General features: G+C 73.9%; 53 protein-coding genes (2 of these 53 running past the window's edge). 34 read left to right on the top strand and 19 right to left on the bottom strand.

The features are described from left to right. The 3 genes from ACIA8Q_RS19460 to ACIA8Q_RS19470 all read left to right on the top strand — a co-directional run. Nucleotides 1-602 carry the 3' portion of an ornithine cyclodeaminase family protein gene (locus tag ACIA8Q_RS19460; RefSeq protein WP_396317487.1) on the top strand. 352 nt of this gene lie to the left of the window's left edge, so the window shows 602 of its 954 coding nt (coding positions 353-954); its start codon lies beyond the left edge, outside the window; its stop codon occupies nt 600-602. A gap of 359 nt (nt 603-961) precedes the next feature. Next, complete coding sequence (locus ACIA8Q_RS19465) at nt 962-1672, top strand: GntR family transcriptional regulator (RefSeq protein ID WP_360208648.1); 711 nt, start codon at nt 962-964, stop codon at nt 1670-1672. Nucleotides 1673-1774: 102 nt separating this feature from the next. Further along, a complete protein-coding gene (locus tag ACIA8Q_RS19470; RefSeq protein ID WP_396317488.1) occupies nt 1775-2371 on the top strand; it encodes a Uma2 family endonuclease in 597 nt (198 codons plus the stop codon). Nucleotide 2372: 1 nt separating this feature from the next. Here ACIA8Q_RS19470 and ACIA8Q_RS19475 read toward each other — a convergent pair whose 3' ends face one another. Continuing rightward, complete coding sequence (locus ACIA8Q_RS19475) at nt 2373-3053, bottom strand: ABC transporter ATP-binding protein (RefSeq protein WP_360208653.1); 681 nt, start codon at nt 3051-3053, stop codon at nt 2373-2375. Beyond that, entirely contained in the window at nt 3050-4126 is a 1077-nt protein-coding gene (locus tag ACIA8Q_RS19480) for an ABC transporter permease (protein WP_360208656.1), read from the bottom strand. Before ACIA8Q_RS19480 ends, ACIA8Q_RS19475 begins: the two co-directional genes overlap by 4 nt. Before the next feature lie 165 nt (nt 4127-4291). Between ACIA8Q_RS19480 and ACIA8Q_RS19485 the strand changes: the two genes are divergently transcribed. The 5 genes from ACIA8Q_RS19485 (at nt 4292) to ACIA8Q_RS19505 (ending at nt 8067) form a co-directional block, all read left to right on the top strand. Next, nucleotides 4292-5491 (top strand): sensor histidine kinase, encoded by a 1200-nt coding sequence (locus ACIA8Q_RS19485; RefSeq protein WP_396317489.1) that lies wholly within the window; start codon nt 4292-4294, stop codon nt 5489-5491. Next, on the top strand, nt 5488-6126 hold the full coding sequence (locus ACIA8Q_RS19490) for a response regulator transcription factor (RefSeq protein ID WP_360208662.1): 639 nt from the start codon (nt 5488-5490) through the stop codon (nt 6124-6126). Before ACIA8Q_RS19485 ends, ACIA8Q_RS19490 begins: the two co-directional genes overlap by 4 nt. Nucleotides 6127-6229: 103 nt before the next feature. Further along, the gene (locus ACIA8Q_RS19495) at nt 6230-7267 is read left to right on the top strand and encodes a nitronate monooxygenase (RefSeq protein ID WP_396317490.1); all 1038 of its coding nucleotides are present in this window, start codon (nt 6230-6232) and stop codon (nt 7265-7267) included. A gap of 102 nt (nt 7268-7369) precedes the next feature. Further along, nucleotides 7370-7741 (top strand): type II toxin-antitoxin system RelE/ParE family toxin, encoded by a 372-nt coding sequence (locus tag ACIA8Q_RS19500; RefSeq protein WP_360208668.1) that lies wholly within the window; start codon nt 7370-7372, stop codon nt 7739-7741. Then, complete coding sequence (locus ACIA8Q_RS19505) at nt 7738-8067, top strand: XRE family transcriptional regulator (RefSeq protein WP_360208670.1); 330 nt, start codon at nt 7738-7740, stop codon at nt 8065-8067. The genes ACIA8Q_RS19500 and ACIA8Q_RS19505 overlap by 4 nt, the downstream gene beginning before the upstream one ends. 23 nt (nt 8068-8090) lie before the next feature. On the opposite strand, the gene ACIA8Q_RS19510 is transcribed toward ACIA8Q_RS19505, so the two are convergent. Then, nucleotides 8091-9560, bottom strand: coding sequence for an aminopeptidase P family protein (locus ACIA8Q_RS19510; protein WP_396317491.1), 1470 nt, complete (start codon nt 9558-9560; stop codon nt 8091-8093). Nucleotides 9561-9774: 214 nt separating this feature from the next. Between ACIA8Q_RS19510 and ACIA8Q_RS19515 the strand changes: the two genes are divergently transcribed. From ACIA8Q_RS19515 to ACIA8Q_RS19535, 5 genes are read left to right on the top strand one after another with little or no spacing between them, the layout of a single operon-like run. Then, entirely contained in the window at nt 9775-11526 is a 1752-nt protein-coding gene (locus ACIA8Q_RS19515) for an ABC transporter substrate-binding protein (protein ID WP_360208676.1), read from the top strand. Between the two features lie 12 nt (nt 11527-11538). Next, nucleotides 11539-12498 (top strand): ABC transporter permease, encoded by a 960-nt coding sequence (locus tag ACIA8Q_RS19520; protein WP_360208679.1) that lies wholly within the window; start codon nt 11539-11541, stop codon nt 12496-12498. Then, a complete protein-coding gene (locus ACIA8Q_RS19525) occupies nt 12495-13481 on the top strand; it encodes an ABC transporter permease (RefSeq protein ID WP_360208681.1) in 987 nt (328 codons plus the stop codon). The genes ACIA8Q_RS19520 and ACIA8Q_RS19525 overlap by 4 nt, the downstream gene beginning before the upstream one ends. Continuing rightward, nucleotides 13481-14482, top strand: a complete 1002-nt coding sequence (locus ACIA8Q_RS19530; RefSeq protein ID WP_360208684.1) for an ABC transporter ATP-binding protein — start codon at nt 13481-13483, stop codon at nt 14480-14482. Before ACIA8Q_RS19525 ends, ACIA8Q_RS19530 begins: the two co-directional genes overlap by 1 nt. Next, on the top strand, nt 14479-15456 hold the full coding sequence (locus ACIA8Q_RS19535) for an oligopeptide/dipeptide ABC transporter ATP-binding protein (protein ID WP_360208687.1): 978 nt from the start codon (nt 14479-14481) through the stop codon (nt 15454-15456). The genes ACIA8Q_RS19530 and ACIA8Q_RS19535 overlap by 4 nt, the downstream gene beginning before the upstream one ends. A 551-nt stretch (nt 15457-16007) precedes the next feature. On the opposite strand, the gene ACIA8Q_RS19540 is transcribed toward ACIA8Q_RS19535, so the two are convergent. The 3 genes from ACIA8Q_RS19540 to ACIA8Q_RS19550 form a co-directional block, all read right to left on the bottom strand. Continuing rightward, complete coding sequence (locus ACIA8Q_RS19540) at nt 16008-18377, bottom strand: immune inhibitor A domain-containing protein (protein ID WP_360208689.1); 2370 nt, start codon at nt 18375-18377, stop codon at nt 16008-16010. A 142-nt stretch (nt 18378-18519) separates the two neighbouring features. Beyond that, nucleotides 18520-18897 carry a YrdB family protein gene (locus ACIA8Q_RS19545; RefSeq protein WP_360208692.1) on the bottom strand — a complete coding sequence of 126 codons (378 nt, stop codon included), beginning with the start codon at nt 18895-18897 and terminating at the stop codon, nt 18520-18522. A 163-nt stretch (nt 18898-19060) separates the two neighbouring features. Beyond that, nucleotides 19061-21145 carry a prolyl oligopeptidase family serine peptidase gene (locus ACIA8Q_RS19550; protein ID WP_396317492.1) on the bottom strand — a complete coding sequence of 695 codons (2085 nt, stop codon included), beginning with the start codon at nt 21143-21145 and terminating at the stop codon, nt 19061-19063. A gap of 53 nt (nt 21146-21198) precedes the next feature. Here ACIA8Q_RS19550 and ACIA8Q_RS19555 point away from each other — a divergent pair, with 53 nt between their 5' ends. After that, nucleotides 21199-22401 (top strand): aminotransferase class V-fold PLP-dependent enzyme, encoded by a 1203-nt coding sequence (locus ACIA8Q_RS19555; RefSeq protein WP_360208698.1) that lies wholly within the window; start codon nt 21199-21201, stop codon nt 22399-22401. A gap of 59 nt (nt 22402-22460) precedes the next feature. Here the strand turns inward: ACIA8Q_RS19555 and ACIA8Q_RS19560 are convergent, their stop codons facing one another. Together ACIA8Q_RS19560 and ACIA8Q_RS19565 are read right to left on the bottom strand one after the other, a co-directional pair. Continuing rightward, nucleotides 22461-22865: a metalloregulator ArsR/SmtB family transcription factor gene (locus ACIA8Q_RS19560; protein ID WP_360208701.1), complete on the bottom strand. Its 405-nt coding sequence runs from the start codon at nt 22863-22865 to the stop codon at nt 22461-22463. A 29-nt stretch (nt 22866-22894) separates the two neighbouring features. Further along, nucleotides 22895-23269 carry a hypothetical protein gene (locus tag ACIA8Q_RS19565; RefSeq protein WP_360208703.1) on the bottom strand — a complete coding sequence of 125 codons (375 nt, stop codon included), beginning with the start codon at nt 23267-23269 and terminating at the stop codon, nt 22895-22897. Between the two features lie 254 nt (nt 23270-23523). On the opposite strand from ACIA8Q_RS19565, the gene ACIA8Q_RS19570 reads away from it, so the two are divergent. Next, entirely contained in the window at nt 23524-26379 is a 2856-nt protein-coding gene (locus ACIA8Q_RS19570; protein WP_396317502.1) for a DEAD/DEAH box helicase, read from the top strand. A gap of 70 nt (nt 26380-26449) precedes the next feature. Here the strand turns inward: ACIA8Q_RS19570 and ACIA8Q_RS19575 are convergent, their stop codons facing one another. The 3 genes from ACIA8Q_RS19575 to ACIA8Q_RS19585 form a co-directional block, all read right to left on the bottom strand. After that, nucleotides 26450-27352 carry a 5'-3' exonuclease gene (locus ACIA8Q_RS19575; RefSeq protein WP_360208936.1) on the bottom strand — a complete coding sequence of 301 codons (903 nt, stop codon included), beginning with the start codon at nt 27350-27352 and terminating at the stop codon, nt 26450-26452. A 58-nt stretch (nt 27353-27410) separates the two neighbouring features. After that, on the bottom strand, nt 27411-28472 hold the full coding sequence (locus ACIA8Q_RS19580) for a cation diffusion facilitator family transporter (RefSeq protein WP_360208705.1): 1062 nt from the start codon (nt 28470-28472) through the stop codon (nt 27411-27413). Between the two features lie 152 nt (nt 28473-28624). Beyond that, nucleotides 28625-29353 (bottom strand): gamma-glutamyl-gamma-aminobutyrate hydrolase family protein, encoded by a 729-nt coding sequence (locus ACIA8Q_RS19585; RefSeq protein ID WP_360208707.1) that lies wholly within the window; start codon nt 29351-29353, stop codon nt 28625-28627. 155 nt (nt 29354-29508) lie between these two features. On the opposite strand from ACIA8Q_RS19585, the gene ACIA8Q_RS19590 reads away from it, so the two are divergent. The 3 genes from ACIA8Q_RS19590 to ACIA8Q_RS19600 all read left to right on the top strand — a co-directional run bounded on the left by ACIA8Q_RS19590 (nt 29509) and on the right by ACIA8Q_RS19600 (nt 33037). Further along, nucleotides 29509-30894 carry a glutamine synthetase family protein gene (locus ACIA8Q_RS19590; RefSeq protein ID WP_360208709.1) on the top strand — a complete coding sequence of 462 codons (1386 nt, stop codon included), beginning with the start codon at nt 29509-29511 and terminating at the stop codon, nt 30892-30894. Between the two features lie 61 nt (nt 30895-30955). Then, complete coding sequence (locus ACIA8Q_RS19595) at nt 30956-31744, top strand: 3-oxoacyl-ACP reductase (RefSeq protein WP_360208712.1); 789 nt, start codon at nt 30956-30958, stop codon at nt 31742-31744. A gap of 108 nt (nt 31745-31852) precedes the next feature. Next, the gene (locus ACIA8Q_RS19600) at nt 31853-33037 is read left to right on the top strand and encodes a DUF2510 domain-containing protein (RefSeq protein WP_396317493.1); all 1185 of its coding nucleotides are present in this window, start codon (nt 31853-31855) and stop codon (nt 33035-33037) included. A gap of 159 nt (nt 33038-33196) precedes the next feature. On the opposite strand, the gene ACIA8Q_RS19605 is transcribed toward ACIA8Q_RS19600, so the two are convergent. The 3 genes from ACIA8Q_RS19605 to ACIA8Q_RS19615 form a co-directional block, all read right to left on the bottom strand. Next, nucleotides 33197-34120: a lytic polysaccharide monooxygenase gene (locus ACIA8Q_RS19605; protein ID WP_387905841.1), complete on the bottom strand. Its 924-nt coding sequence runs from the start codon at nt 34118-34120 to the stop codon at nt 33197-33199. Between the two features lie 240 nt (nt 34121-34360). Continuing rightward, nucleotides 34361-34819, bottom strand: coding sequence for a hypothetical protein (locus tag ACIA8Q_RS19610; protein WP_396317494.1), 459 nt, complete (start codon nt 34817-34819; stop codon nt 34361-34363). Between the two features lie 15 nt (nt 34820-34834). Next, a complete protein-coding gene (locus ACIA8Q_RS19615) occupies nt 34835-36046 on the bottom strand; it encodes an alanine racemase (RefSeq protein WP_360208721.1) in 1212 nt (403 codons plus the stop codon). Between the two features lie 91 nt (nt 36047-36137). On the opposite strand from ACIA8Q_RS19615, the gene ACIA8Q_RS19620 reads away from it, so the two are divergent. Then, complete coding sequence (locus ACIA8Q_RS19620) at nt 36138-36911, top strand: SseB family protein (RefSeq protein WP_360208724.1); 774 nt, start codon at nt 36138-36140, stop codon at nt 36909-36911. Between the two features lie 77 nt (nt 36912-36988). Here ACIA8Q_RS19620 and ACIA8Q_RS19625 read toward each other — a convergent pair whose 3' ends face one another. Continuing rightward, nucleotides 36989-37366, bottom strand: a complete 378-nt coding sequence (locus tag ACIA8Q_RS19625; RefSeq protein ID WP_360208727.1) for a DUF1844 domain-containing protein — start codon at nt 37364-37366, stop codon at nt 36989-36991. Nucleotides 37367-37857: 491 nt separating this feature from the next. Between ACIA8Q_RS19625 and infC the strand changes: the two genes are divergently transcribed. From infC to ACIA8Q_RS19680, 11 genes are all read left to right on the top strand, one after another. Then, complete coding sequence (gene infC, locus ACIA8Q_RS19630) at nt 37858-38583, top strand: translation initiation factor IF-3 (RefSeq protein WP_360208938.1); 726 nt, start codon at nt 37858-37860, stop codon at nt 38581-38583. A gap of 139 nt (nt 38584-38722) precedes the next feature. Beyond that, nucleotides 38723-38917, top strand: a complete 195-nt coding sequence (rpmI, locus tag ACIA8Q_RS19635; RefSeq protein WP_360208729.1) for a 50S ribosomal protein L35 — start codon at nt 38723-38725, stop codon at nt 38915-38917. Between the two features lie 109 nt (nt 38918-39026). Continuing rightward, nucleotides 39027-39422 carry a 50S ribosomal protein L20 gene (gene rplT / locus ACIA8Q_RS19640; protein ID WP_030055649.1) on the top strand — a complete coding sequence of 132 codons (396 nt, stop codon included), beginning with the start codon at nt 39027-39029 and terminating at the stop codon, nt 39420-39422. A gap of 122 nt (nt 39423-39544) precedes the next feature. Then, entirely contained in the window at nt 39545-40411 is an 867-nt protein-coding gene (locus ACIA8Q_RS19645; protein ID WP_360208732.1) for an RNA methyltransferase, read from the top strand. 145 nt (nt 40412-40556) lie between these two features. Beyond that, a complete protein-coding gene (locus tag ACIA8Q_RS19650; RefSeq protein WP_360208735.1) occupies nt 40557-41660 on the top strand; it encodes an ATP-binding protein in 1104 nt (367 codons plus the stop codon). Between the two features lie 222 nt (nt 41661-41882). After that, nucleotides 41883-43004, top strand: coding sequence for a phenylalanine--tRNA ligase subunit alpha (pheS, locus tag ACIA8Q_RS19655; RefSeq protein WP_360208737.1), 1122 nt, complete (start codon nt 41883-41885; stop codon nt 43002-43004). Further along, nucleotides 43004-45505: a phenylalanine--tRNA ligase subunit beta gene (gene pheT / locus ACIA8Q_RS19660; protein ID WP_396317495.1), complete on the top strand. Its 2502-nt coding sequence runs from the start codon at nt 43004-43006 to the stop codon at nt 45503-45505. The genes pheS and pheT overlap by 1 nt, the downstream gene beginning before the upstream one ends. 173 nt (nt 45506-45678) lie before the next feature. Next, entirely contained in the window at nt 45679-46116 is a 438-nt protein-coding gene (locus ACIA8Q_RS19665) for a GntR family transcriptional regulator (RefSeq protein WP_396317496.1), read from the top strand. Further along, nucleotides 46116-47042: an ATP-binding cassette domain-containing protein gene (locus ACIA8Q_RS19670; protein WP_360208745.1), complete on the top strand. Its 927-nt coding sequence runs from the start codon at nt 46116-46118 to the stop codon at nt 47040-47042. Before ACIA8Q_RS19665 ends, ACIA8Q_RS19670 begins: the two co-directional genes overlap by 1 nt. Then, the gene (locus tag ACIA8Q_RS19675) at nt 47039-48004 is read left to right on the top strand and encodes an ABC transporter permease subunit (RefSeq protein WP_360208748.1); all 966 of its coding nucleotides are present in this window, start codon (nt 47039-47041) and stop codon (nt 48002-48004) included. Before ACIA8Q_RS19670 ends, ACIA8Q_RS19675 begins: the two co-directional genes overlap by 4 nt. A 108-nt stretch (nt 48005-48112) precedes the next feature. Then, a complete protein-coding gene (locus ACIA8Q_RS19680; protein ID WP_360208751.1) occupies nt 48113-48952 on the top strand; it encodes a chitosanase in 840 nt (279 codons plus the stop codon). Between the two features lie 69 nt (nt 48953-49021). On the opposite strand, the gene ACIA8Q_RS19685 is transcribed toward ACIA8Q_RS19680, so the two are convergent. After that, a complete protein-coding gene (locus ACIA8Q_RS19685; RefSeq protein ID WP_360208754.1) occupies nt 49022-49891 on the bottom strand; it encodes a 3-hydroxybutyryl-CoA dehydrogenase in 870 nt (289 codons plus the stop codon). 316 nt (nt 49892-50207) lie between these two features. On the opposite strand from ACIA8Q_RS19685, the gene ACIA8Q_RS19690 reads away from it, so the two are divergent. After that, nucleotides 50208-51026 (top strand): SDR family oxidoreductase, encoded by an 819-nt coding sequence (locus ACIA8Q_RS19690; RefSeq protein ID WP_360208757.1) that lies wholly within the window; start codon nt 50208-50210, stop codon nt 51024-51026. A gap of 27 nt (nt 51027-51053) precedes the next feature. Here the strand turns inward: ACIA8Q_RS19690 and ACIA8Q_RS19695 are convergent, their stop codons facing one another. After that, entirely contained in the window at nt 51054-51950 is an 897-nt protein-coding gene (locus ACIA8Q_RS19695) for a polysaccharide deacetylase family protein (RefSeq protein WP_360208759.1), read from the bottom strand. Between the two features lie 290 nt (nt 51951-52240). Between ACIA8Q_RS19695 and ACIA8Q_RS19700 the strand changes: the two genes are divergently transcribed. After that, entirely contained in the window at nt 52241-53125 is an 885-nt protein-coding gene (locus tag ACIA8Q_RS19700; RefSeq protein WP_360208762.1) for an SAM-dependent methyltransferase, read from the top strand. A 157-nt stretch (nt 53126-53282) separates the two neighbouring features. After that, on the top strand, nt 53283-53789 hold the full coding sequence (locus tag ACIA8Q_RS19705) for an FBP domain-containing protein (RefSeq protein ID WP_360208765.1): 507 nt from the start codon (nt 53283-53285) through the stop codon (nt 53787-53789). 7 nt (nt 53790-53796) lie between these two features. Here ACIA8Q_RS19705 and ACIA8Q_RS19710 read toward each other — a convergent pair whose 3' ends face one another. Next, on the bottom strand, nt 53797-54180 hold the full coding sequence (locus ACIA8Q_RS19710) for a S4 domain-containing protein (RefSeq protein ID WP_360208768.1): 384 nt from the start codon (nt 54178-54180) through the stop codon (nt 53797-53799). Next, nucleotides 54173-54598, bottom strand: coding sequence for a VOC family protein (locus ACIA8Q_RS19715; protein WP_360208771.1), 426 nt, complete (start codon nt 54596-54598; stop codon nt 54173-54175). The genes ACIA8Q_RS19710 and ACIA8Q_RS19715 overlap by 8 nt, the downstream gene beginning before the upstream one ends. An 84-nt stretch (nt 54599-54682) precedes the next feature. On the opposite strand from ACIA8Q_RS19715, the gene ACIA8Q_RS19720 reads away from it, so the two are divergent. Then, nucleotides 54683-55829, top strand: partial view of a methyltransferase gene (locus tag ACIA8Q_RS19720; RefSeq protein ID WP_360208774.1) — the 5' portion only. Its footprint extends 104 nt past the window's final position; the window shows 1147 of its 1251 coding nt (coding positions 1-1147); the start codon lies at nt 54683-54685; the stop codon falls past the right edge of the window.

The raw sequence follows: 55829 nt of genomic DNA on the forward strand, positions 1-55829 counted from the left end.
TGCGCACCCCCGCCGTCACCGCCGTCGCCCTGCGCCGGCTGGCCGCACCGGACGCCTCCCACCTGGTGCTCTTCGGCTCCGGGCCGCAGGCGTACGGGCACCTGGACGCGCTGCTCGCCGTCCGTCCGCTGACCCGGCTCACCGTCGTGGCGCGCAACGCCGAACGGGCGGCCGCGCTGGCCGCGTACGGGCGGGACCTCGGGCTGTCGGCCGCGGTCGGTGGCCCGGAGGCCGTCGCCGGGGCGGACCTGGTGGTCTGCTGCACCACCGCGCGCACCCCGCTGTTCGACGGCGCCCTGGTGCCCGCGCACGCCGCCGTCGCGGCCGTCGGCTCGCACGAGCCGCAGGCGCGGGAGGTGGACGAGGTGCTGGTCCGGCGGGCCGGACTGTACGTGGAGGCGCGGGCGGTGGCGGCCCGGGAGGCCGGCGACCTGCTGCTGGCCGGCGTCGCGTTCGACGGGGTGCGGAACCTGGCCGAACTGGTGCGCGGTGAGGTGCCGCCGCCGGCCGACCGGCCGCGCTTCTTCAAGAGCGTCGGGATGGCCTGGGAGGACCTGGCCGTCGCGGCGGAGGTGTACCGCTGTGGTGGCGGTCACCGGTAGCCGCCGGTGCGGTGGCGGCTCCCCGGCCTGCCGTGTCGGGCGGCGGCCGGGGCATGGAGCCGGGGGCCGGTGCGGTGGGAAGGGATCCCCTGCCGGGCCGGCCCCCGGCGCCCGTGGGCGGTGCGCCGTGGGTGGTGCGCCGTGGGTGGTGTGGCGCAGATCGCGGGTCGCCGGCCGTTGTCAGGGCCGGCGGCCGCTGCCACGATGGGCTTCGGTCCGCGGCCGCTGCCGCGCGGGGCTCCGGCCGGTGTTCGCGCAGGTTGACAGCCGCTGACAGATCGTCCGAATCACGGACTGTTGCACACTCAACGTAACGTGACATTGTACGCTGGTGTTCTGCACCCACCCGGAGGAACACCATGGCCGACCTCAAATCCCGCACTCTGATCTCCGTGCAGGAGCGGCTCCGCGACCAGGTCGCCCACGCGCTCCGGGCGGCCCTGATCTCCGGCGAACTGCGCCCCGGCGTCGTCTACTCCGCGCCCGCCCTCGCCGCCGACTTCGGCGTCTCCGCCACCCCCGTCCGCGAGGCCATGCTGGACCTCGCCCGCGAGGGCCTGGTCGAGGCCGTCCGCAACAAGGGCTTCCGGGTCACCGAGCTCACGGAGCGCGACCTCGACGACTACACCGAGATCCGCGCCCTGATCGAGGTCCCGACCGTCGGCCGGGTCACCCGCACGGCCACCAGGGAACAGCTGGAGCGGCTGCGCCCGCAGGCCGAGGCGATCGTCGCGGCGGCGCGCAAGCACGACCTGATCGGCTACCTGGAGGCCGACCGCCAGTTCCACCTGGACCTGCTCGGGCTGGCCGGCAACGCCCGCCTCGTCGACGTGGTCGGCGACCTGCGCAAGCGCTCCCGGCTCTACGGGCTCAACCGGCTCGACGAGCGCGGCGAGCTGACCTCCTCGGCCGAGGAGCACCTGGAGCTGCTGGACCTGATGATCGCCGGCGACGCCGAGGCCGCCGAGGCCTGCATGACGCGCCACCTCAGCCACGTCCGCTCCCTCTGGGCCGGGCAGGGCGAGCCGGCCGAGGAGGAGCGCCCGGCCCTGCGCCTGCGGGCCCGCTAGGGCGGAGACCCACCCGTTCGGGTGAAGGCGTCGGCTCGGCCGGCGATCGGCGCTCCGGCTCTACGACGATGTTTCCCGACATCGGCAGTCAGGAGGAAATCCATGTCCGCCGCAGCAGTGGAAGAACCCGTCGAGCGGCCGACGCTGCTCGAGGTCGCGGATCTGATCTCGGACCAGTTCGTCGGCTACCGGGTCGAGATCATCGGGAGCGAGATCACCGTGACGCCGCCGCCGAACGCCGCACACGGAAAGTCGCTGAGCCGGCTCATGCGGACGCTGTTCGGGGCCGGTCTCGACGGTGTGGAGGTCGACGTCCTGCAGAACGTCGGCATCCGGCTGCCGGAGGGGCCGTCGGACTACGCCGTGCCCGATCTGTCGGTCGTCGACGCCGACATCGACGACCACCTGATCGAGTACGACTGCTACGACCCGGCGGTCTTCCGTCTCGTCCTCGAAGTCGCTTCCTCGAACTTCGGCGACGACCTCACGAAGAAGCCCTTCGCCTACGCCACCGCGGGAGTGCCCGTCTACGTCATCGTGGACCGGACGAACCGGCGCGTCACGGTGCTCACCGACCCGCAGGACGGTGAGTACCGGCTGCACGCCGTCCACCACCCGGGGCAGTCGTTCACCCTGCCGGAGTCGATCGGGGCGTCGGTGACGCTGGTGGTGGACGAGGTGCTGGCGGCGAAGGCGTAGCTCAGGCCGGGGCCGGGACGGTGAGACGGCCGTCGTGGACCTCGGCGACCTGGTCGACGGCCGTCAGGTGGGTGCGGTCGTGGGTGACCAGCACGGTGGCCGTCGCGCGGCGGTGGGTCAGGTCGGTGATCAGGTCCAGGACGGCGGCGCCGCGTTCGTGGTCGAGCGCGCTCGTCGGCTCGTCCACCAGGAGCACCGTGGGGTCGTTCATCAGCGCCCGGGCGATGTTGACGCGCTGGCGCTGGCCGCCGGACAACTGGTGCGGGCGGCGGGCGGCCTGGTCGCGCAGGCCGACGGCGGCCAGCAGCTCCAGCGCCCGCGGCAGCGCGGCGCGCGGGGAGCCGCCGTCCAGGTGGGCCATCACCTGGAGCTGCTCGACGGCGGTGAGCGAGGGCAGCAGATTGGCCTGCTGGAACACGATGCCGATCCGGGTGCGCCGCAGGGCCGTCAGTTCGGCCCGGCCGAGCCCGGCGGTGTCGGTGCCGTCCACCACCACCCGGCCGGAGTCCGGGGCGATCAGGGTGGCGGCGACCGCCAGCAGGCTGGACTTGCCGGAGCCGGACGGTCCGACCACCGCCGTGATCGACCCCTTCGGGACGGTCAGCGAGACGTCGTCCAGCGCGGTGAGCCGGCCGTCGCCGTCCGGGTAGGTCAGGGTGACGTGGTCGAGCAGGAGACTCATCGGGCGCTCCCCAGAGCGGTCAGCGGGTCGACGGAGGTGATCCGGCGGATGGACAGGGCCGCGCCGACCGCGCCGAGCGCGATCATGACCACGGCCGGGACGAGGACGGTCGGGGCGTCCAGGACGAAGGGCACCGCGGAGCCGACCGCCGCGCCCAGGCCCGCCGCGAGGGCGGTGCCGACCGCGGTGCCGAGCACCAGCAGCAGGACGGCCTGGCCGAGCGCGTCCCGCAGCAGGTAGCGGGTCGAGGCGCCGAGCGCCTTCAGCACCGCGACGTCGCCGCTGCGCTGGATCGTCCACACGGTGAAGAACGCGCCGATCACCAGCGCCGAGATGGCGAACAGGAAGCCGCGCATCAGCTGCAGCGAGCCGTTCTCGGAGGTGTAGGAGCCGATCGCGGCCAGGGCGTCGTCCCGGCTGCGGGTCTCGGTGCCGAGGCGGGCGTCGGCGCCGCCGAGGTCGGCCCCCTTCGCCGTGCCGAGCGCGACGACCGTGGCGTGGCCGGCACCGCCGGGGGCGAACTGCTGCCAGTCCGAGAGGCTGGTCCAGATCACCGGGGTGTGGCTGAACGCGGCGTCGCCGTCCACGGCCGCCACCCGCAGGTGGTGGCCGGCCACGGTGAGGTCGGCGCCCGGGGCGAGGCCGCCCAGGCCCTCGGCGGCCTCGCGGGAGAGCACCGCCCGGCCGGGGGCCACCGCGGCGCCCTGCGGGGCCAGTCCGGAGCCGTCCGGGACGCCGAAGGCGGACAGCGCGGCGGTGCGGGTGCCCGCGGCCGCCTTGGTCGTGGTGATGCCCAGCGGCTGGGCGGAGGTGACCCCGGGCTCACGTGCCCAGGCCTGCCACTGCTCGGGTGTCACCTGGGAGTCCGTGAAGGACAGCTGCTGCCCGTCGGCGGGCCTGGAGAAGACCAGGTGGTCCGCGGGCAGGCCGGTGATCGCGGAGATGTTCTGCCGGCCCAGCCCGGCCGTCAGCCCGGACAGCAGGCCGACCAGCACGGTGATCAGTACGATGACGGTCCCCATCAGGGCGAACCGCCCTTTGGCGAACCCCAGATCCCTCCAGGCGACGAACACGGCGGTCCTTCCTGTCCACGGCTGCTTCTGTGACGTTCCCACCGTCCCGGAGGACGGCGGCCGCCGGCATCGCACCCCGGATTGCATCCTCCGCATCGAAGGGCAGAAGCGGAGTTCAACCTTTTGATTGATGCCGGGCCCGGCCGCGGAACCTAGGCTGGACTGATGGCGACCGAACGTTCCCGCACCACCCCCGTCGCCCGCGTCCTCCAGGTCTGCCTGCACCTGCTCGTGGCGGGCCTGCTCGCCCTCGCCGTCGCCCGCGCCCTGACCGGCCGGGACGGCGACCCGGCGGCGGTCGCCGCCTCCGCCGCCGCGATGGGCGCCGTCTACGCCGTCGGCCCCAGGACCGCGGCCGTGCACCGCTCCCGACGGGCCGCCGCGCTCTGGCTCGCCCTGCTCGGCGTCACCTGGGCGGGCGTGCTCCTCGCCACCCAGGACGGGGTCTGGCTGGCCTTCCCGCTGTACTTCCTCGAACTGCACCTGCTCGGGCGCCGCGCCGGGCTCGCCGCCGTCGGTCTGACCGCCGCCACCGCCATCGCCGCGTGGTCCTGGCACCAGCACGCCTTCAACGTGGCCGCCGCCATCGGACCCGCGCTCGGTGCGGCCGTCGCCACCGCCACCGTGCTCGGCTACCAGGCGCTGTACCGGGAGAGCGAGGAACGCCGCCGGCTCATCGACGAACTCACCGCCGCCCGGGCCGACCTCGCCGCCGCCCACCACACCGCCGGCGTGCTCGCCGAACGCGAGCGCCTCGCCCGGGAGATCCACGACACCCTCGCCCAGAGCCTCAGCTCGATCCAGCTGCTGCTGCGGGCCGCCCAGCGCGCCCTGCCCGACCGCACCGACGCGGCCGCCGGGTACGTCGAACAGGCCCGGCAGGCCGCCCAGGACAACCTCGACGAGGCCCGGCGCTTCGTCCGCGCGCTCACCCCGCCCGCCCTCGACGGCGACCCGCTGCCGGTCGCCCTGGAACGGCTCTGCGCCACCACGTCGGCGCACAGCGGCCTCCCGGTGAAACTGCACGTGTCCGGCGACCCGGTCCGGCTGCCGGTGCCGCAGGAGGTCGCCCTGCTGCGGATCGCGCAGTCCGCACTCGGCAACACCGTCCGGCACGCCGGGGCCTCGCACGCCGAGGTGACGCTCAGCTACATGGAGGACGAGGTGGCGCTCGACGTGTTCGACGACGGGGCCGGGTTCGACCCGGCGGCGGTCGCCGGCCGCACCGACGGCGACGGCGGGTTCGGCCTGCCGTCGATGCGGGCGAGGGCCAGGGCCCTCGGCGGCACCTTCACGGTGGAGTCGGCACCCGGCGAGGGCACCGCCCTGGCCGTCCAGCTGCCGGTGACGGAGGGCGGGGCATGAGCGGGGCCGCGATCAGACTGCTGCTGGCGGACGACCACCCGGTGGTGCGGGCCGGACTGCGGGCCGTGCTGGAGGGCGAACCGGACTTCGAGATCGTCGCCGAGGCCGCGACCGCCGAACGGGCCGTCGAACTGGCGGCGCAGGGCACGGTCGACGTGGTGCTGATGGACCTCCAGTTCGGGCCGGGCTCCGCCATGAACGGCGCCCAGGCCACCGCCGCGATCACCGCCCGGGCGGGTGCGCCCCGCGTCCTCGTCGTCACCACCTACGACAGCGACGCCGACACCCTGCCCGCGCTGGAGGCCGGCGCCACCGGCTACCTGCTCAAGGACGCGCCGCCGGAGGAGCTCGCCCAGGCCGTCCGGGCGGCCGCCGCCGGCCGTTCGGCGCTGGCGCCCAGCGTCGCCGACCGGCTGCTCGAACGGATGCGGACGCCGGCGGCGGCGCTCAGCGCGCGGGAGACCGAGGTGCTGGGGCTGGTCGCGGACGGGCTGACCAACCAGCAGGTCAGCCAGCGGCTGCACCTGAGCCAGGCCACCGTGAAGTCCCATCTGGTGCACATCTACACCAAGTTGGGGGTGGACTCGCGGACGGCGGCGGTGCGGGAGGCGCGCGGTCGCGGGCTGATCCGCTAGATCGGGTCCGTCGGGTCCGTGCGGTCCGTCGGGTCCGTCGGGTCCGGGGGAGCGGCATAGGCTGGGGCCGGTCCGTACCCGCAGGAGTGTGGAGGAGCCCCGGATGGCCGTGCCCCCGACGACCGTGCGTCTCGACGAACTCGCCGTGCCGGTGATCGGCGCGCCGATGGCGGGCGGGGCGTCCACGCCGCAGCTGGTGGCCGCGGTGAACCGGGCCGGCGGTCTCGGCTTCCTCGCCGCCGGGTACCGCGACGCCGCCGGGATGGCCGAACAGATCGCGCAGGTGAGGGCGTTGAGCGGGCGGCCGTTCGGGATGAACCTGTTCGTCCCGGCCGCCCCCGGGGACCGGGACGCCGTCGCCGCCTACCGGGAGCGGCTGCGGCCCGAGGCCCGGCGCCGGGGCGTGACGCTCCCCGAGGAGATCGGGCCCGACCGGGACGACTGGGACGCCAAACTGTCCGTGCTGCTGGCCGATCCGGTGCCGGTCGTCTCGTACACGTTCGGGCTGCCGACGGCGGCCGAGGCGGCGGCGGTCCGCGCGGCCGGGTCGCTCCAGGTCGGCACCGTCACCACGCCCGCGGAGGCGCGGGCGGCCGAGGCGGTCGGGATGGACGCGCTGTGCGTGCAGGGCCCGGAGGCCGGCGGGCACCGCGGCACCCACCGGGTGGCGGACGAACCGGACGGGGCGCCGCTGCTCGACCTGCTGCCCGCGGTGCGGGCGGTGACGGCGCTGCCGCTGATCGCGGCCGGCGGGCTCGGCGACGGCCCGGCGGTGGCGGCGGCGCTGCGGGCCGGCGCGGTCGCGGTGCAGCTGGGGACGGCCCTGCTCCGCGCCGACGAGTCCGGTGCCCCGGCCGCGCACCGGTCGGCGCTCACCGCGATGCCGGAGACGGTCGTCACCCGCGCCTTCACCGGCCGGCCGGCCCGTGGCCTGCGCAACGACTTCATCGACCGCTACGGCCGGTACGCCCCGCCCGCCTACCCCGAGGTGCACCACCTCACCCGCCCGCTGCGCGCGGCCGCCACCAGCGACGCCGACACCACCGCCATGCACCTCTGGGCCGGCACCGCCCACCGCCTCACCCGCCCGGGCCCGGCGGCGGACATCGTCGCCCGCCTCTGGCACTCCGCGCGGGGGTAGTGCGCCCGGCGCGTGCGAGGCCCGGGCGTGTCGTCCCCCGCGGGGGTGGATCGGGCGGGAAAGCGCGCTGTAGCGTATAAGAGACCACTTAAGTTGGTGGCCATGTGGGAGATCACACTTCTGGCGCCGGTTGAGGAGTGGTACTTGCAGATCTGCGAGGACGATCCGAAGACCGCGGGCAACATCCTTGAGGCGTTGGACCTGCTGGCTGACGAGGGCCCGACCTTGGGCCGGCCCGCGGTGGACCGGATCCACCGCAGCCGGCTGCACAACCTGAAAGAGCTACGGCCCGGGTCCTCGGGCGGGAGCGAGGTGCGCATGCTCTTCGTGTTCGACCAGGAGCGGGAGGCCATCATCCTGGTGGCGGGCGACAAGTCGGGTCGTTGGTCGGAGTGGTACGACGAGTCGATTCCTCTGGCGGAGAAGCGGTACGCGGACTACGTCGAGGAGCAACGGAAGGGAGTGCGTGCATGAAGGGGCGCAGTTGGACCGAGGTACGGGCCGAGGTTCTGGAACGGTTCCCCGAACTGGCGACGCCGGAGGCGGAGGCGGATCGGGCGCGGGTCCGACAGGAGACGCTGGCCCAGATCCGTGGGTACGAGCTGGCTGAGCTGCGGCGGGGTAACGGCCTGACGCAGAAGGAGGTGGCCGGGCTGATGGGCGTGAGCCAGGCGCGCGTCTCGCAGATCGAGCACGGGCAGGTGGACAGCCTGGACAACCTGCGGGCCTACGCCGCCGCGATCGGCGGCGAGGTGGAGGTCACCGTCCGGCAGGGGGAGCGGACGGTCAAGGTGGCCTGAGCGTCGCTCCCCCGCCGGGGTGGTCAGCGCAGGAGGTCGGACATCCAGGACTCGATGGCCGGGGCGGTCCTGGGGAGGGCGTGGGACATCAGGCGGGCGCCGTCCGGGGTGATGACGAGGTCGTCCTCGATGCGGATGCCGAGGCCGCGGAGCTCGACGGGGAGGGTCTCGTCGTCGGGCTGGAGGTAGAGGCCGGGTTCGACGGTGAGGACCATGCCGGGTTCGAGGACGCCGTCGAGGTAGCGGTCGGCGCGGGCCCTGGCGCAGTCGTGGTAGTCGAGGCCGAGCATGTGGCCGCTGCCGCAGAGGGTGTAGCGGCGGTGGAGGCCGTTGTCGTCCTCGAGGGCCTGTTCGGCGGGGATGCGCAGGACGCCCCAGTCGGCGAGGCCTTCGGCGATGACGCGCATGGCGGCGCGGTGGAAGTCGCGGAAGCGGGCGCCGGGGCGCAGTGCGGCGATGCCGGCGCTCTGGGCGGCGAGGACGAGGTCGTAGGCCTGGCGCTGGACGGGGTTGAAGGTGCCGCTGAGCGGGAGGGTGCGGGTGATGTCGGCGGCGTAGAGGGTGTCGGTCTCGACGCCGGCGTCGAGCAGGAGCAGGGAGTCCGGGTCGAGGGCGCCGTCGTTGCGGATCCAGTGCAGGACGCAGGCGTGGGCGCCGGAGGCGGCGATGGTGGTGTAGCTGGTGCCGTTGCCCTCGGCGCGGGCGCGCAGGTCGAAGACGCCTTCGATCCAGCGTTCGCCGCGGGGGTGGTGCAGGGCGGTGGGCAGGGCGCGGACGACGTCCTGGAAACCGGTGACGGTGTGGTCGACGGCGAGTTGCAGCTGGTCGACCTCCCAGGTGTCCTTGACCAGGCGCAGTTCGGAGAGGACGGCGGCGAGTTCGCCGTCGGCGCGGGCGTGCGGGCCGGGCCGTCCGGTGGCCTCGTCGACGAGCGGGTCGGTGCCGGCCAGGACGCGGGTGGGCGGCTGGGGGCCGGTGAGGAGTTTGCCGAGGTCGTCGAGGTGTTCGGTGCGCAGCCCGGTGAGGGCGGCGGCCTCGGCGAGGTCGGGGCGGCGGCCGACCCAGAACTCGCCGTAGCGGCGGTCGCGGTAGAACTCGGAGCCGGCGGCGTGGCCGCCGCTGCGGGGGGAGCGGGGGCGCAGGTAGAGGACGGGTTCGTGGCCCGCGGGGCCGGCCGGTTCGAGGACGAGCACGTGGTCGGCCTGGTCCTCGCCGGTGAGGCAGGTGAGCCAGGCGTAGGCGCTGTGCGGCCGGAAGCGGTGGTCGAGGTCGTTGCAGCGGACCTTGAGGCGGCCGGCGGGGACGACCAGGCGTTCGCCGGGGAAGGCGGCGGAGAGCCGGGCGTGACGGCCCGGCAGGCGGTTGTGGCCGGGGGCGCGCCGGTCGGCGGGGAGGGGGGTGGGGGCCCACCGGGTGGCCATGAAGGCGTCGAGGGCGGGGGAGACGGGGAGGTCGTGGCTTCCGGTGTGGAGGCCGGTCTGGGGCGTGGTCACCGGTGAACTCCTATGCGGGGCTGGGGAGGTGCGGCACGGACACAGCTCGGTAACGAGCGGCGTCACCTCTTGTGCAGTGCAATTTCACATTACTATGTTACGGGTCACACCGCGGAGCGGCCAGGCCTTGACGGCCGCCCTCCCGGTCGGGCCCCGGACCACTGCCGGGGTGGACCACGGGCTTCACGGCAGGCCCCCCACAGCGGAGTTGCACATGACCAGGCGCACCCACGCCGCCCTCGCGGCGGCACTCGCGGCCACCCTCACCCTCGGCCTCGGGGCCTGCAAGAACGACAAGAGCGACACCGGCGGCGACGCCGCGCCCTCCAGCAGCAAGGGCCCGGGCGCGGAGTCCGGCTCGGTCATCGGCGGCACGCCGGTCAAGGGCGGCACCCTCACCGTCCTCACCAACCAGGACTTCGCCCACCTCGACCCGGCCCGCAACTGGGTGGTGCCGCACATGGACTTCGGCACCCGGCTGCTCTACCGCACGCTGACCACCTTCAAGTCCGAGCCGGGCGCGGCCGGCAGCGAGATCGTCCCGGACCTCGCCACCGACCTGGGCAAGTCCTCCGAGGGCGGCAAGGTGTGGACGTTCACCCTGAAGGACGGCCTCAAGTACGAGGACGGCAGCCCGATCAAGTCCGCCGACATCAAGTACAACGTCGAGCGGTCCTTCTCCCCGGACCTCACCGGCGGCCCCGACTACGCGGCCCAGTACCTGGCCGGCGGCGAGAACTACAAGGGCCCGCTGAGCGGCGAGCACCTGGCGAGCATCGAGACGCCGGACGACCGGACCATCGTCTTCCACCTCAAGCGCCCGGTCGCCGAGTTCTCGGACACCGTCACCCTGCCGACCTTCTCCCCGGTGCCGCAGTCCCAGGAGAAGGGCACCCAGTACGACTCGCACGTGTTCTCCTCCGGGCCGTACAAGATCGAGACCTACGACCGCGGCAAGCAGCTGGTGCTGGTCCGCAACACCAACTGGGACCAGTCCACCGACACCGTCCGCAAGGCGTACCCGGACCGGATCGTGGTCACCCAGGGCATCAAGGGCGGCCAGGCGGACGACCGGATCATCGCCAGCGACGGCGCCGACGCCAACGCCATCAACATGCCCTGGATGCAGCACGAGTCGGTCGCCAAGGTGCTGCCCAAGGCGGACGTCAAGTCCCGCATGGCGGCGGAGCAGACCGGCTGCACCGACATGCTCTACATGAACACCGCCAAGGCGCCCTTCGACGACCCCAAGGTGCGCGAGGCGATGATGTGGGCGGTCGACCGCGAGGCCCAGGTGACGGCCTTCGGCGGCCCGGCGGTGACCGACGTGGCGACCTCTTTCCTGCCGCCCTCGCTGACCGGCGGGGTCAAGGCCGACCCGCTGAAGATCCCGGCGGCCGGTGACCCGCAGAAGGCCAAGGACCTGCTGAAGGCGGCGGGCAAGACCGACCTCAAGGTCGGGCTCACCGTCTCGCTCGGCGACAAGACCCGCGCCGAGGCGATCCAGCAGTCGCTGGCCAAGGTCGGCGTCCAGGTCACCGTCAACACCGTGGACCCGTCCGCCTTCGCCGACACCATCGGCGACATCAAGAACGCCCCCGAGCTGACCATCAACGGCTGGTGCCCCGACTACCCGTCCGGTGCGACCTTCCTGCCGTTCCTCTTCGACGGCCGCACCATCAAGGAGAAGGGCAACCAGGGCAACTACAGCCAGTTCAAGGACCAGGCCACGATGGACCGGATGGACCAGATCGCGGCCATGACGGACGTCAACGAGGCCAACAAGGCCTGGCAGCAGCTGGACGAGGACCTGATGAAGAAGGCCCCGGCCGTCCCGCTGATGTGGCAGCGCCGCCCGCTGCTGGTCGGCACCAACGTGGCCGGCGCGTTCGGCAACTCCGGCTACGCCGGCATGATCGACCTCGCCGTGGTCGGCCTCAAGGACCCCGCCAAGGGCAAGGGCTGAGGGGCCGCACCGATGAGTACCACCACTGAGCCCGCCGCCGTGGACAGCACGGCGGCGGGCCCCGCGAAGGCCGCCGGACGCGGCCCGTGGCGGCTGGTCTGGGACCAGCTGTGGGCGAAGGGGTCGGCCCGCTTCGGCCTGATCACGGTCGGCGTGCTGCTGCTCGCCGCCGCCCTGGCCGGACCGCTGAGCTCGCTCGGCGGCTGGTCCCCCGAGGAGTTCGACAAGCGCGCCGTCGACCCGTACCTGGGCGGCATGCCCCGGGGCGACTTCGGCGGCATCGGGGCCCGGCACTGGCTGGGCGTCGAGCCGATCACCGGGCGCGACCTGTTCGCCCGGGTGCTGCACGGCGGCCAGGTCTCGCTGCTGATCGCCTTCACGGCCACCGCCGTGGTCGTGGCCACCGGCACGCTGGCCGGCATCGCCGCCGGCTACTTCGGCGGTCGGACCGACACCCTGTTGTCCCGGCTGATGGACCTCACGATGTCCTTCCCCTCGCTGATCTTCATGATCGCGATGATGTCGGTGGCCAGGGACGTCAACCGGATCCTGCTGATCACCCTGGTCATCGGCCTGTTCACCTGGCCCGGCATCGCCCGCGTGGTGCGCGGACAGACCCTGTCGCTCAAGCACCGGGAGTACGTCGAGGCCGCCAAGGTCGGCGGGGCCCGCTCCTGGCGGATCCTCACCCGGGAGATCCTGCCGAACGTCTCCGGTCCGATCATCGCCTACACCACGCTGCTCATCCCCGGCATGATCGCCACCGAGGCCGCGCTCAGCTACCTCGGCGTGGGCGTCCGCCCGCCGACGCCCTCCTGGGGCCAGATGATCGCCGAGAGCATCGTCCACTACGAGACCGACCCGACGTACTTCCTGATCCCGACGGTCTTCCTGTTCCTCGCCGTGCTCGCCTTCACCCTGCTCGGGGACGCGCTGCGCGACATCCTCGACCCCCGGGGAGGCCGGTCGTGATCCTCTACCTCGGGCGCCGCCTGCTCGGCGTGGCGGGCATCCTGCTCGCCATCTGCGCCATCACCTTCACCATCTTCTACCTGCTGCCGAACGATCCGGCCGCGGCGGCCTGCGGGAAGACCTGCAGCCCCGAGCGGCTCGCCGACGTCAAGGCCGCGATGGGCCTGGACAAGCCGGTCTGGGAGCAGTTCCTCGCCTACCTGGGCGGCATCTTCGCCGGCCGCGACTACGGCAGCGGCCCCAGCGCCGTGCACTGCGGCTTCCCGTGCCTCGGCTACTCCTACGAGTACGGGCTGCCGGTCTGGGACCTGCTCACCGACCGCCTGCCGGTCTCGATCTCGCTGGCCCTCGGCGCGGCCGTGCTCTGGCTGCTCCTCGGACTGGGCGCCGGCGTCACCTCGGCGCTGCGCAAGGGCGGGGTCACCGACCGGACCCTGATGGTGCTCTCCGTCGGCACCGCCTCGCTGCCGGTCTACTTCACCTCGATCATGCTGATCTGGGGCGTCGTGCGCACGGCCGGGCTGCTGCCCTACCCGGCGTACCACGCGTTCGGCGAGAACCCCTTCGCGTGGGCCTCCAACCTGCTGCTGCCGTGGATCGCGCTGGCCCTGCTGTACGCGGCCATGTACGCCCGGCAGAGCCGCAACTCGATGATCGAGACGATGGCCGAACCGTACATCCGCACCGCCCGGGCCAAGGGCCTGCCGGCGCGGACCGTCACCGTCAAGCACGGACTGCGCGCCGGGATGACGCCGATCCTCACCATCTTCGGCATGGACCTCGGCGGGCTGCTGGCCGGTGCCGTCATCACCGAGTCCATCTTCGGCCTGCCGGGCGTCGGCCGGCTGTTCTACGACGGCCTGGGCCGCTCCGACCAGCCCGTCATCCTCGGCGTCACCCTGCTCGCGGCCTTCTTCATCGTCGCGGCGAACCTGCTGGTCGACCTGCTCTACGCGTTCGTCGACCCGAGAGTGAGGTACTGATGACCGCACTGTTGGAGGTCGAGGACCTCGGGGTCTCCTTCGACACGCCCCGCGGCGTCGTCCGGGCGGTGGACGGCATCTCCTTCACCGTCGGGGCCGGGCGCACGCTCGGCCTGGTCGGCGAGTCCGGCAGCGGCAAGTCGGTCACCTCGCTGGCCGTCATGGGACTGCACCGCGGCGCCGCCGTCACCGGCTCGATCCGGCTGAACGGGCAGGAGCTGAACGGGCTGGGCGAGCGCGAACTCGGCGCCGTCCGGGGCCGCCGGATCGCGATGATCTTCCAGGACCCGCTGTCCAGCCTGCACCCCTTCTACACCGTCGGGGAGCAGATCGCCGAGCACTACCGGGTGCACTTCAGGGCCTCCCGCAAGGCCGGCCGCGAACGCGCGGTCGAGATGCTGGCGGAGGTCGGCATCCCGGAGCCGGCCCGCCGGGTCGACGAGTACCCGCACCAGTTCTCCGGTGGCATGCGCCAGCGCGTCATGATCGCCATGGCGCTCGCCTGCGAGCCCGAGCTGCTGATCGCCGACGAGCCCACCACGGCCCTCGACGTCACCGTGCAGGCGCAGATCCTCGACCTGATCGCCCGCATCCAGCAGGAGCGCGGCCTCGGCGTCGTCATGATCACCCACGACCTCGGCGTGGTCGCCCGGGTCGCCCACGAGGTGCTGGTGATGTACGGCGGCCGGGCCGCCGAACAAGCGCCGGTGGACCGGCTGTTCGCCACCCCCGCGCACCCCTACACCCGAGGCCTGCTGGACTCGCTGCCCCGGCTGGACGACACCGACGACGCCCCGCTGCGGGCCATCCCCGGCAGTCCGCCGTCACTGATCGCCCCCGCCCCCGGCTGCTCCTTCGCCCCGCGCTGCGCCCGCACCACCGCCGCGTCCGCCGAGGAACACGCCCGCTGCCGGGCCGAGCGCCCGCTGCTCGGCCCGCTCGCCCCCGGCCACCAGGCCGCCTGCCACCTGCCCCTGGTGCCGGAAGGAGCACGGCCATGACCGACACCCTGCTGTCCGTACGGGACCTGGTGAAGACCTTCCCCGGTCGGCGCGGGCGCACCGGCCGGCCCGGCCCCCCGGTCCGGGCCGTGGACGGCGTCAGCTTCGACGTCGGACGCGGCGAGACACTCGGCCTGGTCGGCGAGTCCGGCTGCGGCAAGTCGACCACCGGGCGGATGATCGTCCGGCTGCTCGACCCGACCTCGGGCACCGTCACCTTCGACGGCACCGAGATCGGCGGGCTCCCGCAGGCCCGGCTGAGGCCGTACCGCAGGCACCTGCAGATGGTCTTCCAGGACCCGTACTCCTCGCTCAACCCCCGGCAGACGGTGGCCCGGATCATCTCCGAGCCGATGCTGATCCAGGGTTCGAGCGCGGCGGACGCGCGCCGGCGGGCCGGCGAGCTGATGGACCTGGTCGGGCTGATCCCCGAGCACATCGACCGCTACCCGCACGAGTTCTCCGGCGGCCAGGCGCAGCGCATCGGCATCGCCCGCTCGCTCGCCACCTCACCCAGGCTGGTCATCGCCGACGAGCCGGTCTCCGCGCTCGACGTGTCCATCCAGGCCCAGGTGGTCAACCTGATGGAACGGCTCCAGCGGGAGCTCGGCCTGGCGTACGTGTTCATCGCGCACGACCTCTCGGTGGTCAAGCGGGTCTGCGACCGGGTGGCGGTGATGTACCTCGGGCGGATCGTCGAGATCGGCGACAAGGCCGAGGTCTACGGCAACCCCGCGCACCCGTACACCAGGGCGCTGCTGTCCGCGGTGCCGCTGCCGGACCCTGCGGCGGAGCGGGCCCGGGAACGGATCGTGCTGCTCGGCGACCCGCCGAGCCCGGCCAACCCGCCGTCCGGGTGCACCTTCCACCCGCGCTGCCCGAAGGCGCAGGAGGTCTGCCGGACGGAGCGTCCGCTGCTGCAGATCGCCGGTGCGGGCGGCCGGCAGGCGGCCTGCCACTTCCCGGAGGCCTGACTCCGGGTACGGGCCGGCCGCGGGGGCGCACCCCGCGGCCGGCCGGCACAGACCGCCGTACCGTCCCGCTGTTCCCACGCGGGGCGGTGCGGCATCCAACGGGCGAGGGGCACCCCCTCGCCGTCACGCGCCCGGTCGGACGCGGCGGGGAACCTCACGAGGGCCGCGTCCGACCGGGTTCTCGCGCTGCCCGGCGGGGCCCCGGCGGGGCCCCGGCGGGGCGCCCCGCCGGGCTTCGGTCTGCGGCCGGGTCGCGTCGGCCGAACGGCCCTTGCCCAGGTCGCCGGTGGCCGAACGGCCCTCTCCCCGGTCGCCGACGGCCGAACTCGGCCCTCGCCCGGGTCGCCGTCGGCCGAACGGCCCTCGCCCGGGCGGGACGTGCGCCCGCCCGGTGCGGTGGGCGGGGCACGGAACGGCCCCGGTCCCCTTCGTCGGAAGGGAACCGGGGCCTTCGCCGTCCGGGTGCGATCCGGCGGGCCGCACCCGGACGGTCGTGGATCAGTTGTGCTCGGCGGTGTCCGACCGTGGTCCGGTCGTGGTCCGGTCGTGCCTCAGGAGGCCGGCCCCACCCGCACGGTGGTGATCCGCCCGCCCTGGGACTCCCGGACGACCTCGATCCGGGTGTTGGTGTCCGGCACCTTCACCGAGAGCTGCGGGGTGGCCGGGTCGGCGTACACGCCGGTGTGGTCGTTGAACACCGGGACGGCCGGCTCGGACGGGATCCGCACCGCGACGCCGCCCTTGTGCAGGGTGAACGGCGTGGTCGGCTTGAGCGAGAACGTCGCGTCGTAGGTCTGCGCCCGCCCGTTGACCAGGGTGCCGTCGGCGAAGCGGATCGGCGCCGGGTGGGCGTCGATCGGCAGGATCAGCCCGCCGCCGGGGTGGTCCTTGGTGTTGTTGTCGCCGTAGGAGGTGTCCCACAGCCAGAGCAGGACGCCCTCCTGGTACGGGTAGGTGTCGACGACGTTGGCCTTGCCGGTGACGCCGGTGTACCCGAAGTTGTACGGGCCGGTCTTCAGGAACGCGCCGTATCCGGTGTAGCGGCGGTTCTCGGCGATGTACGCGCGCGGGTGCTGCTTGACGGCGGTGCGGCCGGTGATGACGGTGAAGCCGGTGGCGGTCCAGCCGCCGGTGCCGTTCTCGGCGCCGTCGGCGAACAGCACGGTGCCGCCGGCGGTCAGCTGCACGGCGTCGACCAGCACGCCGCGGCCGTGGGTGTTGCCGTCCGAGGTGGCGTGGACGCGCAGCCGGACCTGCTGGCCGAGGTAGCCGTCCAGCGGGATGTGCAGCTTCCGGTAGCCGCCCGAACTGCCGCTGAGGCCGGGGGTGTTGGCGGTGGTGTTGCCGATCGGCGAGCCGTCCACGGTGCCGCCCAGTGCCGTCCAGTGCTTGCCCTGGTCGGTGGTGGCCTCGACGGTGAGGAAGTCGTAGTCCTGTTCGGTGTCGTACCAGACCGCCGCGTCCAGGGCGGCCGGTCCGGCGGCGGTGCGCAGGTCGACGTCCCGGGTGAGGGAGTTGTCGAGGTTGTCGCCGGTGTCGCTCCACCACTGCTTGCCGCCCTCGTACGGGTCGGCGAGATCGGTGCTGGTGGTGCCGTCCGGCAGGTGGACCAGGACGGCCTGGGCCTGGTCGGTGTTGTAGCTGCTCACCCCGAGGGCGTGGCTGGACCGGGTGGCGGCCTGCGCCTCGTCGTAGTTGAGCCAGCCGAACTGGAGCTTGCTCCAGGCGTCGAGGTCGCCCGGGTAGCCGCCGGTGGTGTTCGGCCCCTTGCCGAGGTACGAGCCGGAGGACATCAGCGACCAGAAGTTGACGCTGTTGTCGCCGCCGGTGGTGCTGTACAGGTCCGGCAGGCCGAGGTTGTGGCCGTACTCGTGGGCGAACAGGCCGACACCGCTGTTCTCGCCGGCCTGGACGTAGTCGTAGACGTAGAGACCGGTGTCGCCGACCGGCGCGCCGCCGATCTTGTCGCCCTCCGGCCCGGTCTGGCCGGTGGCGTCCGGGAACGCCCAGCTGCGGTGCGCCCACAGGGCGTCGGCGCCCTGGGCGCCGCCGCCCCAGGTCTCGTCGACGCCCGCGTGCACCACGATGACGTTGTCGAGGTAGCCGTCGGGGCGGTCGAAGTCGCCGTCCTTGTCGTGGTCGTAGCGGTCGTGCACGTCGTACTGGGCGAGCTGGGCCCTGATGTCGGCCGCGCTGCGGCCCTTGGCGATCTCACCGTCGTACCAGGCCTTGACGGCGTCCCGGACGAACTCCTGGGCCTGGGTCCAGGCGCCGGAGCCCTGCGGGCCCTTGTTGCTGCCGTAGCGGGCCTCGTTGTACGGCACGGTGACCCAGTCGCTGACGGTGCCCTGGACGTCGTACCGGCCGGAGGACTGGGTGCGGTAGTAGTTGCGCATCGACACGGCGCCCGGCGTGTCGTCGAAGAACATCTTCTGGTAATGGTCCCGGTCGAAGTCGGCGGACCACAGGGTGTGGTTGTCGTCCCGGCCCGGCTCGGGGATCTGGTTGTGCCGCGGGCCCGGGGTGCCGCCGTAGCGGGGCTGGCCGTTGTACTCGGTGGTGTTGTCGACCTGGTCGCCGAACTGGGCGAGGATCACGAAGACCTTGTCGGTGCGCTGGTGGGCGAGCTCGACGTAGTCGTTGCCGACCTTCACCTTGGCGGGGGCCCGCTTGTCGGCGGTCTTGGCGACGGTGCCCTTGTTGAGCTGCTCCAGGGCCTTGCTGCGGAGGGCCTGGCGTTCGCGCTCCTGGGGGACGAGCGGTGCGGGCGGGGCTTCGGCGCCGCCGGCCCCGGCGCCCTGCTCGGCGGCGGCGATGGTGGCGGGTGCGGGGGGTGCGGCCTGGGCGGGGGTGCCCAAGAGGGTGGCCGCTATCGCGCTCGTGGTGAGCGCGGCCGCGAGTGCCGCGGACAGTCTGCGCAACTGACCGGTCCTTTCCGGGGGATGGGGGATCGTGCTTCGGCGAAGCGCAGGTAATATTTCACATGTCACGGGTCACGTGGAAGAGGGTCGGCGCAAGCGGAGGGGCGCCGCACCGCGGTGCGACGCCCCTCCTGTCGGCGCGTCAGCGGGTGGTGTACTCCACCGTCACGCTCACCACCACGAGCACCCCGTACACCACCGCGAGGGTGTTGCGCCCGGCGCCGTGGAGCGCCAGCGCGGCCGAGCCGAGCACGGCCAGCTTGAGCACGATCTCCACGGCGAGCGGCTGCGGGAACCGCGGGCCGCCCGCGGCCAGGAACAGGCCCCACAGCCCGGCCGCGAGGGCGGGCGCGCCGATGCCCAGCAGCAGCCGGACGGCGAGCGTGGAGCCGGTCCTGAACCCCCAGTAGCAGAGCGCCGCCAGCATCGCGAGCTCCAGTCCGAACGCGAGCCCGCCGTTGACCACGGTCAGCGGCGTCCACTGCCGTCGGCCGATCGGTCCGGGTCTTTCGATCCTCATCCGTCCGCTCTCCCCGTCGTCGTCGCGCCGCCCGGGCCGGGCGGCGACCACGCGGAGTGTCGCAGCCCGGCCCGGCGAACTCAACGGTTCGGCCCGGGGAGCTCAACGGTTCGGCCCGGGGAGCTCAACGGTTCGGCCCGGGGGGCGGCGCGGGAGGGCGGATTCAGCCCAGGGAGGAGCGCAGGAAGGCCAGTTCGGCCAGCGCGACCTGTTCGTTCACCCCGCCCGGAGTCATGTGGGTGACGCCCGGCAGCGGCAGCACGGCGTGCGGGCGGCCCGCCCTGGTGAGGGCCTCCGACAGCAGCAGGGTGTGCGAGGGGTGGACGTTGTCGTCCGCCAGCCCGTGGATCAGCAGCAGCGGCCGGGTCAGCCCCGGGGCGTCGGTGACCAGGCAGTCGTCCGCGTAGCCCTCCGGGTTGTCCCGGGGCAGCGCCAGGTAGCGCTCGGTGTAGGCGGTGTCGTAGTGCCGGAAGTCGGTGGGCGGGGCGCCCGCGCAGGCCGCGTGGAACACGTCCGGGCGGCGCAGCACGGCGAGCGCCGCGAAGTAGCCGCCGTAGGACCAGCCGCGGACGCCGACCCGGTCGAGGTCCAGGTCGGGATGCCGCTCGGCGAGCGCGTGCAGGGCGTTCACCTGGTCGTCCAGGGCCACCCGGGAGAAGCGGCGGAAGATCGCGCGGGTGAACTCCGGCGAGACGAACGGGGTGCCGCGGTTGTCGGTGGTGACCACGGCGAAGCCCTGGTCGGCCCACCACTGGCGGAGCTGCCAGCGGCGCGGCTCGTTGGCCACGGCCTGGAAGCCGGGGCCGCCGTACACGTCCAGCAGGACCGGCAGCCGGCGGCCGGGGACGTGCCCGCGCGGGTACACCACGGCGGTGGGCAGGGCGAGTTCGGTGACCCGTGCGAGGCTCGGCCGGACCCGGAACGGCAGTGCGGCGGCGAGGTCGGTGAGCGGCAGCTCGGCGCCGTCCCCCTCCGTGCCGAAGCCCCGCAGCAGCCGGCGGCGGACGCCGTCCGCGTCGGCCGACGTGAGCAGCAGGGTGTCGGCCGCGGCCAGCGCCGAGTGCACGCCGCCGCCGGTGCTGACGGCCTCGGGCGCGCCGCCGTCCGGGTCGACCAGGTGGACATGCTGGTCGGCCGGATCGCCGTGGCCGGTCTCGCAGAGCAGCCGGCCGCGCAGCCGGCCGACCACCCGGCGGACCTGCAGGCCGGTGGTGTCCAGCGGCTTGCCGTCCACGGCGAGTCCGCGGGCCTGCGGGGTGTCGTGGACGGTGAGCAGCCGGCCGTCGGCCAGCCGGGCGGGCGTGCCGGGCAGGTCGTCGACCCAGAACGCGTCGGCGGTGCGGGAGAGTTCGCGGACCGCGCCGGTGGTCGGGTCGGCGGTCAGCAGCAGGACGTTCTGCTGCAGCCGGTCGGCGACGGTGAGCAGGACCTCGTCGTCCGAGGCCCACTCGGCGGCGCAGAGGTACGGGTACGCCGCGGCGTCCCACTGCAGCCGGACCTTGCCGCGGTCGAGGCCGAGGACCCAGAGCTGGACGTCGGCGTTGGGGCCGCCGGCCAGCGGGTAGGCGAAGTCCTCGGCGGGCTCGCCGGGCCGGGACGGATCGGCGAAGTACCGCCGGGGGAGGGCGGATTCGTCGACCCGGGCGGCCAGCAGGGCGCCGCCGTCCGGGCGCCACCAGTGGCCGCGGGAGCGGCCGAGCTCCTCGGCGGCGGCGAACTCCGCGACGCCCCAGCGGGCACCGTCGGAGGGGGAGAGCGGCACGGGGTCCGGGGTGACGTACAGGGCGTCCTCGGCGACGTAGGCGACGCGCTCGCCGGTGGCGTCCGGCCGGGGGTCGAACGCGGGCCCGGCGACGGGGAGTTCGGTGCTGGTGCCGGTGGCGGTGTCGGTGCGGAACAGCCGGCCGTCGAGGACGAACACGGCGGTCGCGAGGTCGGCGGTGGCCGCGTACCCGCCGATGCCGGCGGCGACCAGCCGGGTGCGCTCGCGCAGCCTGCGTTCGACGGCGGGCAGGTCGTCGCGGTGGCCGGTGCGCCCGGGGGCGAGCGCGGCGGGGTCGGCGACCAGCCGTTCCGTGCCGGTGGCGGTGTCGAGCAGGTGGAGGCGGTCGACCGGGTCCTCGGGGCCGGTGGAGCGGAGCAGCAGCAGCCGGGTGCCGTCCTCGGCGAGGGTGAACGCGCGCGGGGCGCCGAAGGTGAACCGGCCGGTTCGGGCGCTGCGGGACAGGAAAGGATCGGTGATGGTCACGGCCCGATGGTGGTCGCGGTGCCCGGGGCCGGACCAGTACTCTGTCATGTGAAATGTCACACATCACGACCTGGGAGGATGCCGTGATCGAGGACCTGTGGGCCGCCGAACCCCCGGCCCCGCTGCCCGCGGCCGACGGGCTGTTCAGCGTCTCGGCGGGCGCGGCGCACCTGAACCACGGCTCGTTCGGTGCGGTGCCCGTCCCGGTGCAGCGGGTGCAGGAGGAGCTGCGCACTGAGCACGAGCTCGACCCGGACGGCTTCTTCGCCGACCTGCCGGCCCGGATCGCGGCGGCCCGGATCCGGATCGCCGCCGACCTGGCGGCCGACCCGGACCGGCTCGCCCTGGTCTCCAACGTCACCGAGGCGGTCGCGATCGCCCTGGACACCGTCGCGCTCCGGCCCGGCGACCGGATCCTGGTCACCGACCACGGCTACGGCGCGGTGACCGGGGCGGCGGCCCGCCGGGCCGCCGAGACCGGCGCCGAACTGGTCGTGGCCGAGGTGCCGCTGGACGCCCCGGACGAGCGGGCCGTGCGGGAGGCCGTGCTCGCCGCCGTCGACGAGCGGGTCACCGTCGCCGTGCTCGACCAGCTCACCTCGCCGACCGCCCGGCTGGTGGCCGGTCCGGCCCTGCTCGCCGAGCTGCGCGCGCGCGGTGTCACCACCGTCGTGGACGGCGCCCACGCGCCCGGCATGCTGCCCGCCCCGGCCGACCCGCACGCCGACTTCTGGTTCGGCAACCTGCACAAGTGGGCCTTCGCCCCGCGCGCCACCGGGGTGCTCGCCGTGGCGCCGGACTGGACGGAGCGGGTGCGCCCGCTCGCCCTGTCCTGGGAGCACGACAAGGGCTTCCCCGGCAACGTCGAATGGCGCGGCACCTGCGACTACACACCGTGGCTGGCCGCCCCGGCCGGCTTCGACCTGCTGCGCTCGCTCGACGCCGCCGCGGTGGCCGCGCACAACACCGCGCTCGCCGCGTACGGCCAGCGGGTGCTCGCCGAGCGGGCCGGCCTGCCGCCGCTGCCCGGCACGCCCGGGGTGTGGATGCGGGCCGTCCGGCTGCCGGCCGGCCGCTGCGAGACGGAGCAGGAGGCGAAGGCGCTGATGGCCGAGGTGTGGCGGCGGCTGGCCACCCGGATCGCGGTGCGCCCGTGGGCCGGCGGCGGGGTGCTGCGGGTCAGTGCACAGCTGTACAACCGGCCGGGGGAGTACGAGCGGCTGGCCGAGGGGCTGGCCGGGCTGCTGAAGGGCTGAGCGGGCGGGGCGGGCCGGGCGGGCCGGGCCCCGTCGGGCCCGCGCCGCCGTCCGGCCTCCTACCCGGCGGCCTGCCCGGCACCCAACTGGGCTTCCCGGTCGGCACCCTGCTCGGTGCCCGGCCCGTCGGCCCGGTCGGCGCCGGCCCGCAGTTCGGCGAGCAGCAGGTTCTGGTCCGCGAGCAGCCCGGTGAGGATCCGCCGGGCCGCTCGCAGCAGGTCGGCCACGTCGCCGCCGGCCAGTGCGTACACCACGGTGCTGCCCTCCCGGGTGGCGGTGACGATGCCGGACCGGCGCAGCACCGCGAGCTGCTGGGAGAGGCTGGACGGTTCGACCGCCAGCTCGGCCAGCAGGTCGCGCACCGGTGTCGGGCCGGCCTGGAGCAGTTCCAGCACCCGGATCCGGACGGGATGGCCGAGCATCCGGAAGAACTCGGCCTTGGCCTGGTAAAGCGCTACCGCCACGAGGCCCCCCTTCCCTGGTGTCGGCCCGCTCAGATCTCCAGCGCGACTTCGATCCGCTTGAGCTGGTGGCGGGCCATCGCCAGGTTGGAGCGGGTGCGGTTGAGGGCGAGGAACAGGAAGAGGCCGCGGCCGCTGGGCGTGGTGATCGGCCGGACCATGTGGTACTGGTTCGTGAGGCTGATCAGGATGTCCTCGATGTCGTTGTCGTGCAGGTTGAGCATCTCCATGGCCCGCATCTTGGCCCGGACCACGTCGGTGTTCCCGGCGGCGGCGACGTTGAGGTCGAGCTCCCCGCCGTCGCCGAGGCTGCCGAGCGCCATGCCGCTGCCGTAGTCGACCAGCGCGACGCCGATCGCGCCGTCGATCGCCATGGCCTCCTTGAGGGACGTCTCCAGGTTCGCCATCGTCGGTGTCCTCCCGTGAGTAGGTGGCGGTGAGCCCGCTGTGAGACCGAAGGTAAGCAGGACCGCTCGGGTTCCACCGCGAATGATCGGAGACGTTCGAAGCTGGTCGGACTCTGATCACTTGAAGACATTTGCAACTATGGATCTGAGAGAGATCTGATCTCGCAGCTCGGAAAAACGGTGCTATCGATGTCAGTGCCGCCGGGTAACCTCTCGCTGAGATGCGAGATCACACCAACCACACCCGGACGGCGATGAACACCCCTGAGCCCGAGCCCCACGACGACCGGGAGCTCAGCCCCGCCGAGGCGTACGCGGCCAGCCGCCGCCGGGCCAAGGAGCAGGCCTCCGCCCTCCACGGCTTCCGGCAGCTGTACGACTTCCCGCTGGACGACTTCCAGGTGGAGGCCTGCGAGGCGCTGGAGGCCGGCTCCGGCGTGCTGGTCGCCGCCCCCACCGGCTCGGGGAAGACCATCGTCGGCGAGTTCGCCGTCCACCTGGCCCTCCAGGCCGGCCGCAAGTGCTTCTACACCACGCCGATCAAGGCGCTGTCGAACCAGAAGTACGGTGACCTCGTCAAGCGCTACGGCGCCGCCAAGGTCGGCCTGCTCACCGGCGACAACACCGTCAACGGCGACGCCCCCGTGGTGGTCATGACCACCGAGGTGCTCCGCAACATGCTCTACGCGGGCTCCAGCACCCTCGACGGCCTCGGCTACGTCGTCATGGACGAGGTCCACTACCTCGCCGACCGCTTCCGCGGCGCCGTCTGGGAGGAGGTCATCATCCACCTCCCCGAGTCGGTCACCCTCGTCTCGCTCTCCGCGACCGTCTCCAACGCCGAGGAGTTCGGCGACTGGCTGGACACCGTCCGCGGCGGCACCAGGGTCATCGTCTCCGAGACCCGTCCGGTGCCGCTGTGGCAGCACGTGATGGCCGGGAACCGGATGTACGACCTGTTCGCCGACCCGGACCGCGACGGCCGCCCCAAGGCCGGCCCGCGCAACCCCGGCAAGCTGGTCAACCCCGAGCTCGTCCGGCTCGCCCGCTCCGAGCTCGACCGCAACCCGCGCGACCGCTTCGGCCGCGGCCGGGGCCGCAGCATGCCCAACGGGCGCCCCGGCCGGGTCTGGACCCCGGGCCGGGTGGACGTCATCGACCGGCTCGACGCCGAGGGCCTGCTCCCCGCGATCACCTTCATCTTCAGCCGGGCCGGCTGCGAGGCCGCCGTCCAGCAGTGCCTCAGCTCCGGCCTGCGGCTCAACAAGGACGGCGACCGCGCCAGGGTCCGGGCCATCGTCGAGGAGCGCTGCGCCGACATCCCCGACGAGGACCTGCACGTCCTCGGCTACTTCGAGTGGCTGGACGGCCTGGAGCGCGGCATCGCCGCCCACCACGCCGGGATGCTGCCGCGGTTCAAGGAGGTCGTCGAGGAGCTGTTCGTGAAGGGCCTGGTCAAGGCCGTCTTCGCGACCGAGACGCTGGCCCTCGGCATCAACATGCCCGCCCGCTCGGTGGTCATGGAGAAGCTCGTCAAGTGGAACGGCGAGACCCACGCCGACGTCACCCCCGGCGAGTACACCCAGCTCACCGGCCGGGCCGGGCGGCGCGGCATCGACATCGAGGGCCACGCCGTGGTGCTCTGGCAGCGCGGCCTCGACCCGGAGGCGCTGGCCGGGCTCGCCGGCACCCGCACCTACCCGCTCAAGTCCAGCTTCCGGCCCTCCTACAACATGGCCGTCAACCTGGTCTCCCAGTTCGGCCGGCACCGCTCGCGCGAACTGCTCGAGACCTCCTTCGCCCAGTTCCAGGCGGACCGCTCGGTGGTCGGCATCGCCCGCCAGGTCCAGCGCAACGAGGAGGGCCTGGACGGCTACCGGGCGTCGATGACCTGCCACCTCGGCGACTTCGACGCGTACATGGACCTGCGCCGCCGGCTCAAGGACCGCGAGAACGAGCTCGCCCGCGAGGGCAGCAGCCAGCGCCGCGCCGCCGCCGTCGAGTCCATCGAGCGGCTCAAGCCGGGCGACGTCATCCACGTCCCCACCGGCAAGTTCGCCGGTCTGGCGCTGGTCCTCGACCCGGGCCTGCCGCCGGTCGACCGCTCCGGCCGGGGCGGTTCGCGCCACCCCGACTTCCAGGACGGACCGCGCCCGGTGGTGCTCACGGCCGAGCGGCAGGTCAAGCGCCTCGCCATGATCGACTTCCCGCACCCCGTCGTCGCCGTCGAGCGGGTGCGCATCCCGAAGTCCTTCAACCCGCGCAGCCCGCAGTCCCGCCGGGACCTCGCCTCCGCGCTGCGCACCAAGGCCGGCCACCTGGAGCCCGAGCGGTTCCGCCGCGGCCGGGCCGTCGCCGCCGACGACCCGGAGATCACCCGGCTGCGCACCGAGCTGCGCCAGCACCCCTGCCACGGCTGCGACGAGCGCGAGGACCACGCCCGCTGGGCCGAGCGCTACCACCGGCTGCACCGGGACACCGAGCTGCTGGAGCGCCGGATGCGCTCCCGCACCCACACCATCGCCCGTACCTTCGACCGGGTCTGCGGACTGCTCGCCGACCTCGGCTACCTGCAGGGCGACGCCGTCACCGAGGACGGCAAGCGGCTCGGCCGGCTCTACGGCGAGCTCGACCTGCTCGCCTCCGAGTGCATCCGCGAGGGCGTCTGGAGCGGCCTGGCCGCCGCCGAGCTCGCCGCCTGCGCCTCCGCGCTCGTCTACGAGGCCCGGCAGGCCGACGACGCCGGCGCCCCCCGGGTGCCGGAGGGCGCCGCCAAGGAGGCGCTCGGCCAGATGGTCCGGATCTGGGGCCACCTCGACGCCCTGGAGGAGCAGCACCGGATCAACACCGCCGAGGGCGTCGGCCAGCGCGAGCCCGACCTCGGCTTCGCCTGGGCCGCCTACCGCTGGGCCCTCGGCCACAGCCTGGACCAGGTCCTGCGGGACGCCGACATGCCGGCCGGCGACTTCGTGCGCTGGACGAAGCAGCTGATCGACGTCCTCGGCCAGATCCAGGACGCGGCGGGCGAGGACGTCGAGCTCCGCAGGACGGCCCGCAAGGCCGTCGACGGCCTCCGCCGCGGCATCATCGCCTACTCCTCGGTGGGCTGAGCCGCACCGGGGAGCGCGAGGGGCCCGCACGGATCGCTCCGTGCGGGCCCCTCGCGTCCGCGTCGCGCGGTCAGCGGGCGGCCAGGGCCTCCAGGACGCGGTCCAGGGAGGTGCCGAGGCCCCAGCGGGTGGAGAGCTCCTCCAGGGTCATCGGGTCCAGCGGCTCGTGCGGGAGGGCCGGGTCGAAGGCGGGGAGCGGGGCGTCCTCGGCGACCCGGACCACCGTGGGGGCGACGTCGAGGTAGCCGGCGCCCTCGACGATGTTGCGGCGGCGGGCCGGGGTGAGCTTCGAGCCGACGTCGAGGGCGGCGGCCCGGATGGCGGCGAGGTCGCCGTACTCGTTGATCAGCTGGGCGGCGGTCTTCTCGCCGATGCCCTTGACGCCGGGCAGGCCGTCGGACGGATCCCCGCGCAGGGCCGCCATGTCGGCGTACTGCGCGCCCCGCACGCCGTACTTCCCCACCAGCAGGGCGTCGTCGGTGACCTGCAGGTTGCCCATCCCCTTGACGGGATAGAGCACGGTGATCCGCCGGGCGTCGTCGACCAGTTGGAAGAGGTCGCGGTCCCCGGTGACGATCTGCACCGGGCCCGTCGCGCGGGCGGTGAGGGTGCCGATCACGTCGTCGGCCTCGTAACCGGGGGAGCCGACCCGGGCGATGCCGAGCGCGTCCAGCACCTGCTCGATCACCGGGACCTGCGGGGCGAGGGTGTCCGGCACCTCCTCCTCGCCGTCCTGGGCCGCCTCGGCGACCCGGTGGGTCTTGTACGAGGGGACGAGGTCGACCCGCCACTGCGGGCGCCAGTCGGCGTCCATGCAGGCGACCAGCTGGTCGGGGCGGTGGTCGTGGACCAGCCGGGCGATGAAGTCCAGCAGGCCGCGGACGGCGTTGACCGGCTCACCCTGCGGGGAGCGCAGGGTGTCCGGTACGCCGAAGTAGGCCCGGAAGTACAGGCTGGCGGAGTCGAGCAGCATCAGTCGGGGTGCGGTCACGCGTCAGATCATGCCGTACGGGGGCGACGGCGGGCGGTCTTCAGTGCTCGTGCGGGCCGGCGCGGTGGACCGGGCCGTGCGCGTCCGCGCAGTGCTCGGCCGACAGCTCGCCCGGGGCGGCGATCTGCAGCAGCGCGCCCGCCTCGTCCTCGCCGACGTGGTCGACCTGGAGCGTGCTGTGGGTGATGCCGTACTCGTCGGCCAGCCGCCGCTGCAGGGCGCGTCGCACGGCGTGGCAGTCGCCGCCCGGGGTGACCAGGATGTGCGCCGACAGGGCCGGCTGGTTGGAGGTGATCTCCCAGATGTGCAGGTCGTGGATCTCCTCGACCAGCGGCTGGGCGACCATCCGGTCGGCGACGGTGTCCGGGTCGATCCCGGCCGGGGCGGCCTCCAGGAAGATCCGGCCGGAGTCCCGGACCAGGCCCACGCCGGCCTTGAGCATCAGCGCGACCACGATCAGCGAGGCGATCGCGTCGGCCCGGACGAAACCGGTGGTCAGCATGACCACACCGGCGATGGCGGTGGCGACGAACGCGTAGAGGTCGGTGAGCACGTGCTGGAAGGCGCCCTCGACGTTCAGCGAGCTGCGGTTGGCCTTGGACATGCACCAGGTGGCGGCCAGGTTGACCACGATCCCGACCAGCGCGGTGATCAGGACCAGGGAGCCGGTGACCTCCGGCGGTTCGAGCAGGCGGGTGATCGCCTCGTAGCCCAGCCAGGCCGAGAGCACCAGCAGGGTCACGCCGTTGGCCTGCGCGGAGAGGATCTCGGCCCGCTTGAGCCCGTAGGTGTAGCCGCCGCGGGCCGGACGGGCGGACAGCCGCATCGCGACCAGGGCGAGGACGATCGAGGCGGCGTCGGTGAGCATGTGCGCGGCGTCGGAGATCAGGGCCAGCGACTGCGCGGCGAAGCCCACCACGACCTCGCCGGCCATGAAGACGACGATCAGGGCGAGTGCGCTGATCAACCAGCGGCGGTCGGCGTCGGCGGCGACGGCGTGCGAGTGGCCGCCGTGGCCGTGGCCGTGGCCGTGACCGCCGTGGCCGTGGGAGTGCTTGTGGTCATGCGCATGATCGTCGAGGGAGTGCTCGTGCCCGGCCATCGAAGTCCTCTCTGGACGCACGGGTGGGAGGAGACGGGCCGCGATCGCCCCGCACCCGAAGTGAACCCCAGATCGGACAAAGATCCAAAGGTTGTACTGGTGACCGTTGTCGTTGCCGTTCAGGGTGCTCCACCGGGCGGGGGAACCGGCCGCTAGAGCAGCACCGCCGCGTCCAGGTGGGCCGCGGTCGCGGCCTGGACGAGGGCCTGCATCACCCGCAGGTCCTCGCCCTGTTCCGGGTGCCACTGGACACCCAGGGTGAACCCGGGGCCCTCCACCGCCTCCACCGTGCCGTCCGGTGCGTGCGCGCCGACCCGCAGGCCGTCGCCGAGCCGGTCGACGGCCTGGTGGTGGAAGGTCGGCACCTCCAACTCGCTCTCCGGCAGCAGCCCGCCGAGCAGCGTGCCGGGCACCGGCCGCACCAGGTGGGTGCCGTACCGGCCGGGCGTCCCCGCGTGGACGTCCACCGCCACGACGTCGGGCAGGTGCTGCACGAGCGTCCCGCCGCAGACCACGTTGAGCACCTGCATGCCGCGGCAGATCCCGAGCAGCGGCATCCCCGCGGCCAGGGCGGCCCGCAGCAGCGCGACCTCCCAGCGGTCGCGCTCGGGCGAGTCCACCTCGGTCCGCGGGTGGGCGGGTTGCCCGTAGTAGGCGGGGTCGACGTCGGGCCCGCCGGCGATGACCAGTGCGTCGAGCCGGGCCAGCACCTCGGGGGCGCGCTCGGGGGCGTCGGGCGGCAGGAGGACGGCGATCCCGCCGGAGTCCTGGACGAACGCGGTGTACCGCTCGGGCACGAGGGCCACCCGGCGGTCGCGCCAGTCGCTCCAACTCGCGCCGACCACGTAGGTGCTGACGCCGATGAAAGGCCTGCGATCCATGGCGGGCATTCTCCTCCCGCACCGTTCGTTCCCCCGTCAACCACGCGTATCGGCGCGCCACACCCGCCCGCCCTCTTCCGCGCCGTCCGCCGTAGGCCGTACGGTTCGCTGTGACCGTGTGATCTCGAAGCGTGATCGAGGAGGAGGGTTCCGTCATGTCCGAGAACGGCGCCGCGGGCGCTCCGGCCCGTCCGCCGCTGACCCTGGACGAACTGCGCACGCTGGTGGACACGGGCGAGGTGCACACCGTCGCGCTCGCCTTCACCGACATGCAGGGCCGGCTGCAGGGCAAACGGTTCGCCGCCCGCTTCTTCCTGGACGAGGTCGTGGAGCACGGCGCCGAGGCCTGCGACTACCTGCTGGCCGTGGACGTGGACCTGAACACCGTGGACGGCTACGCCTTCTCCTCCTGGGCCACCGGCTACGGCGACTTCGCGATGCGCCCCGACCTCGCCACCCTGCGGCTGACCCCCTGGCAGCCGGGCACCGCGCAGGTCACCGCCGACCTGGCCCGGCACGGCGGCCACGCGGTGGACGCGGCCCCGCGCCAGATGCTGCGCCGCCAGATCGCGCGGCTGGCCGAGTACGGGCTGGCGGCCGACATCGGCACCGAGTTGGAGTTCCTGGTGTTCCGGGACACCTACGAGCAGGCCTGGCTCGGCGGCTACCGCGGCCTGACGCCCGCGAACCTCTACAACGTGGACTACTCGATGCTGGGGACGGCCCGGGTCGAGCCGCTGCTGTCCCGGATCCGCACCGAGATGGCCGGCGCGGGCCTGGTGGTGGAGTCGGCGAAGGGCGAGTGCAACCTCGGCCAGCACGAGATCGCCTTCCGCTACGCGGACGCGCTGACCACCTGCGACCAGCACAGCGTCTACAAGACCGGCGCCAAGGAGATCGCGGCGCAGCAGGGTTGCGCGCTCACCTTCATGGCCAAGTACGACGAGCGCGAGGGCAACAGCTGCCACATCCACCTGTCGCTGCGCGACGCGGTCGGCGCGCCGGCCTTCGCGGACCGAGACGGCCGGATGACCGACACCATGCGGCACTTCCTGGCCGGCCAGTTGACGGCGCTGCGCGAGTTCAGCCTGCTGTACGCGCCGAACATCAACTCCTACAAGCGGTACCGGCCGGGCTCGTTCGCGCCGACGGCGGTGGCCTGGGGCCGGGACAACCGGACCTGCGCGTACCGGGTGGTGGGCCACGGCCCGGGCCTGCGGATGGAGAACCGGGTGCCGGGCGGCGACGTCAACCCGTACCTGGCGGTGGCGGGGATGATCGCGGCGGGCCTGGACGGGCTGCAGCGGAAGCTGGAGCTGCCGGCGCCGTGCCTGGGCAACGCCTACGCGGTGGAGGAGTACGCCCGGGTGCCCGGTTCGCTGCGCGAGGCGGCCCGGTTGTGGGCGCAGAGCGAACTGGCCCGGACGGCCTTCGGGGACGACGTGGTCGACCACTACCTGAACATGGCCAGGGTCGAGCAGAGCGCGTACGACGGCTCCGTCACCGACTGGGAGCGCTACCGGTCCTTCGAGCGCCTGTGAGGCGGGCCGGCGCGCGCCCGGCCGGGGACGTCGTCATCCAGAGCGAGGAGTGGGAAGCCCGATGACCGAGAAGCACGCCGCGGTGTGCCGCCGGCTGGTCGGCCGGACCGCCGTGATCACCGGGGCGGGCAGCGGGATCGGCCTGGCGGCCGCCCGCCGGCTCGCCTCCGAGGGCGCGAAGGTGGTCTGCGCCGACCTGGACGAGGAGTCCGGCCGGGCGGCGGCCGCGGAGGTCGGCGGCCTGTTCGTGCACACCGACGTCACCGACCCGTCCATGGTGGAGGCGCTGTTCGACGAGGCGTACGAGACGTACGGGAGCGTCGACGTCGCCTTCAACAACGCGGGCGTCTCGCCGCCCGAGGACGACTCGATCCTGACCACCGGCCTGGACGCCTGGCGGAGGGTGCAGGAGGTCAACCTGACCTCGGTGTACCTGTGCTGCCGGGCGGTGCTGCCGTACATGCGCCGGCACGGGCGGGGCTCGATCATCAACACGGCCAGCTTCGTGGCGCGGATGGGGGCGGCGACCTCGCAGATCTCGTACACCGCCTCCAAGGGCGGGGTGCTGGCGATGTCCCGGGAGCTAGGCGTGCAGTTCGCGCGGGAGGGGATCCGGGTGAACGCGCTGTCGCCGGGGCCGGTGGACACCCCGCTGCTCCGGGAGCTGTTCGCGAAGGACCCGGAACGGGCCGCCCGCCGGCTGGTGCACATCCCGCTCGGCCGGTTCGCCCGGGCGGAGGAGATCGCCGCCGCGGTGGCCTTCCTCGCGAGTGACGACTCGTCGTTCATGACGGCGGGCGAGTTCCTGGTCGACGGCGGGATCTCGGGGGCGTACGTCACGCCGGTGTAGTCGCGGCGCGGAGGCCGGGCCGCTTCTCACCGTAATCTCATCGAAAACCGCCGGAATTCCCTGCATCGCTGATTTCGCGTTTATCCGCGTGCCTTTAGATTCGATGTCGTGAGCGAGCAGATTCCCGCCGGGTGGTACCCGGACCCGAAGGACACCGGCGGCGACCCGAGACCGCAGCGCTGGTGGGACGGCAGGGGCTGGACGGCCAGCACCCGGCCCGCACCCTCGGACGCCCCGGAGCCGGACGCCCCGGCCGCCGGGGCTCCGGGGCCGGAGGCCGCCGAGGAGCCCACGGTGCTGGAGGGCGAGGTGCTGGACAGCGGGCCGACCGTCCGTTACCCGGAACCGCCGCCCTTCGGCGCCGCGTACGGCACCGCCGTGCCGCTGCCCCGCAAGGCCCGCCGCCGCCCCTCCCGGCTGGTGATCGCGACGGCCGTCGCGGCGCTGCTGGGCCTGGGCGCCGGCTCGGGGATCACCTACCTGGCGATGGACGGCCACACCGGTGACCGCCCGCACCGCAGCGCCCGCCCGGCCGCGCCGTACGGCGAGAACGGCCCCTGGGGCGGCCTGCCCGGCCTCGGCGGCAACGGGCGCGGTGACAACGGCGGCGGCAGCAACGACGGCAGTGGCGGCAACGGCGGCGGGAACAACGGCAACAACGGCAGCGGCGGCCAGGGGAACGGCGGCCAGGGGAACGGCAACGGCCGGACCAGGCCCGGAGCCGGGAACGCGGTCGACGTGGTGAACCGGCTCAGCCTGCCGGTGCCCGCCGGCTGGCAGGCCGGCAACACCCCCGACGGCTACGCCTCGATCATCATCGGCACGTACGACTGCGACGGCGGTACCGGCTCCTGCTCCCTCGGCGGGGTCACCACCGGCCGGATCGCCGGCGGCGGCACGGACGCCCAGGCGGCGGCCAAGACCGACATCGAGAAGGCCGCCAAGGACGCGTACGGCGACATCACCGGCCACCAGGAGCTGAAGTCCGAGGCCGTGAAGGTCAGCGGCCGGGACGGCTACCTGGTCCGCTGGAAGGTGGACGCGCCCAAGGGCAACAACGGCTACGTGCAGACCGTCGTGTTCCCGTCCGCCGACGGCAAGGCGCTCATCTCCGTGCACTTCGGCTTCGACATCGCCGACAAGGCGCCGGACCCGGGCGTGATGGACACCATCGTCAGCGGCATCGCGGACTACCAGGGCAAGCTGCCCTCCCCGCCCGGCGGCGGCATCCCCGGGATGCCCGGTTCCGGCGGGGCCGGGGGCCCGGGCGGCACCGGGGGCACCACCACCTGAGCCACCCGCTCCTCACCCGGCGGCGGCCCGCCCGGAGAGTGCTCCGGGCGGGCCGCCGTGGTCGTTCCGCGGGCCGGGCGGGCGGCGCTCCGCAGGGCGGTGCCGCATGACGGAACCGGACCGGACGGGGGATTGGCCGGTCCGGCTCCGTGTCCGGCGTCAGGAGTCGCGTCGAACAGCCTCGACGCGACGGCGCCGGAGCACCATGCCGGCCCAGCCGACGCCGATCGCGGCGGCGCCGGCCAGCAGCAGCGGACCGGTGGCCGAGGTGCCGACGGCCGCCGAGGCGGTCGGGATCACCGCGCCCGCGGGGGAGTTCGGGTCCCCGCCGTGGCCGTGGTGGGCGACCGTGGACCGGGGCGCGTCGGCCGCGATCTGGGCGTCGCTGGGCGCGGCCGGGGCCTGCGCGGCGAGCGCCGACACGGCCTGGGTGCCGGCCGCGGCGGTGGCGCCGAAGTCGACGTCGGAGCAGCTGTAGAACGCCTCCGGACTGTCGCTGCGCTGCCACACCGTGTAGAGCAGCTGGCGGCCGGTGCGCTGCGGCAGGGTGCCGGCGTAGCTGTAGTAGCCGTCGGTGGCGGTGCGGGTGACCTGCACCTGGGCGACCGGGGTCGGGTCGAGGTCCGACCACTTCAGCGGCTTGGTGGCGTCGTAGCCCGGCTTGGTGATGTAGACGGTCTGGGTGCCGAGGTGCGGCGCGGTGGTGCGGAACTGGAAGGTGAAGGCGCCGGCCTTGACCGGGGTGGCCGGCCAGTCGGTGCGCGGCCAGTCGAGGGCCTTGTACTTGTCGCGGTTGGCCGAGCAGAGCTTGCCGTCCGGGATCAGTGCCTGGTGGTTGCCGGCGGCGTTGGCGATGTTGACCTCGTTCCAGTCGTACAGCGGCTGGGTGCCGCTGGCGGCGACGAGGTCCTTGCAGACCTGGGAGACGGGGTGCTCGGGGCCTTCCGCGTAGCAGGCCGCGATCCGGCTGACCGGGTTGGTCATGGTGCCGTGGGCGCTGGCGGTGCCGGCGGTGGACACGGCCACCGAGAGGACCGCGGCGCCGACCACGCCCACGGACAGGGCGCTTCGCTTGATGGACATGGGGTGGGGACTCCTTGACCGTCGTTCCGGGCGGGTGTGGGGGAGCGGACACGCCTGCCCGTTCGGGGGCGCCGGCCCGGACGGCGGCCCCCGGCCAGAGCGTATGATTGGTCTGGACCAGCTGGCAATAGCCCTGCGTGTCACGCTTTCTGACGGACAGTACGGCCTGGAGCAGTGCAAAGGCCCGACGGATCACCCGGGTTAGGCGATCCATCGGGCCCGCTTAAGACTGCGGAAAGGTCAGCGCTCCAGCTTGTGGATGATGCCGGCCTGGATGACGCTCTCGTTGAAGGTCGAGCCCCCGCTGATCGTGTTGGTGATGTACGTCGCGCCGGGCTCCGGCGCCGGCGCCGGGCTGAACTCGTCAAGGATCGCGCGGAGTTCGGCGACCATGGCCGGATCGTCGGCCAGCAGCCGGCGCAGCTTCGGCTCCCACTCGCCCTGCGCGCTCCGGGCGGCGGCCTCGCCGTCCCCCTCCTGCGCCGCGACCAGGTCGGCCCGGGTCTCCTCCAGCGCCTCGGAGACCGACTCGGCCCGGCGGCCGAACATCGCGGCGACCCTCGGCCTGACCCGGTCCCAGGCCGAGGTGACCATGAGGCCCGCCAGCGCGGTCGCACCCCTCGTCGCAATCTCCGTGATCTCGGCGTCCATGCCGCTCCCCTCGTCGCTGCCCGCGGTGTCGCCACCACGGTAGAGCACGGAACTGACGCGCGGTCAGAGAAAGGCCTTCCCCTCGCCCCGGTAGGTGGGGACGGTCCGCACGACCCGGTCCCCCTCGATCAGGTGCAGCTCCGCGAAGCGCTCGCACAGCTCGCCCGCCTTGGCGTGCCGGAACCACACCCGGTCGCCGATCAGCAGGTCGTCGGCGGCCGCGCCGAGCAGCGGGGTCTGCACCTCGCCGGCGCCCTCCATCGGGTCGTAGCGCAGCCCGTGCGGCAGGTACGGCTCCGGGGAGCGGTCCTGGCCGGCCGCGCCGGACGCCGGGTAGCCGCCGCCGAGCACCGTCACCACGCCGACCCCGGGCCGGCGCACCACGGGCTGGCCGAACAGCGCGGCCGGACGGCCCCGGAAGGAGCGGTAGTTGTCGAACAGCCGGGGCTGGTAGAGCCCGGAGCCGGCGGCCACCTCGGTGACGGCGCGCTCGGCCACCGTGGACTCCACGCTGCCGGTGCCGCCGCCGTTGACGAACTCCAGCTCGGCCACCCGCCGCAGCCGCCGCACCACCGCCGCGCGCCGTTCGGCGAGTTCGGCGCGGGAGCGGTCCTGCATCAGCCGGATCAGCCGGGAGCGCACCGGGCGCCCCGGCAGGCGGTCGCCCACCCCGGCGACGTGCCCCTCGTACGCCATCAGGCCGACCACCCGGAAACCCCGGCGCTGCTGGACGAGTTCGGCGAAGGCGCCGAGGTCCTCGGGGGTGCGCAGCGGGGAGCGCCGGGCGCCGACCCGCACGCGGCCGCCGAGCAGGTGGAGCGCGGTGTCCAGCTCCAGGCAGACCCGCACCTCGGCGTCGCCGCCGCGGGCCTTGTCGATCAGGTCCAGCTGGGCGGGGTCGTCGAGGACGACGGTGACCTCGCGGGCGAGCTCCGGGTCGGCGGTGAGTTCGGCGTAGCCGGACCGGTCGGCGGAGGGGTAGGCGAGCAGGACGTCGCGCACGCCGGTGCGGGCCAGCCAGAGCGACTCGTCGAGGGTGAAGCTCATCACCCCGGCGAAGCCGTCGAGGGCCAGTACCCGGTCCAGCAGGGCCCGGCAGCGCACCGACTTGCTGGCGACCCGGACCGGCTTGCCGGCGGCCCGGCGCACCAGGTCGGCGGCGTTGGCGTCGAAGGCCGCGAGGTCGACGACGGCCACCGGCCCGTCCAGGTGTGCGGTGGCCCGGTCGTACCGGAGGCGGTCGGAGACCGGGGCGGGGGCATCGAGGATGACCATGGGCGCAGGGTGCCACACCGCGCTACCGGTGGGTAGGCCCCGCGTGCAGGGAAATGGGACCGCCCGGGTGCGGTGGCATAGGCTCGGACGGGTGGACCGCAAAGACTTCTCCAACCCGGCGTTCGTCGGCAAGAGCATCCCGAACCCCGGCTTCGGCGAGGACGACGGCACCGCCGACCCGGCCCTCGCCGACGCGCTGGCCCGCTGGTCGCAGGACCGCGCGGCGGAGCCCGCGGTGCTGGCGGCGCTGACCCCCACCCGGCTGATGGTCCCGATCGTCGCCCTGCTCGGCGAGGTCGAGGTCGACGAGCACGGGCACAAGCACGACAAGAGCAGCGACATGGCCGTCCCGGTGCTGGAGGCGCCCGACGGCCGCCGCGCGCTGCCGGCCTTCACCTCGCTGGAGACGATGGCCCGCTGGCGGGCCGACGCCCGGCCGGCGCCGGTGGCGGCCCCGCAGGCGGCGATGGTGGCCTTCTCCGAGCGCGCCGACACCCTGCTGGTCGACCCGGCCGGCCCGGTCCCCTACCGGCTGGAGGGGGCCCGGCTCCGGGCGCTGGCGGAGAACCGCCCCTACCTGCCGCCGGTGCGCGACCCCGAGGTGCGCGAGGCGGTGCGGGCGCTGCTGGCGGCCGAGCCGCAGGTGGTCACCGGGCTGCTGGCGGCCTCCGAGGGCTCGGACGGGGTGCTCGCGGTGGTCCTCGACGCGGCGCTGGACCAGGCGGGCGTGCAGGCGGCCGCGCAGCGCGTCGGCCGGGCGGTGGCCGGGGACCCGCTGCTGCGGGTGCGGCTCGACCGAGGCCTCGACCTGGCGGTGCTGCCGGCGACGGCGCAGCTGCCCGGCGAGCCGCTGTACCGGCGGTAGCGCACCCCGCGCCCTCGTGGACGGAACGGCGAGGACCCGCCCGCTCGGGTGAGCGGGCGGGTCCTCGGCCGGCGGCGTCAGGAGTAGACGGGCCCGGTGAACTTCTCGCCCGGGCCGGCGCCCGGCGCGTCCGGGACGAGCGAGGCCTCGCGGAAGGCCAGCTGCAGCGAGCGCAGGCCGTCCCGCAGCGGGGCCGCGTGGAAGTTGCTGATCTCCGGGGCGCCGGCGGTGACCAGCCCGGCCAGGGCGGTGATCAGCTTGCGCGCCTCGTCGAGGTCCTTGTCCTTCTCGCCGCCCTCGGCCAGGCCGCACTTGACCGCCGCGGCGCTCATCAGGTGCACGGCGACGGTGGTGATCACCTCGACGGCCGGGACCTCGGCGATGTCCCGGGTGAGGTCGTCGAAGCCGATCGCGTCGTCGTCCGCGCCGGGGGTCTGGGTGGGCTCGGTGCTCAAGGGGGGCTCGTTCCGTCGTGGCGTTTGTCCGTACCCCTGGAGCGTACAAGGGCCCGGATCGCGCCCCGGCGGGCAGTGCGGCGGGCGGTGCGGCGGGGCGGAATAGCGTTCGACTCCGCAGCGCTGTATGCTTCGAGACTGACCGGCCGGGATCCCTCAGGGGTGCCTGGCCAGCAAGTGGAGGCTCCACTCAGGAGGCCCGAGAGGGCAACCGCGAAAGTCTCCCACCTGATCGGCCTCGCGGTCGACGGGTCCCGGTCCGCGACGGGCGCCACGGCGCCGAGTCGCCGCAGCGCTCCTCACCAGGGCGCCGCCCCCGGTTGTGTGGAGCCCCGCTTGTACCGAGCGGGGCTTTTTTCGTGTCGCGGTGCACACGGTGCCGAAGGTACCGGGCAGCGCAGCACGAATGAAGCCCCGCCCAGTGGTCGAGTCCACTACGTGCGACCGCCGTCCGACGGCCGCATCGCAGAAGGTGCAACCGAGGAGGCCCCATCAGCACCGAGCCCCGCATCAACGACCGGATTCGCGTTCCGGAGGTGCGACTCGTCGGTCCCAGCGGCGAGCAGGTCGGCATCGTGCCGCTTGCGAAGGCGCTGGAGCTCGCGCAGGAGTACGACCTCGACCTGGTCGAGGTCGCGGCGACCGCCCGGCCGCCGGTGTGCAAGCTCATGGACTACGGCAAGTTCAAGTACGAGTCGGCCATGAAGGCCCGTGAGGCGCGCAAGAACCAGGCGCACACGGTCATCAAGGAGATGAAGCTCCGGCCGAAGATCGACCCGCACGACTATGACACCAAGAAGGGTCACGTCGTCCGGTTCCTCAAGCAGGGCGACAAGGTCAAGATCACGATCATGTTCCGTGGTCGTGAGCAGTCCCGCCCCGAGCTGGGCTTCCGTCTGCTGCAGCGGCTCGCCGACGACGTCCAGGAGCTGGGCTTCGTGGAGTCGTCGCCGAAGCAGGACGGCCGAAACATGATCATGGTTCTCGGCCCGCACAAGAAGAAGACCGAGGCCATGGCCGAGGCCCGCGCCCTCGCCGACGCCCGCAAGGCCGAGCGTCAGGGCCGCACCGTCGGCTCCGACGCCGCCCCCGCGGACGAGGACGACGTGGCGGCGGCCGACGAGGCCGTGACCGAGGCGCAGGACGCCCCGGCCGAGGCGCCGGCCGCCGAGGCCGACGCTCCGGTCGAGCAGCCGGCCGCCCCCCAGGGCGCCTGAGCCCCAGGGCCCAGGCAGTCCGGGGGTCGGCCCCCAGGGTGACGGGGCGTCCCGCCCGGTCACGCAGATCCATCCAGTTCACGCCCGCGTGGTGCAGGCCGCGCGGGCGTGAACGGGACCGACGAGGAGATACGGCGAAATGCCGAAGCAGAAGACGCACAGTGGCGCCAGCAAGCGCTTCAAGATCAGTGGCTCTGGCAAGGTGCTGCGCGAGCGCGCCGGCCGCCGCCACCTCCTGGAGCGCAAGCCCTCGACGCTGACCCGCAAGCTGGCCGGGACGATCGAGATGGCCCCCGCTGACGCCAAGAAGATCAAGAAGCTTCTCGGCAAGTGATCGCCCTCCCGCCCGGCGCGAGCCGTGAGCGGGGCAGCTGATCCTTCCCGACCCATTCGAATGACGGACCACGTGAAGTAGTCCGTGGTCCTACCCAAGGAGTAATCAAGTGGCACGCGTCAAGCGGGCAGTGAACGCCCACAAGAAGCGCCGGGTCATCCTGGAGCGCGCCAGCGGCTACCGGGGCCAGCGCTCGCGCCTGTACCGCAAGGCCAAGGAGCAGGTCACCCACTCGCTGGTCTACAACTTCAACGACCGCAAGAAGCGCAAGGGCGACTTCCGTCAGCTGTGGATCCAGCGCATCAACGCTGCGGCCCGTGCCAACGGCATCACCTACAACCGCTTCGTGCAGGGCCTGAAGGCCGCCAGCGTCGAGATCGACCGCAAGATGCTGGCCGACCTGGCCGTCAACGACCCGGGTGCGTTCGCCTCCCTGGTCGAGGTGGCCCAGAAGGCGCTGCCGGCCGACGTGAACGCCCCCAAGGCCGCCGCCGACGCCGCCTGATCTCCCCGGATCAGTTGAGCTCCGACCGGACCCGCAGGCACTCCTGCGGGTCCGGTTCTGCATTCCCCGCCGCGTTCGCCCGGCGCGGACCCTCAGCGTCACCCGTCACAGAGAACGAGACCATGCCGAGCACCGAGACCCCCCTGCTCACCTCCCTGCGCTCGCCGCGCGTCGTCGCCGCCCGCCGGCTCGCCAAGCGGAACCAGCGCACCAAGGAGCGCCGGTTCCTGGCCGAGGGCCCGCAGGCCGTCCGGGAGGCCGTGGCCTTCGGCCGGCTGCCGGACTCGGCCGACCACGCCGTGGTCGAGGTGTACGTGACCCCGGAGGCCGCCGAGCGGCACGCCGGCATCGTCGAGGAGGCCCTGGCCGAGGGGCTGCCGGTGCTGACCGCCACCGACGAGGTGATCGCCGACATCTGCGACACGGTGACCCCGCAGGGCATCGTGGCGCTCTGCCGCTTCATCGACACGCCGTTCGCCGAGGTGCTCAGGGCCCGCCCGAAGCTGGTCGCCGTGCTCGCCCACGTCCGCGACCCCGGCAACGCGGGCACCGTGCTGCGCACCGCCGACGCGGCCGGCGCGGACGCCGTGGTGCTCACCGACGCCTCCGTGGACCTCTACAACCCCAAGGCCGTCCGGGCCTCCGTCGGCAGCCTGTTCCACCTGCCGGTGGCCGTCGGCGTGCCGATCGAGGAGGCCGTCGCGCAGCTGCGGGCGGCCGGCGTCCGGGTGCTCGCCGCGGACGGTGCGGGGGAGCGCGACCTCGACCAGGAGCTCGACGAGGGCACCCTGGGCGCGCCCGGCGCGTGGGTCTTCGGCAACGAGGCGTGGGGGCTCCCGGAGGAGACCCGCGCGCTCGCCGACGAGGTGGTCCGGGTGCCGATCCACGGGCACGCCGAGAGCCTCAACCTGGCCACCGCCGCGGCCGTCTGCCTGTACGCCTCGGCCCGGGCGCAGCGATCGCCCGGGGGCTGCCGCGCGAACGTCTGACCCGCGCGCCGGGGCGCCGTCCGCCGGACACGCCCCGCGACGCGCCCGGATCACCCCGTTGCAGGCCCTACTGCCGGGGGCTGCGAGGCGCTAGGGTCTGCCTCTGTGGGGGGAACGGCACGGTGGGTAATCGGGGAGGACACCCATGGTCGGCAGCGGGCCAGAGCTCGACCCGGACGACCTGCCGGACGGCCTGGTGGTCGCCGACGCGACGGGCCTGGTGGTCCGCTTCAACCGGGCCGCGGCCCGGCTGACCGGCGTGCTCCCGCGGGCCGCGCTCGGCCGGCCGCTCGATGACGTCCTCCCGCTGGAGGACCTCGACGGCCGCCGCTGGTGGCAGCTGACCGACCCGTACGGCGGCCTGGCCATCCGCACCGGCCAGCCCGAGCGCAACCTGCTGCTGCCCGGCGGCCGGGAGGTGCTGGTCTCCGCCCGCTACGTCCGGCCCGTGCCGCTGGCGCCGCCGGAGCGCCTGGTGATCGCGCTGCGCGGCACCGAGGCCCGGCGCCGCACCGAGCGCAGCCACGCCGAGCTGATCGCCACCGTCGCCCACGAGCTGCGCTCGCCGCTGACCAGCGTCAAGGGCTTCACGGCGACCCTGCTGGCCAAGTGGGAGCGGTTCACCGACGGGCAGAAGCGGCTGATGCTGGAGACCGTCGACGCCGACGCCGACCGGGTCACCCGGCTGATCGCCGAGCTGCTGGACATCTCCCGGATCGACGCCGGGCGGCTGGAGCTGCGCAAGCAGGTCGTCGACCTGGCCGCCGCGGTGCGCCGGCACGTCGAGCGCAAGGTCGCCACCGGCATCCCCGAGGAGCGCTTCGACGTCCGGATCGGCGAGCCGCTGACCGTCCTGTGGGCCGACCCAGACAAGGTCGACCAGGTGCTGGCCAACCTGCTGGAGAACGCGGTCCGGCACGGCGAGGGGACCGTCACGATCGAGGTCGCCCCCGCCAAGGAGGTCGTCGAGGCGCCGGCCTGGGAGCGCTCCGGCACCCCTCCGCGCGTCGTCGAGGGCACCGCGGTGACCGTCAGCGACGAGGGCGGCGGCATCCCCGAGGAGGCCGTGCCGCGGGTCTTCACCCGCTTCTGGCGCGGCTCCAAGCGCGGCGGCACCGGCCTCGGCCTCTACATCGTCAAGGGCATCGTGGAGGCCCACGGCGGCTCCATCCGGGTCGACCGCGCCCCCGGCGGCGGCGCCCGGTTCCGTTTCATCCTGCCCGCAGGGATCCCCGACTTCATGCTGTAGGCCCGCTCCGGACGGGCAGCGCGGCGGTCGCGCTACGCGCTGCGACTACACTCGACCTTTGGCGTTTGCGCCACGCCCTGCGCGGCTGAGCCGCGGACACCCTCCCGTGAGCCCCTCCGGTGAACGGAGACGGCCTGCCCGTGCCCCGGCCCCGCCGGGCGTGCCGCCACGGCGCGCACCCTTACCTGAGCACGGACGAGCAGGAGCACGGGAAAGATAGAGATGTCGGCACCCAACAAGTCGTACGACCCGGTCGAGGTCGAGGCCCTCAAGCCCGAGGTGGTGGAGCAGGCGCGGGACGAGGCCGTCGCCGCCTTCGCCGCCGCCAGCACGCTCGACGAGCTGAAGCAGGCCAAGGTCGCCCACACCGGCGACCGCTCCGCGCTCTCCCTCGCCAACCGCGAGATCGGCGCCCTGCCCCCGCACGCCAAGGCCGCCGCCGGCAAGCTGATCGGCCAGGCCCGCGGCGCCGTCAACCAGGCCCTCGCCCGGCGGCAGGCCGAGCTGGAGGCGGAGCGTGACGCCCGCGTGCTGGTCGAGGAGGCGGTGGACGTCACCCTGCCGTACGACCGCGCCCCGCGCGGCGCCCGGCACCCGCTGACCACGCTGGCCGAGCGCATCGAGGACACCTTCGTCGCGATGGGCTACCAGGTCGCCGAGGGCCCCGAGGTCGAGGCCGAGTGGCTCAACTTCGACGCCCTCAACCTGGGCCCGGACCACCCGGCCCGCTCGATGCAGGACACCTTCTTCGTCCGGGCCCCGGACGGCTCCGCCGACTCCGGCGTGGTGCTGCGCACCCAGACCTCCCCGGTCCAGGCCCGCACCCTGCTGGACCGCGAGCCCCCGGTCTACGTGGTCTGCCCCGGCCGGGTGTACCGCACCGACGAGCTGGACGCCACCCACACCCCGGTGTTCCGCCAGGTCGAGGGCCTCGCCGTGGACGAGGGCATCACCTTCGCCGACCTCAAGGGCACCATCGAGGTGCTCGTCGAGAAGCTCATCGGCGGCGGCCTGGAGCTGCGCTGGCGCCCCTCGTACTTCCCGTTCACCGAGCCGAGCGCCGAGATCGACCTGCAGTGCTTCGTGTGCCGCGGCGAGAGCGTCGGCAACCCGGACCGCCCGTGCCGCACCTGCTCCTCCGAGGGCTGGATCGAGCTCGGCGGCTGCGGCGTCGTCAACCCGCGGGTGCTGGTCGCCTGCGGCGTCGACCCCGACCGCTACAGCGGGTTCGCCTTCGGCCTGGGCCTGGAGCGGATCCTGATGAATCGTCACAACGTCGCCGACATGCGCGACATGGTCGAGGGTGACGTGCGCTTCACCCTTCCGTTCGGGATGGAGATCTGATGCGCGTCCCGCTTTCCTGGCTGCGCGAGTACGTCGACCTGCCGGCCGGCGAGACCGGCCGTGACGTGGCCGAGCGCCTGGTCCGGGCCGGCCTGGAGGTCGAGACCGTCGAGCAGCTCGGCGGCGACCTCAAGGGCCCGCTGGTGGTCGGCGAGGTGCTCTCCATCGAGGAGCTGACCGGCTTCAAGAAGCCGATCCGGCACTGCTTCGTCAACGTCGGCGACGCCAACGGCACCGGCGCGCCGCAGGAGATCGTCTGCGGCGCCAGCAACTTCGCCGTCGGCGACAAGGTCGTCGTGGTCCTCCCGGGCGCCGTGCTGCCCGGCCCCTTCCCGATCGCGGCCCGCCAGACCTACGGCCGGACCTCGGCCGGCATGATCTGCTCCGCGCGCGAGCTCGGCATGGGCGACGACCACAACGGCATCATCGTGCTGCCGCCGGAGTTCGAGCCCGGCACCGACGCGATCGAGCTGCTCCAGCTCGTCGACGAGGTGCTGGACATCGCCGTCACCCCGGACCGCGGCTACTGCCTGTCCATGCGCGGCGTCGCCCGCGAGGCCGCCGCCGCGTACGGGCTGCCGCTGGCCGACCCGGCGCTGCTCGACGTGCCGCCGGCCAACTCCTTCGGCTACCTGGTCAAGGTCAACGACCCGGCTGGCTGCGACCGCTTCGTGGCCCGCACCGTCGTCGGCGTCGACCCGGACGCGGCGTCCCCGATCTGGCTGCAGCGCCGCCTGCAGAAGGCGGGCATCCGGCCGATCTCGCTGACCGTCGACATCACCAACTACGTGATGCTGGAGGTCGGCCAGCCGCTGCACGCCTACGACCGGCAGCGCGTCGACGGCCCGACCACGGTCCGCCGGGCGGAGCAGGGCGAGACCCTCACCACCCTGGACGGGGTCACCCGCAAGCTCGACGCCGAAGACCTGCTGATCTGCGACAACAGCGGCCCGATCGGCCTGGCCGGTGTCATGGGCGGCGCCTCCACCGAGATCCTCGACCCGGCCGCCGGGCCGGGCACCACCGAGGTGATCATCGAGGCCGCGCACTTCGACCCGGTCTCCATCGCCCGCTCGGCCAAGCGGCACAAGCTGCCCTCCGAGGCGTCCAAGCGCTTCGAGCGCGGCGTCGACCCGGAGGCCGCCCGCGCGGCCGCGCAGCGCGCCGTCGACCTGCTGGTCCTGATCGCCGGCGGCACCGCCGAGGCCGGGGTCACCGACATCGCCGCCCCGCACCCGGTGCGCACCATCACCATCGCCGCCGACCTGCCCGACCGGGTCGCCGGCACCGAGTACGGCCGCGAGACCGTCACCCGGCGCCTGCAGGAGATCGGCTGCTCGGTCGCGGGCGCCGACGTCCTCGAGGTCACGCCGCCGACCTGGCGCCCCGACCTCACCGACCCGTACGACCTCGCCGAGGAGGTCATCCGGCTCGAGGGCTACGACAACGTCCCGGCCCGGATGCCCGACGTGCCGCCGGGCAAGGGCCTGACCGAGGCCCAGCGCACCCACCGCCGGATCGGCGTCGCGCTGGCCGGGTCCGGCTACGTCGAGGTCAACAACTACCCGTTCCTCGGCACGGCCGCCTTCGATGCGCTCGGCCTGGAGCCGGACGACCGTCGCCGGCGCACCGTCCAGCTGGTCAACCCGCTGAACGACGAGGAGCCGGCGCTGCGCACCACGCTGCTGCCGGGCCTGCTCGGCGCGCTGCGCCGCAACGTCGGCCGGGGCAACACCGACCTGGCGATCTACGAGACCGGTACCGTCTTCCTGCCGAAGGACGAGCTGACCGTGGCCCCGCGGCCGTCGGTCGAGCGCCGGCCCAGCGACGAGGAGCTGGCCGCGCTCGACGCCGCGCTGCCGGACCAGCCGCGCCGGGTCGCCGCCGCCCTCGCGGGCGAGCGGCTGCCGTCCGGCTGGTGGGGCCAGGGCGCCGGCGCCTCCTGGGCGGACGCCGTCGAGGCGGCCCGCACGGTGGCCCGCGCGGCCGGCGTCGAGCTGACCGTCCGCCAGGGGCAGCAGGCGCCCTGGCACCCGGGCCGCTGCGCCGAGCTGGTCGTCTCGGGCACCGACCGGGTGGTCGGCCACGCCGGCGAGCTGCACCCGCGGGTCGTGAAGGCGCTGGGCCTGCCGGCCCGCACCAGCGCGATGGAGGTCGACATCGACCTGCTCACCGCCGACGGTGCCGTGAAGGTCGACGGGCCGGCCGTCTCCGGGTTCCCGGTGGCCACCCAGGACGTCGCCCTGATCGTCGACACGGCCGTCCCGGCCGCCGAGGTCGAGGCCGCGCTGCGTTCGGGCGCGGGTGAACTGCTGGAGGCCATCCGGCTGTTCGACGTCTTCACCGGCGAGCAGGTCGGCGAGGGCAAGAAGTCGCTGGCGTACGCGCTGCGCTTCCGCGCGGCGGACCGCACGCTGACCGCCGACGAGGCGACCGCCGCCCGCGAGGCGGCCGTCGCCGAGGCCGTCGCCCGCACCGGCGCGGTGCTGCGCGGCGCCTGATCCCGCAGGCCCCGAAGGGCCCCGCCCGGACCGACCGGTCCGCGCGGGGCCCTTCGGCGTTCGCGGCGCGGCCGGCGCGCGTCCGGGGGCTCGGGCCGGGGTTTCGGTCGGGGCTCCGGGCCGGCGTCCGGCGGGTTGACGAACCGTCACCGGCTCAGCTTAACTCTTTCCCTATGGAAGTAGATAAAACGGGTGACCAGCCCTCTCCCATCGAGTTCCGTCTGGACCCGGCCTCCGGCGTCCCGACCTACCTGCAGCTGGTCCAGCAGGTCGAACAGGCGCTGCGGATGGGCTGGTTGACGGAGGGGGACCAGCTGCCCCGGGTGCGCGAGGTCGTGGCGGGGCTGGCGATCAACCCCAACACCGTGCTCAAGGCGTACCGCGAGCTGGAGCACCGCGGGCTGGCGGCCGGCCGCCGCGGTCAGGGCACCTTCGTGCGCGGGCTGCCCGCCGGGGTGGTGCCGCTGCGCGAACGGGCCGCGCTGCGCGCGGGGTTGATCGACTGGATGCGCTCGGCACACGCCGCCGGGCTGGACGAGGGGGGGATGGTCGCCGTGTTCGAGGACGCGCTGCGCGACCTGCGCGAGGGACGCGACGGGGTGGTCGCGTGATGGCCGGGGACACCGTGATCGACTGCGGCGGGATCGGCAAGCGCTACCGCCGCTCCTGGGCGCTGCGGGACTGCCACCTCGCCGTCCCCGCCGGGCACGTGGTGGCCCTGGTCGGTCCGAACGGCGCGGGCAAGACCACCCTGCTGAGCCTCGCCGCCGGCCTGAGCCTGCCCAGTGAGGGCGCGCTGACCGTCCTGGGCGGCCGGACCCCGGGCTCCCCGGAGGCGCTGGACCGGATCGGCTACGTCGCCCAGAACGCCGCCCTCTACCCGGGCCTGCGGGTGCGCGACCTGCTGGCGATGGGCGGCCACCTCAACCGCCGCTGGGACGCCGCCCGGGCCCGGACCCACCTGGCGGACCTCGGCATCCCGCCGGACCGGAAGTACGGCCGGCTCTCCGGCGGCCAGCAGGCGCAGGTCTCGCTCGCACTGGCCCTCGCCAAGCGCCCCGAACTCCTGCTTCTCGACGAGCCGTTGGCAGCGCTCGACCCGCTGGCCCGGCACGACTTCATGGCCGCGCTGCTGAGCGCCGTGGCCGAGGACGGCCTGTCCGTGGTGTTCTCCTCGCACGCCGTCAACGAGCTGGAGCAGAGCTGCGACTACCTGGTGGTGCTCGGCGGCGGCCGGGTCCAGGTGGCGGGCGAGGTGGACGACCTGCTGGCCGGCCACCGGATGCTGACCGGCCCGACCGGGGAGGCGGACGGCGTCGCCGCCCGGCTGCCGGTGGTCCGCGACCGCCGGGCCGGAGCCCAGTCGCACCTGCTGGTGCGCACCGGCGGCGTGGACGCCCCGGTGTCCGGCGGGTGGCGTCAACAGCGCGTCGGCCTGGAGGAGCTGGTCCTCGCCTACCTGCGCGAGCCGACCGCCTCCGCCCTCCCCGGCCCGCGCGGGGCCGTCCGCCCCAACGAGAAGGTGCTGCTGCCGTGAGTTCGACCACCATCGCGCCGTCCCGGTCCGCCGTGCTGCGGGCGGCCGGGCTGCGCCACCGGCCTTCCCTGCGGACGCTCCTGCTCGTGCTGGCCGCCCTGGCCGCCCTGCTGGCCGTCACGGGGTACCGGCTGCACGCGGGGCTCGACCGCTCCGGCGCGGGCGGGTGCGACATGGCGCTGCGCGCCTGCAACGAGCACTGGAAGGAGTTCCTGCGCGGGTACGGCGCCGAGCTGGCGTTCGGCGGGAACGTCACCTACTTCCTCGGCGGCGCGCTCGGGGCCTTCGTCGGGGCGCCGCTGCTGGCCCGGGAGTTCGAGCACGGCACGGTGCGCTTCGCCTGGACCCAGGGGGCCGGGCGCACCCGGTGGACGGTCGGCGGGCTGCTCGTCGCCGGCGGTGTCCTGGCCGTCGCGACGGCCCTGCTGGCCACGGTGCTCCGCTGGTGGATCGCGCCGCTGGCGGCGGAGTCGGGCCGGTTCTCGCCACTGGTGTTCGCGAGCGCCCCGCCCGCCCTGGTGGGCCGGGTGCTGCTGGTGTTCGCGTTGTCCGCGCTGGCGGGCGCGGTGCTGCGGCGGACGGTGGTGGCGGTGGGGGTCGGCGTCGTGGCCTCGGTGGTGACCACGCTGGTCGCCGAGTCCCTGCGGTTCCACTACCTCCCGCCGCTGCAGGACACCGTGCACACGCTGGCGCAGAGCTCGGTCGACCACCGCTGGGAGGGCGCCGTCTGGGCGACCGACCCGGGCGGTGCCCGGCTGGACCTCGGCCGGCTCTACGACCTGGCGGGCGACTACTACGGCGCGCAGAAGCTGGTGACCGACGGGGGCTACGCCGTGCACGAGACCTACCAGCCGGACGGCCGCTACTGGCCCTTCCAGCTCATCGAGTTCGGCTGGACGGCGCTGCTGGCGGTGGTGCTGTGCGCGGTGACGGTCCGGTGGGTGCGCCGCCGCGCGGCCTGAGGCCGATTTTGAGGAGATTCCGTCAAAGGCCTTGCGGGGCTGGGGGTCGAGGGCGCTACCGTCACGTTAGGAAAGTTTCCTAACCCCCCGAGGAAACGGAGCGTTCACATGCGCCCTCAGCCCCGCCGCGCCCTCCGCATAGCCCTCGCCGCCGCCCTGGTGGCCGTGCCCGCCACGGTCGCGGCCGCCTCCGCCCAGGCCGCGCCGGCACCCGCGACGTCCGTCCGGCTCGCGGGAGTCGGCCTGGACGACCCGCACAAGAAGGACATCGCGATGCAGCTGGTGTCCAGCGCCGAGAACTCCTCGCTGGACTGGAAGGCCCAGTACAAGTACATCGAGGACATCGGCGACGGACGCGGCTACACCGCCGGCATCATCGGGTTCTGTTCCGGCACCGGCGACATGCTCGAGCTCGTCCAGCACTACACCGACCTCAAGCCCGGCAACGTCCTCGCCAAGTACCTGCCGGCCCTCAAGAAGGTCAACGGCAGCGACTCCCACGCCGGCCTGGGCGCGGCCTTCGAGAAGGACTGGGCCGCCGCCGCCAAGGACACCGTCTTCCAGCAGGCCCAGAACGACGAGCGCGACCGGGTGTACTTCAACCCCGCCGTCAAGCAGGCCAAGGCGGACGGCCTGCGCGCGCTCGGCCAGTTCGCCTACTACGACGCCATCGTCATGCACGGCCCCGGCAACAGCTCGGACAGCTTCGGCGGCATCCGCGCGGCCGCCATGAAGAAGGCCAAGACCCCCGCCCAGGGCGGCGACGAGGCCACCTACCTCAAGGCCTTCCTCGACGCCCGCAAGGTGGTCATGAAGAAGGAGGAGGCCCACTCCGACACCAGCCGGGTCGACACCGAGCAGACGGTGTTCCTGAACGCCAGGAACTTCGACCTCAACCCGCCGCTGAAGTGGAAGGTCTACGGCGACAGCTACAGCATCAACAGCTGACCCGGAGCCCGAAGGGGCCCGGGGGCGGTCGTCCGCCCCCGGGCCCCTCCGCGTGCGGGGCGCCCGTGCTCAGGCGCTCGCGGTGTAGTCGTAGAAGCCGCGGCCCGACTTGCGGCCCAGCAGGCCCGCGTCGACCATCCGGGACAGCAGCGGGGGAGCGGCGTACAGCGGCTCCTTGTACTCGTCGTACATCGACTCGGCGATCGACACGATGGTGTCCAGGCCGATCAGGTCGCACAGCCGAAGCGGGCCCATCGGGTGGGCGCAGCCGGCCTCCATGCCCTTGTCGATGTCCGAGGCGGTGGCCACGCCCGACTCGAACATCCGCACCGCGGACAGCAGGTAGGGCACCAGCAGCGCGTTGACCACGAAGCCGGCCCGGTCGCGGGCGCGGATCGGGTCCTTGCCGAGCACCTGGGAGGCGAAGGCCTCGACCCGCTCGGTGGTGGCCGCCGAGGTGGTGAGCGTCGGGATGACCTCGACCAGCTTCTGCACCGGCGCCGGGTTGAAGAAGTGCAGGCCGATGACCTGCTCCGGGCGGGAGGTGGCGGCGGCCAGCTTCACGATCGGGATCGAGGAGGTGTTGGAGGCGAGGATCGCGTCGCGGCGCTCCACCACCTGGTCCAGGGTCTGGAAGATCTTGACCTTGACGTCCTCGCGCTCGGCGACCGCCTCGACCACCAGGTCGCGGTCGGCGAAGTCGGCCAGGTCGACGGTGAAGCCCAGCCGGGAGAGCGCCTCGTCCCGCTGCTCGGGGGTCAGCTTGCCCCGCTTGACCGCCGTCTCCAGGGAGTTGGTCAGCCGGGTGCGGCCGAACTCCAGTGCCTCGCCGCTGGCCTCCGCCACCAGGACGTCCAGCCCGGCCCGGGCGAACACCTCGGCGATGCCCGACCCCATCAGACCGCAGCCGATCACTCCGACGCGCGCGATGTCACTCACTCAGTTGCCCTTCGGTGCTGCTGGGGGTCGCCCAGCGTCTGGTCGCCCAGCGAGGTGCTGGGTAGCGGGCCGGGGAACCGGAATGGGTGCACCGGTCACCGCCCCGACGACGTTACTACTCCGTACCGGCCAGTAGGTCACCCCCTCCCCGGGCGGGTGCCACCGGTGAGCGGTCCCCCGGGGGCCCTCCGGGACCTCGTCGGGGGTCCTCCGAACGGGTGAGGCCACGCCCGTCGCCCGTGCGCCCGGGGCCCCGTCCGCCGAACGGCCGACAGAATGCCGCAGACGGGGGCCGGGGACGGGAAGGGAGCACGCGGTGCCGACGGGATCGCTCACAGGACAGGTCGCCCTGGTCACCGGCGCCGGCCGGGGCATCGGCCGCGAGATCGCCATCGGCCTGGCCGCCGAGGGCATGGCCGTCGGACTGGTCGGCCGCACCCACGGGACGCTGACCGACACCCTCAAGGAGTGCGTCCAGCACGGCTCCCGGGGCGTCGCCGTCAGCGCCGACGTCACCCGCCCCGGCTCCGTCCGCGAGGCCGTCCGGATCGTCGAGCGCGACCTCGGCCCGGTCGACCTGCTGGTCAACAACGCCGGCCTGGTCGACCGCGCCGAGGTGCCGCTCTGGGAGACCGACGCCAACCAGTGGTGGCAGGTGGTCGAGACCAACCTGCGCGGCCCCTACAACCTGCTGCGCTGCGTCCTGCCCGGCATGGTGTCCCGCGGCGCCGGCCGGGTCGTCAACCTCAACTCGGGCTTCGCGCTGCGCCCGGACGGCCACTACACCGCCTACGCCACCTCCAAGGGCGCGCTGCTGCAGCTCTCCGACAACATGGCGGACTCGCTCGCCCGGCACGGCGTGGTCGTCCTCGACATCAGCCCGGGCGCGGTCGCCACCGACATGACCGCCGCGATGCCGATGTTCCGGGACATGAAGGCCTGGGGCTCCATCCCGTACGTCGTCGCCGTCACCGTGGACGCCGCCCGCGGCCGCTTCGACGCCCTGCACGGCCGGTTCGTCCACGCCGGACGGGACGACCTGGAGGAGCTGGTCGCCCGGGCCGAGGAGATCCGGGCGGCGGACGCCCGGACCCTGCGGCTGCGGCCCTACAAGGACGACGACCCGATGGGCTGAGCCGGTCCCGGTCCCGGCCCCGGGCCGCTACGCGCAGAGCTGACTGGCGGTCACCGGCTTCAGGCCCGCCTTGGCCAGGCCGTCCAGGATGCCCGGCAGCGCGTCCACCGTGCACTGGTGGCCCATGTGCAGGGCCACCACCGAGCCGCCGCGCACCGAGGCCAGCACCCGGCGCTGCAGCTCGGCGGCGGTCGGGTCGTTGTAGTCGCGCGGGTCGACGTCGAACGAGAGCACGTGCTCGTAGCCGACCGCCCTGGCCTGGTCCCGCACCATCTGGGTGGCGTACTGCGCGGCGGACGGCCGGAACCAGCGGCCGATCGAGCCGGTGAGCCGCTGCAGCCGGTCCGCGCACTGGGCGATCTCGGCGCGGGCCTGGTCCGGGTTCATCGCCGAGATGTTCAGGTGGTTCTGGGTGTGGTTGCCGAGCTCGTGGCCGCCGTCCAGGATCCGCCGGGCCATCTGCGGCTGCTGGTCGAGCCAGCTGCCGACCACCATCACGGTCACCTTGGCGCCGCGCTGCTCGGCGGCCTCCAGCAGGGCGGTGGCGAGCTTCGGATCACCGGCGCCGTGGAAGGTGAGCGCCACGTTCTTGCCGGTGCGCGGGCCGTTCACCACCTCGACCGGGGTGCCGGCCGCGAGCGGCGGCAGCACCGGCGGGGCGGGCGGCTGGGTCGTGGCCGCGGCGGCCGCGGTGGGCTGCGGCTCCGCCGGGGCGGTCGGCTCGGCGGAGGCCGGGCCCTCGCCGCCGTTCCAGGCCGGATCGGTGGTGTGCTGCGGGTCGACGGTGCCCGGGTGGACGGCGAGCGTCCCGGGGTCGGCCCGGCGCGGGGAGCCGCTGCCGCACGCGGTGAGGAGACCGCCGGCGGCGGTCAGGGCGGCCAGGCGGGCGGCGGTGCGCAGTACGGTGCGGCGGTCGGCAGTCATCGGCAGCCAGCATAGAGAGGGCGGCGAGCTGGAGCGATCCGGGGCGGGCGTCCGGAACACCCTGCTTGACGTGCACACACACCGTGCCCCGGGTGGTGCGTAAACCTGAACTCCCGCTGTTTCCACGGCGTGTCGTCGGATACGATCACGGCGCACCGCGGGTTACGGGACGGTAGCCGGGCCGGGAGCGGGAACACCCGTCGCACCGGAAGGACCGCCGGCCGCCGCCGCGGTGCCGGTGCCCGGCAGCGGGCGCCGCATCAGTGGCACGCATTGGGGGGCGGAACAGCATGTACGAGGAGACCGCGGCCGTCGACGGCACCACCGGCACCGACTGGCACTGGGCCAGGGCGGACGACTGGCAGCCGCCGAGCGAGCTCGACACCGGCATCCCGCACACCGCCCGGATGTACGACTACTACCTCGGCGGCAAGGACAACTTCGAGGCCGACCGCAAGGCCGCCCAGGCCGCGATAGCCGCCTACCCGGCACTGCCGCTGCTGGCCCGCACCAACCGGCAGTTCCTCGGCCGCGCGGTCGAGTTCGCCGCCGGCCGGGGCATCCGCCAGTTCCTCGACATCGGCACCGGCATCCCCGCCGTCGGCTCCACCAGCGAGGCCGCCCGCAGGGTCGCCCCGGACGCCCGGGTGGTGTACGTCGACAACGACCCGATCGTCGCCACCCACGCCCGCGCCCTGCTGGCCGGCCACCCCACCGGGCACACCTCCGTGATCGAGGCCGACCTGCGCGACCCGGCCGCCATCCTGGACCACCCCGGCCTGCGCGGCGCCGTCGACCTGGACCAGCCGGTGGCGCTGATGCTGGTCGCCGTCCTGCACTTCATCCGCGACGAGGAGGGCGCGCAGCAGATCGTGCGCACCCTGCGTGACGCGCTCGCGCCCGGCAGCGCGCTGATCCTCTCCCACGGCAGCCCCGACTTCGCCTCCCGGGAGAGCGCCGCCGAGGGGGCCCGGATATACAAGAGCGCCAGTGCGCCGCTCGTCCTGCGCCCCCGCGCCGGCGTCGAACCCTTCTTCGGCGACTTCGAGTTCGTCGGCCCCGGCCTCGTCCAGCTGCCGCTCTGGCGCCCCACCGCCGGACACGTCCCCACCACCGACCTCCCCGAGGGCTGGCAGGACGTCTCCGCCTACGCGGGCGTCGCCCTCAAGCCCTGACCGCGGCGGACCGGCCCCGGCGCCTCCCTCCTACGCCGGGACCGGCCCTCCACACCCCGAAGGCTAGGCGCAGCCACTGACAACCCCTCAAGGCTCCCGTGCGGGCCGGGGGAAAACGGCGCGACGGCGGAGGCGGGGCGGTGCTAGCTTCCGCGGCATGGAACCGCTGAGCGAGAACGAGATCCGCGCGTCCTTCGTCAACTGCTCCAAGGGCGAGGCGAGTCGGCTCAGCCTCCCCCGGGGTCTGGCGGAACTGCCCTGGGAGGACCTGGACTTCCTCGGCTGGCGGGACCAGGGCGCCCCCGACCGGGCGTACCTGGTGGCGCCGTACCGGGGCGAGCGGGTGGGTGTGACGCTCCGCGTGCCGACCGTCCGCCGCAGCCTGACCAGGAGCAACGTCTGCTCGCTGTGCATCACCGCGCACGCCGGCTCCGGCGTCGCCCTGCTGGCCGCCCGGCGGGCCGGGGCCTCCGGACGGGAGGGCAACACCGTCGGCACCTACGTCTGCGGCGACCTCGCCTGCTCGCTGTACGTGCGCGGGCTCAGGAGGTCGACGCTGGTGACCAGGCCCGACGAGTCGCTGCCGCTGGAGCGGCAGATCGCCCGGACGGTCACCAACCTGGAGGCCTTCCTCGCCAAGGTGCTCACCGGCACCGCCGGGTAGGGCGGCCTCAGCGTCGGCGCAGCTGGTCGAGGTCGCGCCGCTCGCGCTTGGTGGGCCGCCCGGCGCCGCGGTCGCGCTCGCCGGTCGACGCGAGGAGCTCGCGGGGCGGGCGCGGCGGGCTGTTGTCGACCAGGCACTCCGCCGCCACCGGGGCCCCGACCCGCTTGCGGATCAGTTTGCGGACCACGACGACCCGCTCGTAGCCCTCCTCGCGGACCCGCACCTCGTCGCCGGGGCGCAGGGCCTGCGCGGGCTTGGCCCGCTCGCCGTTGACCCGCACGTGCCCGGCCCGGCAGGCGGCGGCGGCCAGCGCGCGGGTCTTCGCGAGCCGGACCGACCAGATCCAGCTGTCCACCCGCACGCTTCCTTCGGGTCCCTCGTGTTCAGCCACCCCCGGAGCCTACCGAAGCGGCCGGGGGCGACTCCTGGACCGCCCAGCCGTTGCCGTCCGGATCGTTGAAGAACACGAACGAGTTCCACGCCTCGCCGTGCCCGTCGACCCGGGCGCCCGCCTCGAAGTGCTGGACGGGGCTGACCTCGACGCCCCGGGCGGCCAGCTCGGCGTGCGCCTTCTCGATGTCCCGCACCACCAGCTGGAGCCCCTTGACGGAGCCCGGCGGTGCCTCGATGATCCCGCTGCCCACGACGATCGAGCACGCGGAACCCGGGGGAGTCAGCTGCACCACCCGGACCCCGTCGCGCAGCCGGGTGTCGTGGTCGACCGTGAAGCCGGCCTGCTCCTCGTAGAACAGCTTCGCGCGGTCCACGTCCGACACGGGGACCACCACGACTTCGAGCTTCCAGTCCATCGCCCTCACCCCTCTCGGTCGGGCCCTTCCAGTATCGGCCGCCGGGCGGGCCCGCGCCGCCGGGTCGGCTAGCCTGAGGGCACGATGAACCGCCTCAGCACGCCCGCCCCCGCGCCCCTGTTCACCACTCCCTGGGGGGCCCTCGCGCTCACCCGCTTCCCCGAGGACCCGCGCGAGACGCTGCGGGCCTGGGACGCCGCCGACGAGTACCTGCTGCGCCACCTCTCCGGCGAGGCGGACAGCGCCCGCGGCGCGGCCACGGAACTGGCCGGGCGCCGCGTGGTGGTGCTGGGCGACCGCTGGGGCGCGCTGACCACCGCGCTGACCGCCGGGCCGGCCGCCACGCTCACCGCCGGGCCGGACGGCGCGCCGGCCGCCCACGCCCCGGTCCAGATCGTCGACTCCTACCTGGGCCGGCAGGCCACCCTGGCCAACCTGGCCCGGGCCGGCGCCCCGGTGGACCCCGCCCGGCTGCTCACCACCCGGGACGCCCCGCCGGAGCGGATCGACGTCCTGCTGGTGCGGGTGCCGAAGAGCCTGGCGCTGCTGGAGGACCAGCTGCGCCGGCTCGCCCCGGCCGTCCACCCGGGCACGGTGGTGGTGGGCGCCGGCATGGTCACCGAGATCCACACCTCGACCCTGCAGCTCTTCGAACGGATCCTCGGCCCGACCCGCACCTCGCTGGCGGTCCGCAAGGCCCGGCTGATCTTCTGCACCCCGGGTCCGGTGCCCGACCCGGGGCCCAATCCGTGGCCGCACCGCTACGCGCTGCCCGCGGACGTCGGCCCGGTCTCGGGGCGCACGGTGGTCAACCACGCGGGGACGTTCTGCGCCGAGCGCCTGGACATCGGGACGCGCTTCCTCCTCGCCCACCTGCCGACCCCGGCGCCCGGTGCCCGGGTGGTCGACCTGGGCTGCGGCAACGGCGTGGTGGGGACGGCGGCGGCGCTGGCCGGGCCGGGCGCGGAGCTGCTGTTCGTCGACGAGTCGTACCAGGCGGTGGCCTCGGCGGAGGAGACCTTCCGCGCCAACCTGGGCCCGGACGCCCCGGCCGAGTTCGTCACCGCCGACGCGCTGGCGGCGGACGTGGTCGCCCCGGGTTCGGTGGACCTGGTGCTGAACAACCCGCCGTTCCACTCCCACCAGGCCACCACGGACGCGACCGCGTGGCGGATGTTCACCGGTGCCCGGCGGGCGCTGCGCCCGGGCGGCGAGCTGTGGGTGGTGGGCA

The sequence above is a fragment of the Kitasatospora sp. NPDC051705 genome, from assembly GCF_044453265.1.
Lineage (GTDB): Bacteria > Actinomycetota > Actinomycetes > Streptomycetales > Streptomycetaceae > Kitasatospora.

Excerpts from the sequence above, each read along its gene's own strand:
- ACIA8Q_RS19505 (WP_360208670.1), top strand. The coding sequence starts at position 7,738 with ATGAAGGGGCGCAGTTGGACCGAGGTACGGGCCGAGGTTCTGGAACGG.
- rpmI (WP_360208729.1), top strand. The coding sequence starts at position 38,723 with ATGCCGAAGCAGAAGACGCACAGTGGCGCCAGCAAGCGCTTCAAGATC.
- ACIA8Q_RS19595 (WP_360208712.1), top strand. The coding sequence starts at position 30,956 with ATGACCGAGAAGCACGCCGCGGTGTGCCGCCGGCTGGTCGGCCGGACC.
- ACIA8Q_RS19570 (WP_396317502.1), top strand. The coding sequence starts at position 23,524 with ATGAACACCCCTGAGCCCGAGCCCCACGACGACCGGGAGCTCAGCCCC.
- ACIA8Q_RS19680 (WP_360208751.1), top strand. The coding sequence starts at position 48,113 with ATGCGCCCTCAGCCCCGCCGCGCCCTCCGCATAGCCCTCGCCGCCGCC.
- ACIA8Q_RS19665 (WP_396317496.1), top strand. The coding sequence starts at position 45,679 with ATGGAAGTAGATAAAACGGGTGACCAGCCCTCTCCCATCGAGTTCCGT.
- ACIA8Q_RS19515 (WP_360208676.1), top strand. The coding sequence starts at position 9,775 with ATGACCAGGCGCACCCACGCCGCCCTCGCGGCGGCACTCGCGGCCACC.
- ACIA8Q_RS19590 (WP_360208709.1), top strand. The coding sequence starts at position 29,509 with ATGTCCGAGAACGGCGCCGCGGGCGCTCCGGCCCGTCCGCCGCTGACC.
- ACIA8Q_RS19495 (WP_396317490.1), top strand. The coding sequence starts at position 6,230 with ATGGCCGTGCCCCCGACGACCGTGCGTCTCGACGAACTCGCCGTGCCG.
- ACIA8Q_RS19490 (WP_360208662.1), top strand. The coding sequence starts at position 5,488 with ATGAGCGGGGCCGCGATCAGACTGCTGCTGGCGGACGACCACCCGGTG.
- ACIA8Q_RS19520 (WP_360208679.1), top strand. The coding sequence starts at position 11,539 with ATGAGTACCACCACTGAGCCCGCCGCCGTGGACAGCACGGCGGCGGGC.
- ACIA8Q_RS19485 (WP_396317489.1), top strand. The coding sequence starts at position 4,292 with ATGGCGACCGAACGTTCCCGCACCACCCCCGTCGCCCGCGTCCTCCAG.
- ACIA8Q_RS19715 (WP_360208771.1), bottom strand. The coding sequence starts at position 54,598 with ATGGACTGGAAGCTCGAAGTCGTGGTGGTCCCCGTGTCGGACGTGGAC.
- ACIA8Q_RS19670 (WP_360208745.1), top strand. The coding sequence starts at position 46,116 with ATGGCCGGGGACACCGTGATCGACTGCGGCGGGATCGGCAAGCGCTAC.
- ACIA8Q_RS19475 (WP_360208653.1), bottom strand. The coding sequence starts at position 3,053 with ATGAGTCTCCTGCTCGACCACGTCACCCTGACCTACCCGGACGGCGAC.
- pheT (WP_396317495.1), top strand. The coding sequence starts at position 43,004 with ATGCGCGTCCCGCTTTCCTGGCTGCGCGAGTACGTCGACCTGCCGGCC.
- ACIA8Q_RS19465 (WP_360208648.1), top strand. The coding sequence starts at position 962 with ATGGCCGACCTCAAATCCCGCACTCTGATCTCCGTGCAGGAGCGGCTC.
- ACIA8Q_RS19565 (WP_360208703.1), bottom strand. The coding sequence starts at position 23,269 with ATGGCGAACCTGGAGACGTCCCTCAAGGAGGCCATGGCGATCGACGGC.
- ACIA8Q_RS19575 (WP_360208936.1), bottom strand. The coding sequence starts at position 27,352 with ATGCTGCTCGACTCCGCCAGCCTGTACTTCCGGGCCTACTTCGGCGTA.
- ACIA8Q_RS19700 (WP_360208762.1), top strand. The coding sequence starts at position 52,241 with ATGTACGAGGAGACCGCGGCCGTCGACGGCACCACCGGCACCGACTGG.
- ACIA8Q_RS19650 (WP_360208735.1), top strand. The coding sequence starts at position 40,557 with ATGGTCGGCAGCGGGCCAGAGCTCGACCCGGACGACCTGCCGGACGGC.
- ACIA8Q_RS19585 (WP_360208707.1), bottom strand. The coding sequence starts at position 29,353 with ATGGATCGCAGGCCTTTCATCGGCGTCAGCACCTACGTGGTCGGCGCG.
- pheS (WP_360208737.1), top strand. The coding sequence starts at position 41,883 with ATGTCGGCACCCAACAAGTCGTACGACCCGGTCGAGGTCGAGGCCCTC.
- ACIA8Q_RS19470 (WP_396317488.1), top strand. The coding sequence starts at position 1,775 with ATGTCCGCCGCAGCAGTGGAAGAACCCGTCGAGCGGCCGACGCTGCTC.
- ACIA8Q_RS19500 (WP_360208668.1), top strand. The coding sequence starts at position 7,370 with ATGTGGGAGATCACACTTCTGGCGCCGGTTGAGGAGTGGTACTTGCAG.
- ACIA8Q_RS19545 (WP_360208692.1), bottom strand. The coding sequence starts at position 18,897 with ATGAGGATCGAAAGACCCGGACCGATCGGCCGACGGCAGTGGACGCCG.
- ACIA8Q_RS19555 (WP_360208698.1), top strand. The coding sequence starts at position 21,199 with ATGTCACACATCACGACCTGGGAGGATGCCGTGATCGAGGACCTGTGG.
- ACIA8Q_RS19615 (WP_360208721.1), bottom strand. The coding sequence starts at position 36,046 with ATGGTCATCCTCGATGCCCCCGCCCCGGTCTCCGACCGCCTCCGGTAC.
- ACIA8Q_RS19705 (WP_360208765.1), top strand. The coding sequence starts at position 53,283 with ATGGAACCGCTGAGCGAGAACGAGATCCGCGCGTCCTTCGTCAACTGC.
- ACIA8Q_RS19580 (WP_360208705.1), bottom strand. The coding sequence starts at position 28,472 with ATGGCCGGGCACGAGCACTCCCTCGACGATCATGCGCATGACCACAAG.
- ACIA8Q_RS19645 (WP_360208732.1), top strand. The coding sequence starts at position 39,545 with ATGCCGAGCACCGAGACCCCCCTGCTCACCTCCCTGCGCTCGCCGCGC.
- ACIA8Q_RS19695 (WP_360208759.1), bottom strand. The coding sequence starts at position 51,950 with ATGACTGCCGACCGCCGCACCGTACTGCGCACCGCCGCCCGCCTGGCC.
- ACIA8Q_RS19605 (WP_387905841.1), bottom strand. The coding sequence starts at position 34,120 with ATGTCCATCAAGCGAAGCGCCCTGTCCGTGGGCGTGGTCGGCGCCGCG.
- ACIA8Q_RS19530 (WP_360208684.1), top strand. The coding sequence starts at position 13,481 with ATGACCGCACTGTTGGAGGTCGAGGACCTCGGGGTCTCCTTCGACACG.
- ACIA8Q_RS19535 (WP_360208687.1), top strand. The coding sequence starts at position 14,479 with ATGACCGACACCCTGCTGTCCGTACGGGACCTGGTGAAGACCTTCCCC.